The sequence below is a fragment of the Bradyrhizobium sp. P5_C12 genome (assembly GCF_054049735.1).
Genome location: NZ_JBFULU010000009.1, coordinates 1 through 55193 on the forward strand (window position 1 = coordinate 1; position 55193 = coordinate 55193).

At 65.1% G+C, this 55193-nt stretch carries 55 protein-coding genes and 1 tRNA gene (1 of these 56 running past the window's edge); 27 read left to right on the forward strand and 29 right to left on the reverse strand.

Annotated features, from left to right (window positions below):
* Positions 1-292: 292 nt before the first annotated feature.
* Genes ACXJMY_RS10750 through ACXJMY_RS10760 form a run of 3 tightly spaced genes read right to left on the reverse strand, consistent with a single transcriptional unit; the run spans position 293 to position 3366 of the window.
* The gene (locus tag ACXJMY_RS10750) at positions 293-1105 is read right to left on the reverse strand and encodes an enoyl-CoA hydratase/isomerase family protein (RefSeq protein WP_456619301.1); all 813 of its coding nucleotides are present in this window, start codon (positions 1103-1105) and stop codon (positions 293-295) included.
* Positions 1106-1120: 15 nt separating this feature from the next.
* Entirely contained in the window at positions 1121-2281 is a 1161-nt protein-coding gene (locus ACXJMY_RS10755; protein ID WP_456619302.1) for an acyl-CoA dehydrogenase family protein, read from the reverse strand.
* A 20-nt stretch (positions 2282-2301) separates the two neighbouring features.
* On the reverse strand, positions 2302-3366 hold the full coding sequence (locus tag ACXJMY_RS10760) for an acyl-CoA dehydrogenase family protein (protein WP_456619303.1): 1065 nt from the start codon (positions 3364-3366) through the stop codon (positions 2302-2304).
* A 262-nt stretch (positions 3367-3628) separates the two neighbouring features.
* Between ACXJMY_RS10760 and ACXJMY_RS10765 the strand changes: the two genes are divergently transcribed.
* Entirely contained in the window at positions 3629-4414 is a 786-nt protein-coding gene (locus tag ACXJMY_RS10765; RefSeq protein ID WP_456619304.1) for an SDR family NAD(P)-dependent oxidoreductase, read from the forward strand.
* Positions 4415-4510: 96 nt separating this feature from the next.
* On the opposite strand, the gene ACXJMY_RS10770 is transcribed toward ACXJMY_RS10765, so the two are convergent.
* Both ACXJMY_RS10770 and ACXJMY_RS10775 read right to left on the reverse strand, forming a co-directional pair.
* On the reverse strand, positions 4511-4783 hold the full coding sequence (locus tag ACXJMY_RS10770; RefSeq protein WP_456619305.1) for a GlsB/YeaQ/YmgE family stress response membrane protein: 273 nt from the start codon (positions 4781-4783) through the stop codon (positions 4511-4513).
* 42 nt (positions 4784-4825) lie between these two features.
* Positions 4826-5413: a YidB family protein gene (locus ACXJMY_RS10775; protein ID WP_456619306.1), complete on the reverse strand. Its 588-nt coding sequence runs from the start codon at positions 5411-5413 to the stop codon at positions 4826-4828.
* Positions 5414-5580: 167 nt separating this feature from the next.
* Here ACXJMY_RS10775 and ACXJMY_RS10780 point away from each other — a divergent pair, with 167 nt between their 5' ends.
* Positions 5581-6582: a 2-dehydropantoate 2-reductase gene (locus ACXJMY_RS10780; protein ID WP_456619307.1), complete on the forward strand. Its 1002-nt coding sequence runs from the start codon at positions 5581-5583 to the stop codon at positions 6580-6582.
* A 36-nt stretch (positions 6583-6618) separates the two neighbouring features.
* Positions 6619-6819, forward strand: a complete 201-nt coding sequence (locus tag ACXJMY_RS10785; RefSeq protein WP_456619308.1) for a hypothetical protein — start codon at positions 6619-6621, stop codon at positions 6817-6819.
* A gap of 232 nt (positions 6820-7051) precedes the next feature.
* On the opposite strand, the gene ACXJMY_RS10790 is transcribed toward ACXJMY_RS10785, so the two are convergent.
* Complete coding sequence (locus ACXJMY_RS10790; protein WP_456619309.1) at positions 7052-7684, reverse strand: hypothetical protein; 633 nt, start codon at positions 7682-7684, stop codon at positions 7052-7054.
* A 208-nt stretch (positions 7685-7892) separates the two neighbouring features.
* On the opposite strand from ACXJMY_RS10790, the gene ACXJMY_RS10795 reads away from it, so the two are divergent.
* The 4 genes from ACXJMY_RS10795 to ACXJMY_RS10810 all read left to right on the forward strand — a co-directional run bounded on the left by ACXJMY_RS10795 (position 7893) and on the right by ACXJMY_RS10810 (position 11118).
* A complete protein-coding gene (locus ACXJMY_RS10795; RefSeq protein WP_456619310.1) occupies positions 7893-8921 on the forward strand; it encodes an alpha/beta hydrolase in 1029 nt (342 codons plus the stop codon).
* 158 nt (positions 8922-9079) lie between these two features.
* Positions 9080-9718 (forward strand): RraA family protein, encoded by a 639-nt coding sequence (locus tag ACXJMY_RS10800; protein ID WP_456619311.1) that lies wholly within the window; start codon positions 9080-9082, stop codon positions 9716-9718.
* Positions 9719-9743: 25 nt separating this feature from the next.
* Positions 9744-10115 carry a cupin domain-containing protein gene (locus tag ACXJMY_RS10805; RefSeq protein WP_456619312.1) on the forward strand — a complete coding sequence of 124 codons (372 nt, stop codon included), beginning with the start codon at positions 9744-9746 and terminating at the stop codon, positions 10113-10115.
* Between the two features lie 46 nt (positions 10116-10161).
* The gene (locus ACXJMY_RS10810) at positions 10162-11118 is read left to right on the forward strand and encodes a tripartite tricarboxylate transporter substrate-binding protein (RefSeq protein ID WP_456619313.1); all 957 of its coding nucleotides are present in this window, start codon (positions 10162-10164) and stop codon (positions 11116-11118) included.
* Positions 11119-11175: 57 nt separating this feature from the next.
* Here the strand turns inward: ACXJMY_RS10810 and ACXJMY_RS10815 are convergent, their stop codons facing one another.
* On the reverse strand, positions 11176-11469 hold the full coding sequence (locus ACXJMY_RS10815; RefSeq protein WP_456619314.1) for a GYD domain-containing protein: 294 nt from the start codon (positions 11467-11469) through the stop codon (positions 11176-11178).
* A gap of 125 nt (positions 11470-11594) precedes the next feature.
* Positions 11595-11948 carry a VOC family protein gene (locus ACXJMY_RS10820; RefSeq protein ID WP_456619315.1) on the reverse strand — a complete coding sequence of 118 codons (354 nt, stop codon included), beginning with the start codon at positions 11946-11948 and terminating at the stop codon, positions 11595-11597.
* 164 nt (positions 11949-12112) lie between these two features.
* Between ACXJMY_RS10820 and ACXJMY_RS10825 the strand changes: the two genes are divergently transcribed.
* Positions 12113-12189 (forward strand) — tRNA-Arg (locus ACXJMY_RS10825).
* 119 nt (positions 12190-12308) lie between these two features.
* Positions 12309-13031 (forward strand): DUF2569 family protein, encoded by a 723-nt coding sequence (locus tag ACXJMY_RS10830; protein ID WP_456619316.1) that lies wholly within the window; start codon positions 12309-12311, stop codon positions 13029-13031.
* A gap of 179 nt (positions 13032-13210) precedes the next feature.
* Here the strand turns inward: ACXJMY_RS10830 and ACXJMY_RS10835 are convergent, their stop codons facing one another.
* Positions 13211-13735 carry a BA14K family protein gene (locus ACXJMY_RS10835; protein ID WP_456619317.1) on the reverse strand — a complete coding sequence of 175 codons (525 nt, stop codon included), beginning with the start codon at positions 13733-13735 and terminating at the stop codon, positions 13211-13213.
* A 360-nt stretch (positions 13736-14095) separates the two neighbouring features.
* Here ACXJMY_RS10835 and ACXJMY_RS10840 point away from each other — a divergent pair, with 360 nt between their 5' ends.
* The gene (locus ACXJMY_RS10840; RefSeq protein WP_456619318.1) at positions 14096-15235 is read left to right on the forward strand and encodes an amidohydrolase/deacetylase family metallohydrolase; all 1140 of its coding nucleotides are present in this window, start codon (positions 14096-14098) and stop codon (positions 15233-15235) included.
* 35 nt (positions 15236-15270) lie between these two features.
* Here ACXJMY_RS10840 and ACXJMY_RS10845 read toward each other — a convergent pair whose 3' ends face one another.
* The 4 genes from ACXJMY_RS10845 to ACXJMY_RS10860 all read right to left on the reverse strand — a co-directional run bounded on the left by ACXJMY_RS10845 (position 15271) and on the right by ACXJMY_RS10860 (position 18542).
* Positions 15271-16881: an ABC transporter substrate-binding protein gene (locus ACXJMY_RS10845; protein ID WP_456619319.1), complete on the reverse strand. Its 1611-nt coding sequence runs from the start codon at positions 16879-16881 to the stop codon at positions 15271-15273.
* A 165-nt stretch (positions 16882-17046) separates the two neighbouring features.
* Positions 17047-17601, reverse strand: a complete 555-nt coding sequence (locus tag ACXJMY_RS10850; RefSeq protein WP_456619320.1) for a TlpA family protein disulfide reductase — start codon at positions 17599-17601, stop codon at positions 17047-17049.
* Between the two features lie 31 nt (positions 17602-17632).
* The gene (locus ACXJMY_RS10855; protein ID WP_456619321.1) at positions 17633-18094 is read right to left on the reverse strand and encodes a DsrE family protein; all 462 of its coding nucleotides are present in this window, start codon (positions 18092-18094) and stop codon (positions 17633-17635) included.
* Between the two features lie 19 nt (positions 18095-18113).
* The gene (locus ACXJMY_RS10860; RefSeq protein ID WP_456619322.1) at positions 18114-18542 is read right to left on the reverse strand and encodes a DoxX family protein; all 429 of its coding nucleotides are present in this window, start codon (positions 18540-18542) and stop codon (positions 18114-18116) included.
* Positions 18543-18646: 104 nt separating this feature from the next.
* On the opposite strand from ACXJMY_RS10860, the gene ACXJMY_RS10865 reads away from it, so the two are divergent.
* Positions 18647-19531 carry a LysR family transcriptional regulator gene (locus ACXJMY_RS10865; protein ID WP_456619323.1) on the forward strand — a complete coding sequence of 295 codons (885 nt, stop codon included), beginning with the start codon at positions 18647-18649 and terminating at the stop codon, positions 19529-19531.
* 8 nt (positions 19532-19539) lie between these two features.
* Here the strand turns inward: ACXJMY_RS10865 and ACXJMY_RS10870 are convergent, their stop codons facing one another.
* Positions 19540-20265 (reverse strand): alpha/beta fold hydrolase, encoded by a 726-nt coding sequence (locus tag ACXJMY_RS10870; protein ID WP_456619324.1) that lies wholly within the window; start codon positions 20263-20265, stop codon positions 19540-19542.
* A gap of 158 nt (positions 20266-20423) precedes the next feature.
* Here ACXJMY_RS10870 and ACXJMY_RS10875 point away from each other — a divergent pair, with 158 nt between their 5' ends.
* Positions 20424-21404, forward strand: a complete 981-nt coding sequence (locus ACXJMY_RS10875) for a helix-turn-helix domain-containing protein (protein WP_456619325.1) — start codon at positions 20424-20426, stop codon at positions 21402-21404.
* Between the two features lie 231 nt (positions 21405-21635).
* On the opposite strand, the gene ACXJMY_RS10880 is transcribed toward ACXJMY_RS10875, so the two are convergent.
* A complete protein-coding gene (locus tag ACXJMY_RS10880) occupies positions 21636-22781 on the reverse strand; it encodes an acyl-CoA dehydrogenase family protein (RefSeq protein WP_456619326.1) in 1146 nt (381 codons plus the stop codon).
* Positions 22782-22905: 124 nt separating this feature from the next.
* Between ACXJMY_RS10880 and ACXJMY_RS10885 the strand changes: the two genes are divergently transcribed.
* Positions 22906-23583, forward strand: coding sequence for an alpha/beta hydrolase family protein (locus tag ACXJMY_RS10885; RefSeq protein WP_456619327.1), 678 nt, complete (start codon positions 22906-22908; stop codon positions 23581-23583).
* Positions 23584-23601: 18 nt separating this feature from the next.
* On the opposite strand, the gene ACXJMY_RS10890 is transcribed toward ACXJMY_RS10885, so the two are convergent.
* Entirely contained in the window at positions 23602-24576 is a 975-nt protein-coding gene (locus tag ACXJMY_RS10890) for a ketopantoate reductase family protein (protein WP_456619328.1), read from the reverse strand.
* Between the two features lie 155 nt (positions 24577-24731).
* On the opposite strand from ACXJMY_RS10890, the gene ACXJMY_RS10895 reads away from it, so the two are divergent.
* Positions 24732-25535 (forward strand): enoyl-CoA hydratase-related protein, encoded by an 804-nt coding sequence (locus ACXJMY_RS10895; protein ID WP_456619329.1) that lies wholly within the window; start codon positions 24732-24734, stop codon positions 25533-25535.
* Between the two features lie 11 nt (positions 25536-25546).
* Here the strand turns inward: ACXJMY_RS10895 and ACXJMY_RS10900 are convergent, their stop codons facing one another.
* Entirely contained in the window at positions 25547-25804 is a 258-nt protein-coding gene (locus ACXJMY_RS10900; protein WP_456619330.1) for a hypothetical protein, read from the reverse strand.
* Positions 25805-26057: 253 nt separating this feature from the next.
* Positions 26058-26942, reverse strand: coding sequence for a LysR family transcriptional regulator (locus ACXJMY_RS10905; protein ID WP_456619331.1), 885 nt, complete (start codon positions 26940-26942; stop codon positions 26058-26060).
* Between the two features lie 114 nt (positions 26943-27056).
* Between ACXJMY_RS10905 and ACXJMY_RS10910 the strand changes: the two genes are divergently transcribed.
* The 4 genes from ACXJMY_RS10910 (at position 27057) to ACXJMY_RS10925 (ending at position 31202) form a co-directional block, all read left to right on the forward strand.
* Complete coding sequence (locus ACXJMY_RS10910) at positions 27057-28421, forward strand: FAD-dependent oxidoreductase (protein ID WP_456619332.1); 1365 nt, start codon at positions 27057-27059, stop codon at positions 28419-28421.
* Positions 28422-28464: 43 nt separating this feature from the next.
* Positions 28465-29469 (forward strand): ABC transporter substrate-binding protein, encoded by a 1005-nt coding sequence (locus ACXJMY_RS10915; protein WP_456619333.1) that lies wholly within the window; start codon positions 28465-28467, stop codon positions 29467-29469.
* Between the two features lie 130 nt (positions 29470-29599).
* Complete coding sequence (locus tag ACXJMY_RS10920; protein ID WP_456619334.1) at positions 29600-30373, forward strand: ABC transporter ATP-binding protein; 774 nt, start codon at positions 29600-29602, stop codon at positions 30371-30373.
* Positions 30366-31202 carry an ABC transporter permease gene (locus ACXJMY_RS10925; RefSeq protein ID WP_456619335.1) on the forward strand — a complete coding sequence of 279 codons (837 nt, stop codon included), beginning with the start codon at positions 30366-30368 and terminating at the stop codon, positions 31200-31202. Before ACXJMY_RS10920 ends, ACXJMY_RS10925 begins: the two co-directional genes overlap by 8 nt.
* Positions 31203-31396: 194 nt before the next feature.
* Here the strand turns inward: ACXJMY_RS10925 and gtdA are convergent, their stop codons facing one another.
* The gene (gene gtdA, locus ACXJMY_RS10930; RefSeq protein ID WP_456619336.1) at positions 31397-32437 is read right to left on the reverse strand and encodes a gentisate 1,2-dioxygenase; all 1041 of its coding nucleotides are present in this window, start codon (positions 32435-32437) and stop codon (positions 31397-31399) included.
* A gap of 184 nt (positions 32438-32621) precedes the next feature.
* Here gtdA and maiA point away from each other — a divergent pair, with 184 nt between their 5' ends.
* Positions 32622-33254: a maleylacetoacetate isomerase gene (maiA, locus tag ACXJMY_RS10935; protein ID WP_456619337.1), complete on the forward strand. Its 633-nt coding sequence runs from the start codon at positions 32622-32624 to the stop codon at positions 33252-33254.
* Positions 33244-33756 carry a MarR family winged helix-turn-helix transcriptional regulator gene (locus ACXJMY_RS10940; protein ID WP_456619338.1) on the forward strand — a complete coding sequence of 171 codons (513 nt, stop codon included), beginning with the start codon at positions 33244-33246 and terminating at the stop codon, positions 33754-33756. The genes maiA and ACXJMY_RS10940 overlap by 11 nt, the downstream gene beginning before the upstream one ends.
* Before the next feature lie 342 nt (positions 33757-34098).
* On the opposite strand, the gene ACXJMY_RS10945 is transcribed toward ACXJMY_RS10940, so the two are convergent.
* The 5 genes from ACXJMY_RS10945 to ACXJMY_RS10965 all read right to left on the reverse strand — a co-directional run bounded on the left by ACXJMY_RS10945 (position 34099) and on the right by ACXJMY_RS10965 (position 39455).
* Positions 34099-35712, reverse strand: a complete 1614-nt coding sequence (locus ACXJMY_RS10945; RefSeq protein ID WP_456619339.1) for a benzoate-CoA ligase family protein — start codon at positions 35710-35712, stop codon at positions 34099-34101.
* Complete coding sequence (locus ACXJMY_RS10950; protein WP_456619340.1) at positions 35709-36848, reverse strand: FAD-dependent monooxygenase; 1140 nt, start codon at positions 36846-36848, stop codon at positions 35709-35711. The genes ACXJMY_RS10945 and ACXJMY_RS10950 overlap by 4 nt, the downstream gene beginning before the upstream one ends.
* A gap of 189 nt (positions 36849-37037) precedes the next feature.
* Positions 37038-37253 carry a hypothetical protein gene (locus ACXJMY_RS10955; protein ID WP_456619341.1) on the reverse strand — a complete coding sequence of 72 codons (216 nt, stop codon included), beginning with the start codon at positions 37251-37253 and terminating at the stop codon, positions 37038-37040.
* Between the two features lie 135 nt (positions 37254-37388).
* The gene (locus ACXJMY_RS10960) at positions 37389-38216 is read right to left on the reverse strand and encodes a cysteine rich repeat-containing protein (protein ID WP_456619342.1); all 828 of its coding nucleotides are present in this window, start codon (positions 38214-38216) and stop codon (positions 37389-37391) included.
* Positions 38217-38453: 237 nt separating this feature from the next.
* Positions 38454-39455 carry an NADP-dependent oxidoreductase gene (locus ACXJMY_RS10965; RefSeq protein WP_456619343.1) on the reverse strand — a complete coding sequence of 334 codons (1002 nt, stop codon included), beginning with the start codon at positions 39453-39455 and terminating at the stop codon, positions 38454-38456.
* Positions 39456-39665: 210 nt separating this feature from the next.
* Between ACXJMY_RS10965 and ACXJMY_RS10970 the strand changes: the two genes are divergently transcribed.
* Positions 39666-40964 carry a dicarboxylate/amino acid:cation symporter gene (locus ACXJMY_RS10970; RefSeq protein WP_456619344.1) on the forward strand — a complete coding sequence of 433 codons (1299 nt, stop codon included), beginning with the start codon at positions 39666-39668 and terminating at the stop codon, positions 40962-40964.
* A 9-nt stretch (positions 40965-40973) separates the two neighbouring features.
* The gene (locus ACXJMY_RS10975) at positions 40974-41900 is read left to right on the forward strand and encodes an amino acid ABC transporter substrate-binding protein (protein WP_456619345.1); all 927 of its coding nucleotides are present in this window, start codon (positions 40974-40976) and stop codon (positions 41898-41900) included.
* Positions 41901-42085: 185 nt separating this feature from the next.
* Here ACXJMY_RS10975 and ACXJMY_RS10980 read toward each other — a convergent pair whose 3' ends face one another.
* Positions 42086-43015: an ATP-grasp domain-containing protein gene (locus tag ACXJMY_RS10980; RefSeq protein WP_456619346.1), complete on the reverse strand. Its 930-nt coding sequence runs from the start codon at positions 43013-43015 to the stop codon at positions 42086-42088.
* A gap of 375 nt (positions 43016-43390) precedes the next feature.
* On the opposite strand from ACXJMY_RS10980, the gene ACXJMY_RS10985 reads away from it, so the two are divergent.
* The 3 genes from ACXJMY_RS10985 (at position 43391) to ACXJMY_RS10995 (ending at position 46564) form a co-directional block, all read left to right on the forward strand.
* On the forward strand, positions 43391-44164 hold the full coding sequence (locus ACXJMY_RS10985; protein WP_456619347.1) for a ferredoxin--NADP reductase: 774 nt from the start codon (positions 43391-43393) through the stop codon (positions 44162-44164).
* A gap of 427 nt (positions 44165-44591) precedes the next feature.
* Positions 44592-46217 carry an FMN-binding glutamate synthase family protein gene (locus ACXJMY_RS10990; protein WP_456619348.1) on the forward strand — a complete coding sequence of 542 codons (1626 nt, stop codon included), beginning with the start codon at positions 44592-44594 and terminating at the stop codon, positions 46215-46217.
* A 107-nt stretch (positions 46218-46324) separates the two neighbouring features.
* Positions 46325-46564: a PilZ domain-containing protein gene (locus ACXJMY_RS10995; protein WP_456619349.1), complete on the forward strand. Its 240-nt coding sequence runs from the start codon at positions 46325-46327 to the stop codon at positions 46562-46564.
* Between the two features lie 187 nt (positions 46565-46751).
* Here ACXJMY_RS10995 and ACXJMY_RS11000 read toward each other — a convergent pair whose 3' ends face one another.
* Positions 46752-48047: a hemolysin family protein gene (locus tag ACXJMY_RS11000; RefSeq protein WP_456619350.1), complete on the reverse strand. Its 1296-nt coding sequence runs from the start codon at positions 48045-48047 to the stop codon at positions 46752-46754.
* Between the two features lie 231 nt (positions 48048-48278).
* Here ACXJMY_RS11000 and ACXJMY_RS11005 point away from each other — a divergent pair, with 231 nt between their 5' ends.
* On the forward strand, positions 48279-50354 hold the full coding sequence (locus tag ACXJMY_RS11005; protein WP_456619351.1) for a methyl-accepting chemotaxis protein: 2076 nt from the start codon (positions 48279-48281) through the stop codon (positions 50352-50354).
* A 116-nt stretch (positions 50355-50470) separates the two neighbouring features.
* Positions 50471-51202, forward strand: coding sequence for a sulfite exporter TauE/SafE family protein (locus ACXJMY_RS11010; protein WP_456619352.1), 732 nt, complete (start codon positions 50471-50473; stop codon positions 51200-51202).
* A 51-nt stretch (positions 51203-51253) separates the two neighbouring features.
* On the opposite strand, the gene ACXJMY_RS11015 is transcribed toward ACXJMY_RS11010, so the two are convergent.
* The 3 genes in view from ACXJMY_RS11015 to ACXJMY_RS11025 are tightly spaced (at most 41 nt apart) and all read right to left on the reverse strand, a layout consistent with a single transcriptional unit that may run on beyond the window.
* Positions 51254-52573 (reverse strand): ABC transporter ATP-binding protein, encoded by a 1320-nt coding sequence (locus ACXJMY_RS11015; RefSeq protein ID WP_456619353.1) that lies wholly within the window; start codon positions 52571-52573, stop codon positions 51254-51256.
* 13 nt (positions 52574-52586) lie between these two features.
* On the reverse strand, positions 52587-54317 hold the full coding sequence (locus ACXJMY_RS11020) for an ABC transporter permease (protein WP_456619354.1): 1731 nt from the start codon (positions 54315-54317) through the stop codon (positions 52587-52589).
* 41 nt (positions 54318-54358) lie between these two features.
* Positions 54359-55193: the 3' end of a carbohydrate porin gene (locus ACXJMY_RS11025; RefSeq protein WP_456619465.1), read on the reverse strand. The gene runs 1130 nt beyond the window's last position; the window shows 835 of its 1965 coding nt (coding positions 1131-1965); its start codon lies off the right edge, out of view; its stop codon occupies positions 54359-54361.

Consider the following 55193-nt stretch of genomic DNA (forward strand, 5'->3'; position numbering starts at 1 on the left):
TACCCACAGGCAGTGGTTTGGCGAAGACTCGTGGTTACCAGCTTCGCGCCACAACGTCTCCCTGGGGGTATGGGTCCCGGCCTTCGCCGGGACGACAGCGGAGTGTGGGCCGCGGGATCAATCTCTAACGTCGTCCTGGACAAGCGAAGCGCRGGACCCATTACCCCAGGGAGGAGTTTGGCGAAGACTCGTGGTTACCTGCTTCGCGCCACAACGTCTCCTTGGGGTAATGGGTCCTGGCTTTCGCCAGGACGACGGCGGAGGATGTGGCCGCAGCCGAGCGATACGGTCGTCACCGCCCCCTGAAATTCGCGGCGCGCCGCTCTTCCGTGGCCTTGACGCCTTCCTTGAAATCTTCCGTCGCGCGCAGCCTGGTCTGCTCGGTGAGCTCGTGGTTGGTCGCGGCCATCACGCGATCGGCCAACCCCGCGCGCATCGTGGCGCGCGTAGAGAGCAGGCCGAGCGGCGAGCATTCGGCGATCTCGCCGGCGAGCTTCATCGCGGCCGCCTTGACCTGGTCCTGCGGCACCAGCTCATTGGCGAGGCCCCATTTGACGGCTTCCTCGCCGGTGACGCGGCGGCTGGTGTAGAACATCAGCTCGGCATTGTTCTTGCCGATCAGTTCGGGCAGCGTCACGGTCAGGCCGAAGCCGGGATGGAAGCCGAGCTTTGTAAAGTTCGCGGAGAAGCGCGCTTCGGGGCAGGTGACGCGGAAGTCCGCCGAGACTGCGAGCCCGAGGCCGCCGCCGATGGCCGCGCCCTGCACGGCGGCAACGATCGGCTTCTTGATGCGGAAGATGCGCACGGCCTGGATGTAGAGATGGTTGATCGGGCCGAGGTTGTCGGCGGGATCGCCCTTCTTCTCGGCTTCGCGCGCTTCCTGCGCCTGCCGCGCCGGATCGCCGAAATTGGCGCCGGCGCAGAACGCCTTGCCCTGCGCTGACAGCACTGAGCTGCGGATCTCGATGTCGCGGTCGAACTCGTCGAGCGCATCGGCGATCTGGTTGATCAGCGAGATGTCGAAGAAGTTCAGCGGCGGCCTGCGGATCTCGATGGTGCCGACATGCCCGACCTTCTCGACGCCGATATCTGTATATGTGCTCATGATGTCCTCGAAGAGTTAGCGCAGACCAAGTCCGCGCGCGATGATGCCGCGCAGCACTTCGGTGGTGCCGCCCTGGATGGTGAGTTTCGGTGCGGTCTTGATGGCGAAATCGAGCTGCCGCTCCAGCGTCTCGCGGTTGGTCGCGGTCTCCTCGACGAAGGCGGCGAGATCGCGCACGCGGTGCGGAAGCTGCTGCTCCCAGACCGTGCCGATGTCCTTGACGATGGAGGCTTCCACCACCGGCTCCTTGCCGGCCTGCAACATGCCGGCGACCGAGACCGACATGCGCCGCATGGTGTGGAGCTGCGCGACGAGCCTTCCGATGCCTTCGGCGCTGCGCGTGTCCGGATTGGGACCGACCGCGCGCACCAGCTCAGTCAGAACGTAATAGGTTTCCAGGAAGCGCTCCGGACCCGAGCGCTCATAGGCAAGCTCGGATGTCGCCTGCTTCCAGGCGCCRTCGACTTCGCCCAGCACGTGATCGTCAGGGACGAAGAAGTCGGTGAAGACGACCTCGTTGAACTCATATTGGCCGGTGATCTGGCCGATCGGGTTCACCTGGATGCCCGGCTGCTTCATCTTGACCAAAAACTGGGTCAGGCCGTGGCGGCGGTTTTCCTTGGTCGGCTGCGAGGTGCGGAAGATCGCGATCATGTAGTCGGCGATATGCGCCGACGACGTCCAGATCTTGGTGCCGTTGATGAGATAGCCGCCGTCGGTCTTGGTCGCGCGCGTCTTCGCCGCGAACAGGTCCGAGCCGGAGTTCGGCTCGCTCATGCCGATGGCAAAGCAGACCTCGCCGCGGCAGATGCGCGGCAGGATGTCCATCTTGATGTTTTCAGGGGCGTACTTCAAAAGCACCGGCCCGCTCTGGCGGTCGGCGACGAAGAAGCGCCGCGTCGGCGCGTTGGCGACGCGCATCTCTTCCGTCACCACGTAGCGTTCGAGGAAGGAGCGTTCCTGGCCGCCATATTTCTTCGGCCAGGTCATGCCCAGCCAGCCCTTGGCGCCGACCCGGCGCGAAAACTCCGGCGCGTCGGTGTCCTCGCGGTTGGGCTTGTGCGGATCGAAGGTGCCGGCGGCGATTTCCTCGGCGAGGAAGGCGCGCACTTCCTTGCGCAATTGCTCGCATTCGGCGGGCAGGCGGATCGGATCGAAACGGAGGGCAGCGGTCATGTGTGTCTCGTCCTTATGACTCAGCGCGACGCCACGAGCGGCCACAATTCGTCGGCGCCACGGTTGGCGACCAGCTTGCCGAGCTCGACGGCCCAGTGGCTTTCCGAACCGAAATCGTCGCGCCAGGCCAGCGCCCGCAGCGAAAAGCGGTGCAGGATGTGCTCGCTGGTGAAGCCGATCGCGCCGTGCACCTGGTGGGCGATGGCGCCGCCCTTTTCGGCTGCTTCCGCGCATCGGATCTTTGCCGAGGCAGCTTCGAGATAGACCTCGTCGTTGAACGACTTTGCGTTCGCGATCGCGTCGGCGGCCGAGGTCGCGGCCGCAAGTGCGGCGGCGGATTCGCCGGCAAGCCGCGCGAGATTGTGCTGCACCGCCTGGAATTTCGAGATCTTCTTCTCGAAGGCGACGCGTTCGTTGGAGTAGCGCACGGAGATGTCGAGCATCGCTTCCAGCGCGCCGGCGATCTGGAGGCTGCGCGCGACGCCGCCCATCAGCATCAGCGTGGTCTGGTCAAATCCCTTCGGCGCGGGCTTGATGGTGACGGGCTGCACCTTGTCGAGCGTGACGGTGTCGCTGTGGTCGTAACCGACATTGAGCCCGGTCTCGATCCGCGCCTTGCCCGCGTCGATCAACGCGATCGAGACGCCGTCCTGGCCGTGCGCCAGCACGGCAAAATGCTTCGCTGCCTTGGCGAACGGCACGCCGCGGGCGCGGCCGGAGAGCGCGCCGTCGGCATCGCGCGTGATCCGGTCCTTCGGCGAGGCCGGCAGCACCGTCATCTCGCCTTCCGGCGAGGCGATCTTCGCCTGTGCCAGCAGCCAGCCCGCCAGCATGGTCTCGGCCAGGGGAACCGCGACGGCGAAGCGGCCGGCGGCGTTCAGCAGGGCAAAGCCGTCGGCAAGGCTGGCGCCGGAGCCGCCGAGGTCGTCGGGCACCCACGACAACGGCAGGCCAGCCTCGCTCAGCGCCTGCCACAGCGGCGCCTGCCACGAATCCTTCCTGTCGTTGTTGATGGTTTGCGGATCGGCGAGATCGGCGAAGATTTTTTCCGCGGTCTCGACGACGATATTGTCACTCTCCGCCACAGCGTTCCCCGTGTTTTGCCATTGGCATGTCCGGTCCGGCAGACGGACGGAGATGCGGTCTCTTCTTGCGCCGGATGATCGGAAAAAGCCATGGTCCTGACAAGCGTTGATCGCAAGCCCATCTGCGGCGCCGGCATGGGCCGGGGATCGATCCGGACTAATTCCGCTTAGCGGAGTTTGCTCGATTTGCAGGGCGCGCCAAACTCGCTAAACAAGGCCGGTTAAATCCAGAGAGCCTGTAATAACGGGGAAGGAAAACCGGATGGCTAAGGACAGCTTGTGCGCAATCGTGACGGGGTCCGCATCCGGACTGGGGGCGGCGACCGCGGAAATTCTCGCGCGGAGCGGGGCGCGGCTCGTCATCAACTATTCGTCGAGCCAGAAGGAAGCCGAAGCCACGGCAGAGCTCTGCCGCAAGGCCGGCGCAGCCGAGGTGCTGGTGGCGCAGGGCGACGTTTCCAAGGATGAGGATTGCCGCAAGATCGTGGCTGCCGCCGCCGGCTGGGGCCGGCTCGACGTGCTCGTCAACAATGCCGGCATCACCAAGCACGTCGCCCATGCCGATCTCGACGGGTTGTCGGCGGAAGATTTTCAGCGCCTGTATGGCGTCAACACGATCGGCCCGTTCCAGATGGTGCGCGCGGCGCGCAGCCTGCTGGAGGCCGGTGCGAAGGCGTCGGGGCGGCCGTCGGCGGTGGTCAACGTGTCCTCGGTCGCCGGCATCAGCGGCGTCGGCTCGTCGATTGCGTATGCGGCGAGCAAGGGCGCGCTCAACACCATGACGCTGTCGCTGTCGCGCGCGCTGGCGCCGCTGATCCGCGTCAACACGGTGTGTCCCGGCTATATCGATACGCCCTGGTTCACCAAGGGCCGCGGCGAAGCGGGTGCAAAGCAGGTGCGCGACAGCGTGGTCGCGAAGGTGCCGCTGAAGGTCGCATCAACCGCCGATGACATCGCGCAGCTCGTCTGCTTCCTGGCGATGCCGGCCTCGAGCAACATGACCGGCGAGGTCGTGCGCATGGATGCCGGGATGCATTTGGTGACGTGAGTGGCGCTGCTTCGCGCGTCATACACTGGTGTCGTCCCGGCCTTCGCCGGGACGACACCATTTTTGTTGATAGACCACAGCCCAAAGTGACTGCGGCTACCCCTTGATCACGCCGCTCGCCACCAGCCGGTGCCAGATGAACAGCACCACCACGGCGCCGATGGTGGCCATGATGAGGCCGGCGCCCTGGTCCGGACCGTAATGGCCGATGGCCTGGCCGATGAAGGTCGCGAGGAATGCGCCGGCGATGCCGAGGATGGTGGTGAGGATGAAGCCGCTCGGATTGTTCGGCCCCGGCGCGAGCCAGCGCGCGATGAGGCCGGCGATGAAGCCGACGACGATGATCCACAACAGGCCGCCCATGCTCATGAGAGTGCTCCCCTTCCCGAGAACGCGTCGATCAGATTTTGATTAAAGTCTGCCCGAGATCTCGTTCTCGGTCGGCAACCGTCCGTCCGGCGTCAAATGATCGATCACCTGCGGCAGATACTGGCTGAGGCCTGAGAGCAGCTCGTCGCGCGACAGGCCGCTCTGGGCGGACAGGCTCTCGATCTGGTCGGCGCCGAGCGCGTTGGCGAGGTCGCCGGGCGCGATCGGCTTGTTCTCTCCCTTGCCGACCCAGGTGCTCGCCGTCTCGCCGTGGCCGCCCTGCTGGAGCTGGTTGAGGAGATCGCCGAGCCCGCCGCTCAGCACGGTGCCGGCCGCGCCGCCCGCAAGCAGGCCGCCGAGGCCGCCCTTGAGCAAATCGCTCAGGCCGCCGCTGCCGCCGGGAGGAGCTGCACCGCCTGTATTGACAGGCGTCGGCGGCGGCAGCGGTGACCGCTGCTGTGGCGCTGCGCCCGGTTGGCCCGCGGTCATGTGCTTGAACGCTTTCCAGGCGAGCAGGCCGAGCAGCGCCATGGTCATGGGCGACATGCCGCCGGAGGATTTCTCGGAGCTGGGCGTGCTCGGGCCGCGCGGGCCGTTCTGCATGCCGTTGAGGACGTCGAGTAGACCCATGGTGCTCTCCTTTGGCGTTCTCGTCGGCGAGGTCTCGCCGGCGACAAGCCCCCGGGGCAAAAACATATGGGGCTCTCATGACGGTTACAAGGCGAATGCGTCGCAACCGATGGGCAGCCGGAGCTGCCTCTGCTATCGAGGGCGGGACGTTAAGGGAGCAAGGTCTGGTGGTTGCGGATCGACCGATCGTGGTGGCCGGCGCGGGCGCCATCGGCTGTTTTGTCGGAGGCATGCTGGCGGCCGGAGGCCGCCGCGTTGCGCTGCTGGTGCGGCCGCGGGTGAGGACCGAGATCGAGCGGTTCGGCCTGCGCCTGACTGATTTCGACGGCTCGGAGACGAAGCTGGGTGCGGGCCAGCTCGCTTTGTCCGAGGACCCTGCGATCTTCCACAGCGCCGGTATTGTGCTGGTCACGGTGAAGAGTTCCGACACGGCCGACATTGCGGACCGGATCGCGCAGCACGCGCCGCAGGATGCGGTGATCGTGTCCCTGCAGAACGGCGTCGGCAATGTCGCGGTTCTGCGCGAGCGTCTCGGCGGCCGGCGCGTGCTCGCCGGCATGGTGCCGTTCAACGTGATCGCGATGGGCGATGGCCGCTTCCATCGCTCGACCTCCGGCGACATTCACCTCGAGGCCGACGAGGCGAATACGGCCGCGGCGCTCTCGGTGCCCGGTCTCGCGATGCGGGCGAGCCGCGACATCACCGGCGTGCAATGGGGCAAGCTGATCATCAACCTGAACAACGCGCTCAGCGCGCTGTCCGACCTGCCGCTCGCCGCGCAATTGGCGAACCGCGACTGGCGAAGACTGTTCGCCGACCAGATGGCGGAAGGGCTGGCCGCGATGAAGGCTGCCGGCATCGATCCGGTCTCGGCGACGCCGATCCCCTCGTCCTGGACGCCGGCCTTGCTGAGATTGCCTGACGCGATCTTCAACCTGATCCTGGGACGGACCATGAAGATCGATCCCGAGGCGCGCTCATCGATGTGGCAGGATCTGAAGCAGGGCCGCAAGACCGAGATCGACCACCTCCAGGGCGTGGTCATCGCGCTGGCCGAACGGAACAGCGTCGAGGTGCCGCTGATGCGCCGCATTGTTGCGCTGATCAAGGAGGCAGAGACGGCGGGCCAAGGGCCGCCGGCGCTGACGCCGCGGCAGATTCGCGGGTAGCGCCTGAGTGCATGCCGCGCGACCGGAGGAGCAACGATGAGGCGTTTCGTGATGATTGGATTCGCGCTGGCCGTGTTGTGCGGCGCGTCCACGTTTGCTGAAGCCCGGCCGCCGACGGTCGTGAACTCTCCCGGCTATGACAGGCGATTGCAGGAGAGCAGGTCGCAGTTGGGCAGTTCACCGGCGACGGCGCCTGTGGCGACATCCAGGCGCAGCAAGAAGAAACATCCGAATTGATGCGCGGAGTCGCGTGCGCGCAGGTTGGCGCCACATGCGTCGTCCCGGCGAAGGCCGGGACCCATAGCCACCGAATGGGGTTTGGCGAAGACTCGTGGTGACCAGTCTCGTGYCGCAACTGCTCCCTGGGGTGATGGGTCCCGGCCTTCGCCGGGACGACGGCGGAGTGTGTAGCAGCGGCGGAATACAGATCGCGTGATTCTACGTTCGCCCTGCAGCACGAACCCGAAGCTCAGCCCTTCTTCGCCGGCTTGCTTGGCGCCGGGTTGAACAGCTTCTTCAGATCGTTCAGGCTTTCCGACAGGCGCGGCCATTCGCAGGAGAACGAGCCCTTGGCGCAGGGCGCGCCCTTCGGCCGCGGCCGCGCGTCGCTGGCTGCGGCCTGCGGGAATTTCGGACGCTCGACCGGCACGGGCACGCGCTCGACCTCGGTTCGCAGCGCGACCTGCTGGACCTGTTGAGGCTGCCGTTCCTGCTGCTCGCGCAGCTGCCGTGCAGCGGCTTCGGCCGCGGCATTGCTGCGGCGCTGGTCGGCGAGATAGGCGGTGTAGAATTCGTCGATCTTCTTCTGCTCCTCCGGCGTCGGGTTGGGCCCGGCGATGTCGAAGGTGCGATCCTGGAGGAAGTCGTAATAGGTGTAGCCGCCGCCCGGCTTGCGCCGGCCGGCGAACTTAGCGTTGCATTCGGCGAGCGCGGCCGTCTTCTCGGCCTTGGTTGAAGATTTCTCGGCGGCGTCGGCGCATGCCTCGAAATCCACCGGCGCGCGCTTCCACCATTGGGCCTGGGCATGCGACGGCGTCAGCAGAAAAAATCCTGCTGCGGCAATCAGAAGCGCCGCACGACGCGTTGCAACTACGTCCGACATTCTACGAGAGCATTCCTTGCAAAACTCAACCCGAACTGAGTCGGGCCAATTTTTGCCCCTTTATCGCCGGCTTGTCACCCATGGAACCCGGGAATTTCATGGCTGCAATGCTGACATTTTTTGCTTGACGTGGCGCGGGAGTCACAGCCGCGCGGCACATGATGCGCTTAGAGTTCTATTGGCTTGAATTCAAGGGGGAATGACCGTCATGAGAGCGCTGGCCCGTCTCGCCGCACTCGCGTTCGCGCTGACTTGCGGCCATGCCTTCGCAGCGGACGAAGATGCGCCCAACCGCAAGCCGGTGAAGGCGATTGCCGACGCGAGGCTCTCGGTCGGCGGCCGCGGAATGCTGCCGCTCTACCTGTCCCGCGACTGGTCGATGCCGCAGCCCGCGATCTCGCGCGCGATCATCGTGCTGCACGGGCGCCTGCGCAATGCCGACGAATATTACATCTCGGCCAACAATGCTCAGGCCGCGGCGGGCGACGACGGCAGGAGCGCGCTCATGGTCGTGCCGCAGTTCCTGGCAGAGATCGATATCGAGGCGTACAAGCTGCCGGAGGATATGCTGCGCTGGTCGCTGGAGGGATGGGAGGGCGGCGATGCCGCGCTTGCACCGAATCCGGTTTCTTCGTTCGAGGCGCTCGATGCGATCCTCGCAAAGCTCTCCGACCGGCGTATCTTTCCAAACCTGAAGCAGGTCGTGGTGGCCGGTCATTCCGGCGGCGGCCAGGTCGTGCAACGCTACGCCATCGGCGGCAAAGGCGAGGCGAAACTGTCGCGCCAGCACATCGACGTGCGTTACGTCGTCGCCAATCCGTCGTCCTATGCGTATTTCAGCGCGGATCGGCCCGTGCCCGCGATCGCCGCATCCTGCCCGGGCTACAACAACTGGAAATACGGCATGGGCGACCGTCCGCCCTATCTCGCGGACGCGACGCCGGCGGCGCTCGAGCAGCGCTATGTCGAACGCGAGGTGATCTATCTGCTCGGGACCCTCGACACCAATCCGAAGCATTCCGCACTGGACAAGAGCTGCATGGCGGAGGCGCAGGGCCCTTACCGCTACGCCCGCGGCCACGCCTATGCTGATGCGATGGCCAAGCGTGACGGCGGGACGCCCAATCACCGGGTCTGGGACGTCGCCGGCGTCGGCCATGACGGCGACAAGATGCTGACCTCGAAATGCGGGCTCGCGGCGCTGTTCGATATTCCGGGCTGCGGGGCGGAGCGCTGACGCGGGCGTCTTGAAGGCGGGTACCTTGAAGGCAGATAGCTTGAAGGGTTGACTCCCGCTGTTACACTTCGTCCCGCGACGCGCGATCGTTCCGCATCATGCCGTCGAAGGCACGGGCGCACCCCGACTGAGACACATCACGCAAGGACTGGACTTTCATGACCATCACCATCGCTGCGACCAGCGTGCCGAAGCCGTCGGCCGATATCATCGAGGGTTTTCGGAATGCGCCGACCTCGATCATTTCCGACAATCTCGCCCGGCTGCCCGGCGCGGTGGGGCTAAGGCCCTATCATCGCGGCGGCAAGCTGGTGGGCACGGCGTTCACCGTGCGCACCCGGCCCGGCGACAATCTCGCCATCCACCGCGCGCTCGAGCTGGTCGGCCCCGGCGACGTCATCGTGGTTGACGGCGGCGGCGACGAGACCCGGGCGCTGGTCGGCGAGATCATGAAGAACATCGCGCAGTGGCGCAAAGCTGAGGGCTATGTGATCGACGGCGCGATCCGCGACGTTGCGGCCTTCGCCGCGGACGACTTTCCCTGCTTCGCCCGCGCCGTGATCCACCGCGGGCCCTACAAGAACGGTCCCGGCGAGATCAACGTGCCTGTGACGATCGGCGGCAGCGTGATTTCGCCCGGCGACATCGTCGTCGGCGATGAAGACGGCGTGGTGTCGTTTCCGGCCGTCGGCGCCGCGGCGCTGCTGGAAGCGGTGCGCGCCCAGATCGTGCGCGAGGAAGAGACGCTGAAGGCGATCCGCGAGGGCCGTTACCAGGGCTCTTATGGAAAATCCTGATCGGAAGAATGATGGGGAGGATGGCGTGAGCCAGAAGGAAGAATTCCACAATCTCGACAATCCCGGCGACGGGCTGTTTCGCGAGCTCGCGGCGGGGGTGACCACGCGGATCTTTGCCGGCGAGCAGGCGATGCTGTCGGTGGTGACGCTGGCCCCGCATGCGCAGGGCACGCTGCACCATCATCCCGAGGAGCAATGGGGCGTGCTGCTCGATGGCTCCGCCATCCGTGTCCAGGGCGATGAGGAAATCCCCGTGAAGAAGGGCGATTTCTGGCGCACGCCGGGCAATGTGCCGCACACGATGCGCGCCGGCCCCGAGGGCGCCCGCGTGCTAGACATCTTCAGTCCACCACGGCCAGAATACAGAAAGCCGGGGTCGGGTTTCGGGACGACCTAAGGCGCCAAGAGCAAAAGCCGGGCGCAAAGACAACAGGGAGGGGACCATGACGATCACACGACGGGCGCTGCTGGCAGCGCCCGCCATCCTCGCGATGGCACCGGCAAGCGCACAGGCCGGCAAGATTACGCTGGTGGTGCCGTTCCCGCCGGGCGGATCGACCGACGCGATGGCGCGGCTGTTGCAGGCCAATCTACAGACAAAGCTCAACCGCATCGTCGTGGTCGAGAACAAGTCGGGCGCGGCCGGCGCACTCGGCGCCGCGCAGGTGGCGAAGAGCCCGCCGGACGGATCGACGTTCCTGGTCACCTTCGATTCCCACGCGGTGATCCCGTCCATCCTCGACAAGCCGCCGGTCGACGTCGAACGCGAGCTGATGCCGGTCTTCCTAATCGGCACCGCGCCTTATGTGATCGCCGCCGGCGCCGGCCGGCCCTACAAGAGCTTTGCCGACGTGGTGGCGGCCTGCAAGGCGACCCCCGGCGCGGTGAAATATGCCTCCGTCGGCATCGGCACGCTCGGCCATCTGGCGATGACCGTGCTCGGCAACAAGGCTGGCGTCGAGATCATGCACGTGCCCTATCGCGGCGGCGGCCCGGCGATGAACGACGTGCTCGGCGGTCACGTCGACCTGATCGCGGGCTCGGCGGCGCTGGTCGGCGCCCAGCTCGGCACCAACATGCTGCGTCCGATCCTGCAGCTCGGCCGCGAGCGGCTGCCGGCGTTGCCGGACACGCCGACCGCGATCGAGGCGGGCTTTCCGGATTTCGAGACGCTGGCCTGGTGGGGCATCTTCGCACCCGCGGGCACGCCTCCGGATGTCGTCGCGGCCATGGCGACCGCGTCCAGGGAGATCCTGAGCGAGCCCGCGACCGCCGCCCAGCTCAAGGAGACCCAGCAGATGACGCTGCTGCTCCAGGACGGCGCCGCCTTCAAGGCCTTCTTCGACAAGCAGGTCGCCTATTGGGGCAAGGTGGTCCGGGACAACAATATCAGGGCATGAGAGGCCTATTCCCGGGATTGCCATCCCGGGTCCAGTGCGCTCGCGCGGGCTTGAGCGTCAGAGCATCTTGCCGACGATCTTTGTCATATCTGCCGCTGAAAACGCGCGTAGCGTTTCGGTGCGGACATTGCCGAGTGCGCTGAGACTAAGGCTGAGCGACATCGCGGCAGCCTCATCTGGAGCCTCGAGAACGGTTACAACGTCATATCGTCCCTGCGTCCAGACGATCTCTCTCACGGTCACTCCGAACGTTTTGGCCATCTCCTTGAAGGCGTCGGCCCGCTTCGGCGAGTCCTTGACGTTGCGGACTCCCTGATCCGTGAAGTTTCCCAGCACGACATAGGTTACCATGGTCGTCCTCCCTGGTTAGAAACCCAGATACAATTCTCGCTTGAGGCAACCGCGCCGAGCTTGCCACGGCGGCTGGGATAGCGCTACTTGCGCGTTGTGAACGTCAGCGGATGTGACTTATTCGGTCAGGACAACGGCCGCGCGAAACTGAGCTCATGGCCGTCGGGGTCGGTGAGATGGAAGTAGCGCTCACCCCATTCGGCATCGCGCGGCGTGGTCGACGGCTGCCACCCGGCAGCGCGTGCGCGCTCGTAGGTCCCGTCGACATCGTCGACGTAGAAGATGATGCGGCCCCACCAGGACCAGCGCTTGTCGTCCGGCTGCGCCGTCAGGTTGAGATAGCCGGTGCCGGCGCGAAAGCTGGTGAATGCAGCGGCTTCGCCGCCATACAGGAGTTCGAACCCGAGCGAACGGTAGAAGTGCACGGCGCGCGCCATGTCGTGGGTGCCGAGTGTGATGGCACTGATGCCCTCGATCATGGTGCCGGCTCCTGGACGCGGTTTTGGGCAGGGGGACCATGGTACACCCCTCAAACGCAGTTTGACGACCATCGGCGCGGCGCATCGCGGACCCCGTCTGGCGACTGGCGATCCCAATTCTGCTCTGCTAAGAGGAGTCGAAACCCGCCTCCCGCGGGTTCCGCGGTCCCGTAGCTCAGCCGGATAGAGCGGCGGTTTCCTAAACCGTAGGTCGGAAGTTCGAGTCTTCCCGGGATCGCCATTTTCCGACAGTCGCGCGCCGCCACGAGCGCGCAATGCTGGTATCCCCACCAAATAGCTTTCTATCGTGACGTGTGCCGACAGCCGGCTAGAATACGGCGGGGTGCAGGGGGCCCTTGCATGACGGATTTGTGGTTCTACGCGGACGGCGGGCAGCAGCGCGGCCCGATCTCGATTTCGGAACTCCTTACGCTCCTCGCTCGTATCGCCGATCCTCGGCGTGTGATGGTCCGGCGGCACGGCTTCGAGGATTGGAAGCCGGTCGAGGAGGTGCACGAGATCGCGCAGCAGCTTCTTCAATCGCCGCCGCAAGAGCCGGCATCACCACCGGCGGCCGTCGTTCGGGAGCCCGCCGTTCTCGCCGAGGACGCTACTGCCTTCAAGGATGTCCAGCCCGAGATGACCGGCATCAGCGGTTGGCTCGCGCTTCTCGCGTTCGGCCAGGTGATGGGCATCCTGCGCCTGATCTTCAACGTCGGACAATATGTGCAATCGATCGACGACAAAGTCTGGACTTACTTTCCGACGGTGATCTGGAGTGAAATGCTGATAAACGCCGCCATGATCGGCTTCGCGATCTGGACAACGGTGCTCCTGTTCAGACACTCCCACAGGTTTCCAGCCTTCTTCATCGTACAAATGATCTGCGCGGTGCTGATGCCGCTCGTCGATCTCCTCTGCGTCGCATCGTTTTTTTCCGCCGCCCTCAATCGCCCGGTCAGCGATTTTTTCATCATCGAACCTCAACAGGTCGGACAAACGGTTGTCGGTGCAATCAGTGCCACGATTTGGATAACGTACGTCCTTCGCTCCCGCAGAGTCGCGAATACGTTCACGAAGTAGACCCGCCTTATGACGCGCGTGCCGGAGGGGCTGTTCTCCTGGTTTTCCTGCCCGTCAAGTCCCCAATAAAAAAAGAACCAGGCCGCCCAGTTGCGAATTGTTCGGGCCGTGCGTCGTCAGCGATCTCAGGGAGTCCCGAAGTGCCGGCGAGCACGGCGCGAAGATGTCACCACATCGAGCTATGGGCAGGGGTGTTGCTTGCCATCGTAGCCGAGATACGTTCCCGTAGCCGGGTTGTACGAGCGGTATTTTTGTTCGCAATAGGACGTGGCATCAGCAGCGTTGTCGTAGTCGCCGTAGAAGCCGTCGTCGTAGTCGCCATAGTAAGGCAAGCCCGAATACGCGCCCAATGCGAAGGCGCCAAGGCCAAGACCCCCGCCGTAAGCCCATGCGTGGCGGTAGCGATGCCGGAACCCGGCATGATGAAAATGACCGCCATGGAAGCCGGCCGCGACGGGACGTCCGGCCTGATGGAGACCACCGGGCGCATGGAAGCCGCCAGCGGCCCCGACATGACCAACGCCGCCGTGGAAGCCTCCGCCTCCGAAGTGCCCACCACCGTGAAATCCGCCGCCGCCTCCGAAATGTCCGCCACCGCCCCCGTGTCCGCCGCCGCCATGTCCACCGCCGCGCGCAGAGGCAGCCGCTCCCGGCGCCAGGGCGGCGCAAACAGCGATCACGCCAAGCAATTTCAGTCGTTTCATCGTTTTTCTCCAGCTACACGATTTCGGCCACGTCGCAACCTTTGCCGGACACTCATTGGCCCGAGAACTGCCGACGGACTCCATGTTCGCCGGATGCGCTCCCGCCGTCTTTTCAATAGGCCGCCGATGTTTCAGCTTCGCACGTGAAGTCGGACTCCGAGCGAGCAGACGCGTGCATTCGCGGTCGATGCCGGCAATGTTGCCAGGCATGGGGCCGACTTCCCGGGATCGCCATTTTTTCATGGGTAATCGTCGCTGTTTGCCACACTCGTCGGCGCAAAAATTGCTAGAAGCGAAAGACTTCCCTCCTGGCCTTGCCGACGTGCCGGCCACGCCTCACTGCCCCATCCGGAGATAACAATGCCTTTCGACTTGATCCTGCGCGGCGGCCGCGTGGTCGACCCGTCCCAGAAGCTCGATGCCGTGACCGATGTCGCCTTCGCGGGCGGCAAGGTTGCTGCGGTCGGCAGCGGGCTCAAGGCGGATCCGGGCACCGAGGTGCGCGACGTTTCGCAGCTCATCGTGACGCCGGGACTGATCGATCTCCACACCCATGTCTATTGGGGCGGCACCTCGCTCGGCATCGACGCCGAGGAGTTTTGCCGGACCTCCGGCGTCACCACCGCGGTCGATACCGGCAGTGCCGGCCCCGGCAACTTCGCCGGCTTCCGCAAGCATGTGATCGAGCCGAGCCAGGTCCGCATCCTCGCTTATCTGCACGTCTCGCATGCTGGCATCTTCGGCTTCTCGCACAAGGTGATGGTCGGCGAGAGCGAGGAATTGCGGCTGATGAATCCGATCGATGCGGCCAAGGTGGCGGATGCCAACCGCGATCTCATCGTCGGCATCAAGGTGCGCGTCGGCCTGCACGCCTCGGGCACGTCGGGGATCGTGCCGCTCGACATCGCGCTCGAGGTCGCGAACGAGGTCGGCATGCCCCTGATGGCGCATATCGACCATCCGCCGCCGAGCTACGAGGAGGTGCTGGCCCGCCTTCGTCCGGGCGATGTGCTCACCCACGCATTCCGGCCGTTCCCCAACACGCCGGCGACCGCGCAAGGCACGGTGAAGAGGGCGGTGCTGGACGCGCGCGAGCGCGGCGTGCTGTTCGACATCGGCCACGGCAAGGGCTCGTTCGCGTTCAAGACCGCGCGCGCCATGCTCGCCAACGGCTTTTATCCCGACACCATCTCTTCCGACATCCATCTTCTGTGCATCGACGGCCCGGCCTTCGACCAGGTGACGACCTTGTCGAAATTCCTGTGCATGGGCATGCCGCTTTCGGACGTGATTGCGGCGTCGACCGTCAACGCGGCAATGGCGATGCGGCGTCCCGAGCTCGGCAGCCTCAAGCCCGGCAGCGCCGGCGACGCCACGCTGATCTCGATCAAGCAAGGTCAGTTCGACTACGAGGACGTGGTCGGCGAGCACCTGATCGGCGACCGCAAGATCGTCTCCGAAGGCGTCGTCATCGGCGGCCGCTGGTGGCATCCGAAATAGGGCTGCGCTCTCCCCGTAAGAATTGGGAGAGCAGCTCAGTCGTTCTTGTCCACATTCCAGAACATCGGCGTCGCCGGGCCGTCGATCACGCCGGTGAGCGATTTACGCCATGCGCTCGGCGCCAGGAATTGGCCGAGCGGGACGTAGATCACCTGATCGTAGGCCTCCTTCTGCACGTCGAAGGCGATCTTCTTCTGCTCTTCCGGTGAGGTGGCGCGGGCAAAGGCGTCGCGCAGCTCTTCGAGCTTGGGGTCTTCGGGCCAGCCGAACCAGCCGCCCTCCTTGCCCTTGCCGCCCATGGGGACATTGACCAGTGGGTTCATCGAATCGGTGGCGCCCTGGTAGGTGAAGAACATGTTCCAGCCGCCTTCCTTCGGGGACTTCTGGTTGGCGCGGCGGGTGACCACGGTCTGCCAGTCCATCGCCTGAAGGTCGACCTTGAAGCCGGCCTCGCGCAAGAGTTGTGCGACCACGACCGGCTGCGCTTTCAGCAGGATCTGATCGGTCGCCGCCAGGATCACCACGGGCGTGCCGTCATAACCGGCCTCAACCAATGCCTTCTTGGCGTCCGCCATGCTGTTGCCCTTGATCAGGGTCTCGCCGCCGGCGTCGCTGGCCAGCGGCGTATCGCAGATGAAGAAGGCGCCGCAGAATTTGTAGTATTTGGGATTGCCGATCTGTGCGTCGAGCACGTCCTTCTGGTTGATTGCGAGCAGCGCGGCGCGGCGGATCTTCACATTATCGAACGGTGGATGCAGGAAGTTCATGCGCCCGAACGATTGGAAGCCGAACTTGTTCAGGATTGTCAGGTTGATGTCTGGGTTGGACTCCAGCGTGGGCAGCATGTCGAACGGCGGCGTTTCGACGAAATCGACATCACCGGATTGCAGCGCGTTGAGCGCGGTCTGCGCGTCAGGCATCGTGATCCATTCGACGCGGTCGACCTTCACCACCTTGCCGCCGGAGGTCCATTCGGCCGGCTCCTTGCGCGGCACATAGTCGGTGTTCTTTTCGTAAATGGCTTTCACGCCGGGCTGAAACTCGCCAGCCACGAATTTGAACGGGCCGGAGCCAATCTGCTCCGGAATCTGCTTGGTGATCGGGGTCTCTGCAAGCCGCTTGGGCATCATGAAGGCCACGATCGACGATGGCTTGGCGATCGTCTCCAGCACCAGGCCATAGGGCTCCTTCAGCTTGAGGACGATCGATTTGGCATTTGCGGCTTCGATGCCCGCCGTGAAGTCCATCAGCTTGCGCGCCATGCCGTCGACGCTCGTGCCCCAGCGCTTCAGCGAGGCGACGCAATCCTCCGCCGTCACCGGCGCGCCGTCATGCCACTTCAGGCCGTCGCGCAAGATAAAGGTGTAGGTCAGCTTGTCCGCGGACACGGTCCAGTCGGCCATCTGCGGCCGCACCTTGAAGCTGGAATCGATGCCGAGCAGCGTATCGTAGACCATGTAGCCATGGTCGCGGGTGATGATGGCCGTCGTGAAGCCGGGATCGGTGACGCGAAGGTCCGATTGCATCACCGCAGTCAGGATCTTCTTTCCGGCCGCGGCTGATGCAACCGACGTCCAGGCCGCGGGAAGTGCCGATGGCGCAACAGCCGCAAGCTGAAGCAGTTTCCGTCGCGAGACGTGAACCATTCGCAATTCTCCCGATGCAAGCGAGACCAGATGGCGGCTGCCGATGGCGGGCAGCGTATGGTCTGCTGCCGCACCTTGCAATGACGGGTTGTCTCGTAAATCTGAATTCGCTTGCGATTGAGCAAGGCCGTTGGAACCGTCGGCGCGACGGCAGGCCGCCTCATCCTAGCCCTGCTCGCGATAGAATTGCAGCAACCGCGCGCCCGCGGGCGAGAGCCACTCAGCGGCGCCGGCGATGTAGCCCTCGACGCGATTGCTCACTCCGACCAGATAGGTAATGGGCATTCCAACGATCGTGAAGACCGAGGCGGACGACTCCGCCGCCGCTCCATACGCGTCGACATAGCAGGCGAGGTTCTGCACCGCGAGGCCGCCGAGGAACGCGCGGATCTTTCGCAAATCCTTCGTGTCGGTGCAAACAGCGACAACATCCAGTCCGTCGCGTTGCGATGCGGCGAGGCTTGCAAGCACGGGCAGATCGAGCCGGCAGGCCGCGCACCACGTCGCCCAGAAATTGACGAGCGTGATGCGTCCCGGCTTTGTCGTCACGACAACGTCCTTTCCACGCAGGTCCTGAAGCCGCAGTTGCGGCATCGCGGCGCGGGGCCGCACCAGCGTGAATTGGCTGCGGCCGGTCTCGAACACCGGTGGCCAGGCGGGAGCGCCGACCTGCGCGCGGCTTGCGTGCGGAGCAACAAGGAGCGCCGGTGCGGCCATCATGAGCGATCGCCTGGACAATGCGCGAGATTTCTCACGCATGGATGTAGGCCCAGCCCTTGAGTTGGAGCTCGACGACGCGTCCGATGCCGAACGGGACCAGGCTCGCGCCTGCGATCAGCGGAATCGCGATCTGCTCCCTGGCTTCCGCGATCGCTTTGGACGACGCGCACATGCTGTAGGCGAGATTGGGCAGCGACTGCCGCAGCGTCGCGAGCGGCTCGGTGAGCGTCGACTTGTCCGCGCGGAACAAGTCGATGCCCTTGCCGTTGGCGACGACTTCGATCAGCAGCCTCGCGCCCTTGTCGGCGAAATGTTTGGCGAGATTGGCTGAGTAGCTGACGGCGTGTCCCATGACATAGGGCTCGTTGCTGTCGATCAGGATGACGACGCCGTCGACGAGGCGATCGTCCTTGGCTGCGGCGGCGCCGCCCGTCGTGAGGATCGACGCTCCCGCGAGCAGGCCCCTCCGCGACCATCCGTTGGCAGAGACCATGGCCGTGCCAACCCGCCGCTCAGAATTGCCGCGAAACAATCGGCGCCTTGCGGCCGCGTCCCCACAGCACGAACAGCGCGAGCGCGAGCAGGACGATGTTGAGCGGTGTGACCGCAGCCTCGCCGCGCGAGATGTGGAAGACAAGTGCAAAGACCTGCAGCACCGAACAACCGAGCGCGGCCAGCACCGTCAGCCGCGGCAGAATTCGCGTCAGGGCCGGCAACAGGATGCCAATCCCGCCGGCGAGATCGACCAGCCCGATGAAGCGAACGAACGTTTCGGAATACTGGCCGGCCCAGGGCATCATCGCGGCCAACTGGGGGATCGGCGTGAGCAGCTTGACCAGCCCGGCCGAGGCGAACGCGGCGAAGATCAGGACCTGCGCGATCCAGAGGCCGATGCGAAGGGCCCGGCCGGGCTGGGCGGTTTCGAGGGTGGTCGTCGACATGGTGGGTCTCCAGACAGCTGAGGGTTGCCACCATTTGATAGTTTCACCATCTTTGATCATTATGTGCTTTGGGATGGATTCCTTTCCCTGGTGTTGATGATCTCATGGATTCCCTGGTCAGTATGAGGGTGTTTTGCCTGGTCGCGGAGCTGAAGAGCTTTGCGGCTGCGGCGGAGCGCCTGCGCCTCTCGCCCGCCATGGCGAGCAAGCATGTGATGCAGCTCGAAAAGCGGCTGGGCACGCGGCTGCTCAACCGCACTAGCCGGCGCGTCAGCCTCAGCGAGAGCGGCGCGCTCTATTTCGAGCAAGCGCGGCAGATGCTGGATTCGCTCGACGAGGTCGAAGCCGCCGTCAGCAAGGCGACCGTCGTTCCACGCGGCACGTTGCGGCTGACCGCGCCGGTCTGGATGGCGAACGCGATGTTCGCGGGCGTGCTGTCCGACTATCGGGCCCGCTATCCGGAAGTGTGCCTGGATGTCGATCTCAGCGGGCGGCTGGTCAATCTGGTCGAGGAGGGATTCGACCTGGCGCTGCGCGCCACCGGCACGCCCGACGAGGCCCTGATCGCGCGTCCGATCACCAGGGTCGCGTTCCACCTGGTCGCGTCAGCCGCCTTTCTCGATCGTGCCGGCCGCCCGGCCGGGCCGGCCGACCTCGCCGGCCAGGCGGTCCTGCACTATGCGCTTTATCCGGGCGAAAGCTTCTCCTTCACGGGAGACCGCGGCGTCGAAACCGTCAAGTTCAACCCGGTCCTGCGCAGCGGCAATGAAACGCTGCTGCACATGGCTGCGCTGGAAGGCATGGGCCTCGCCTTCCTGCCGAAATGGCTGGTCACTGAGGACATCGCCGCCGGACGTCTCGAGCACGTTCTGCCCAATGAGATCATCTTCGAAGGGCGCCTGTTCGCGGTCTATCCCAGCCGCAAATATCTCTCCGCGAAGGTGAGGACCTTCATCGACTTCGTCGCGGCCGACAAGCGGATGAGATAGCGCGCCGGTCAGTCGCGCCCCGCCTCCATGATCGCCTTGGCCAGCCGCGCCGGATCGGAGAAGCACAATTCGTGGCTTCCCGGCACCTGCACCAGGCGGAACAGGCCGAGCTTCTCCGACAGCCGCGGATGCCAGGGATAGCCGTGCGGCAGCGCGGTGTCCTCGGTGCAGTTGATGTAGGATTTTGCCAGCGGCATTTCGGCCGGATTGGTCTTCAGCGCGATCTTGTCGCTGAAGGTCTTCAGCGGATGCGGATTGAGGATCTCATAGGCGCGCTGCGCCAGCGCGAGATCGGCATCGTTGATGAACGCATCGCGCCAGATCGGGAACGGCAGCACCACCGAGCCATCGCCACGCTCGGCCGCGATCATGTCGAACAGGCCGACATATTGCGGCGGCACCATGTCGTTGAGCGACTCGCCATTGTTGGGCACGAACGCGTTCCAGTAGACCAGCCGCCGGATGCGCTCCGGCGCAAGGTCCGCCACCCCGGTGATGACCATGCCGCCATAGGAATGGCCGAGCAGGACGACGTCCTTCAGATCGTTCTCGGCGAGGTAGTCGACGATGGACTGGACCGCCTCCTTAAGCCCCGTCGTCTTGGCATCCCCCGGGCGATTGCCTTTGATCGTCGGGGTGTAGGCCTGATGGCCATGGGCGCGGATCGTCGCCGCGACAGGCTCGAACTCGGCACCGGTGTGCCAGGCGCCGTGAACGAGAACGTAGGTCGACATGTTGTGGCTCCTTCGCAGGATGTGGTTAGATCGGTACGAATGGGGTCTTTTGCGGCGCTCGCGAGGCGCGGCGGACAATTCTTGTTGTGCGAAGTGTGAACCGGCGGACCATTTTCCGCTTGTCTGATGCTGAACCGGATTGGTCTCGGAGCGAACTGATGGAGCAGCTCAATTCTGAAAGCCGGCCCCCGCATCTGGTCTGGGACACCGGAGGAACGCGGCCGGAGGAGCAGTTCTCCTACTATCGCGAGGCGATCTGCCAGGCATTCATGAACCTGACGCCGGAATCGGCCACGACGTCGCGCTTTCCGGCCAAGGTGGAGACGATCCGGCTGGGCGCGGGCGCGGTCAACCGGGTGGTGTTTCCCGAGCACACCGTCAATCGTTCGCGCGCCGATATCGCGACATCAAGCGAGAGCTGCTTCTATCTCAACTTCAAGCTCGCCGGGCGCTGCCGCATGCTCCAGGGCGGCCGCGAGGTCAGCCTGTCACGCGGCCAGGTCGGCATTGTCGACAGCGATCGCGAGGTGACGCTGCTGCACGATCGCGGCCCGACGCTGCAGGTCGCCTCTTTCTGGGTGCCGTCGCGCGCCTTACGCGACCGGCTGCCGCCGTCGTTCGATTTCAGGGCCGAGCGCGTGTCCGATGATCCCCATGTCGGTCATCTCATCGTCGAAACCGCGCGGTCCCTCAATGCCGGCGCGCTGCGGATGGCGGAGGAGGACGGCGTCCGGCTGTTCGACGTGCTGCTCGATCTCGTTGCGCTCAGCCTGTCGCGCCGCTCACGGGCGCAAACGGCGGAGGCCATCAATTTCGCCGACGCCACCGTGCTGGCGTTGCGCCGTGCCATTCACGAGCGGCTGCGCGAGCAGGGGCTGACGGTTGCCACCGTCGCCGGCGCCGTCGGCATCAGCGAGCGCTACGTGCACAAGCTGTTCGAACGCACCGGCACGACGTTTTCCGATTACGTGATGCAGCGGCGCCTCGATGGCGCCGCGGCCGACCTCAGGGATCCGGCATTGCCCGGTCGCGAAATCGGCGCCATCGCGTTCGACTGGGGCTTTTCCGACCTCTCCCACTTCACCCGGCGCTTCAAGCAGCGTTTTGGATGCCGGCCGCGGGATTGGCGTGCGGGCTGAGGGAAGTTACGTGAGGGCGGTTTGTGGCAACGATGTCGCCCCGCTCGTCGTCCCGGCGAAGGCCGGGACCCATACCGCGTGATCTATCAACCGTGAAAGGTGGGAGTACCGAGCCACTAGTCTTCGCCAAACTTCTCCCTGTGGTTATGGGTCCCGGCCTTCGCCGGGACGACGGTGCTTTTTGTGGTTGCCATATTGCCTCAAACGCCTTTCGCCTGAGGCGAACCAGCCCTACAGCGACCGTGCGATCAACAGCTTCATGATCTCGTTGGTGCCGCCATAGATCTTCTGGATGCGGGAATCGATGAAGATGCGCGAGATCGGATATTCCTGCATGTAGCCGTAGCCGCCGAACAGCTGGAGGCATTCGTCGGCGGTCTCGACCTGTTTCTCCGAGCACCAGTATTTCGCCATCGAGGCGGTGACGGTGTCGAGATCCTTGGCGATCAGGCGCTCGATACACCAGTCGACGAAAACGCGCGCGATCATCGCCTCGGTCTTGCGCTCGGCGAGCGTGAAGGCGGTGTTCTGGAAGTCCATCAGCGGCTTGCCGAAGGCCTTGCGTTCCTTGGTGTACTCGGTGGTGAGCTTGATCGCGCGCTCCATCGAGGCGACGGCGCCGACCGCAAGCGCCAGCCGCTCCTGCGGCAATTGCTGCATCAGCTGCGCGAAGCCCTGGCCTTCCTCGCCGCCGAGCAGGTTTTCCGGCGGCACGGTGACGTTGTCGAAGAACAGCTCGGAGGTGTCGGAGGCGTGCAGGCCGATCTTGTCGAGGTTGCGCCCACGCTTGTAGCCGTCGGCGCCTGCGGTCTCGACCCCGAGCAGCGAGATGCCCTTGGCACCCGGCTCGCCGGTGCGCGCGACGACGATGACGAGATCGGCGGCCTGGCCGTTGGTGATGAACGTCTTCTGGCCGTTGATGACGTAGGAATTGCCCTGTTTCCTGGCCGTGGTCTTCACGGCCTGCAAATCCGAGCCGGTGCCGGGCTCGGTCATGGCGATGGCACCGACCATCTCGCCCGATGCCATTTTCGGCAGCCAGCGCGTCTTCTGCTCCTCCGAGCCGTAGTTGAGGATGTAGTGGGCGACGATGGCGCTGTGCACGGAGACCCCGGTCGTCATTTCCGGCACCGTGCTCTCGAGGTCCTCCAGCACCGCGGCGTCATAGGCGAAGGTCGCGCCGAGGCCGCCATAGGCTTCGGGCACGCTCGCCAAAAGCGCGCCCATCTCGCCGAGCCCGCGCCAGGCAAAGCGGTCGACCATCTTCTGCTCGCGCCACTTTTCGGCGTGCGGAGCCAGGTACTTGGCCAGATACTTCCGGAACTGGTCGCGGAAGACGTCGAGCTCTTCGGTCATCCAGGCGGAGCGGTAGGACATGGTCACCTCGGTCGATGCGGTTGCCGGCTTGGTAGGCCAGTCGGCCGCGGCAATTATTGTGTTTTCAGGCTGCGCCGGTGACGCTACCAAGGCGCCGGAAACGCGTCTGTCAGGATGGTTGATTGTGGCTGTCAAAACTCAAGAGCTCAAGTTCGACATCGAGCGTATCGGCACGGTCTCCGCGATCCTGGTGCGGCCGGACAAGGCGCGCGCCTGCTACGTCCTCGCGCATGGCGCCGGCGCGGGGATGCGGCATGCATCGATGGACAAGATTGCGCAGGGCCTCGCGGATCGTGGCATCGCGACGTTCCGCTTCAATTTTCCCTACATGGAAAACAAGCAGGGCCGTCCTGACCAGCCGGCGGTGGCCCACGCCACTATCCGCGCGGCAGTCGAGCAAGCAGCGCGGCTCTGCCCCGGCTTGAAGCTCGTCGCCGGCGGAAAATCATTTGGCGGGCGCATGACCTCGCAGGCGCAGTCAAAGGCCGCGCTGCCGGGCGTAACAGGGCTCGCCTTCCTCGGCTTTCCCCTGCACGCCGACAAAAAGCCGTCGACGGAGCGCGCCGAGCACCTCACCCATGTCGGGATCCCGATGCTGTTCCTGCAGGGTACGCGCGACGGCCTTGCCGATCTCGGCCTCCTCAAGCCCGTGATCGATGCGCTCGGCCCCAAGGCGACGCTGCACGAGGTCGAAGGCGGCGATCATTCCTTCGCGGTGCTGAAAAAGTCCGGCCGGACCAATGAAGAGGCGCTTGCGGAGGTGCTCGACACGCTGACGGCCTGGATCGACCAACTCGCCTGAAGCTCACGCCGCGGAAGCTCAGGCTGCGTAAAGCCCCTTGTCGCGCGCCTTCTGGATCGCCAGCGCGGCGATCAGGTCGAGCGTCGGCGTCGACAGGCCGGCACTGCGTGCGAAGGCGGCCGGCGCCTTCACCAGCACGTCGATCTCCATGGCGCGGCCGAGCTCGTAATCCTGGAGCAGCGATGGCTTGTGGTTGGGCGCGGGGCCGCTGCGCGTGACGCGTTTCACCTCCGGGATGAAGTGCTGGGCGATCTCGTTGGCTTCGTTCAGCATGCGCGGAATCACCTCGGCGAAGGCAGGGTCGTCGCGCACGCCGCGCGCGGTCTGGCCGGTGAGCAGGCACAGCACCGACAGCGACATGTTGGTCAGCAGCTTTGACCAGATCGCCTCGCGGATCTCGGCCACCGGCGGCGATTCCAGCCGCGCGTCGTTCAGGACCGTCCGGAGCTTGGTGATGCGCTCGCAATTGCGGTCATCGCATTCGCCGACCAGCAGGCGGTTGCGGTCCGGCGTCAGGTTCTGCACCACCCCGGGTGCGATCACCTCGTTGGAGGAGAAGATGACGCCGCCGACGATCCGCTCCTTCGCGATACAGGCGCGCAAGCGCCCGCCCGGATCGAGGAAGGAGATGTCGGGCGGGGCCGGATGCCGCGGCGGCAGGCCGATGCCGTACCACCAGGGAATGCCGTTCTGGGCGAACACGATCGCGGTGTCCTCGCCGAGCAATGGCTTGAGGCTGGCGACCAGTCCCTGAAGCGCGGTGGCCTTCAGCGTGCTGATGACGACGTCCTGCGGGCCGAGCTGGGCCGGATCGCCGGTGGCGTTGACCTTGGCGGTGACCTCGGAATCGCCGACGCGCAACTTCAGGCCATTGGCGCGGACGGCCTCCAGATGCGCCCCCCGCATCACGCACGAGACCTCATGACCGGCGCGAGCCAGCCTGACCGCGATATGGCTGCCGACGGCGCCCGCGCCGAAAATGCAGATGCGCATGTAAATCCAGTCCCTGATCCCTTGGTGCCATCGGGCGCCAGCATGACACAAGCCGCCATGCGATGGGCGCGACCGCCCCACGCTGGAAAGATATGGATCGGCATGCGTTGCCTCGGCCATAGTGCACGGCAAGCAACATAGCCGGAGGATCGCCGATGAATGCCAGCCCCGTCCTGTGGACCCTTGATGAGCGTGGGGTTGCGACCGTCACGTTGAACCGGCCGGAGGTCAACAACGCCTATGACGGCGCGCTAATTGCCGGCGTGCTCACGGCGATGGACGATCTCGGCAAGAAGCCCAACCTGCGCGTCGTCGTGCTCCGGGGCGATGGCAAGCATTTCCAGGCCGGCGCCGACCTCAAATGGATCAACGGCGTGCGACCGCAATCGGCTGAGGCCAACGAGGCGGCGTCCCGGGCGACGTTCGAGGCCGTGCAGCGGCTCAACACCTTGCCGATCCCGACCGTGGCTTTGGTGCAGGGCGGCTGCTTTGGCGGCGGCACCGGTGTCATCGCGGCCTGCGACGTCGTCATCGCCGCGGATAACGCCCTCTTCTCCATCACGGAGGTGCGCTGGGGCCTGACCGCCGCGATCATCATCCCGCAGCTCTGCGACGCCATTAGTGTGCGGCAGGTCCGCCGCTACGCGCTCACCGGCGAACGTTTCGGCGCCGAGGACGCCCGCCGCATCGGCCTCGTGCACGAAGTCGTGCCGCTCGCCGAGCTGGAAGCTGCCGGTGCCAAGGTGGTCGAGCAGCTGCTCGCCAACGGACCGGAGGCGATGGCCGAGACCAAGCGGCTGGCGCTGGAGAGCTCGTTCGGCGGCATGGCGGTGGACGATGCCGCTTACGCCCGGCTGGTGCACCTGCATTCGCTCAAGCGGCAGAGCGCCGAGGCGGCGGAGGGGCTGGCGTCGTTTGCGGAGAAGCGGGCGGCGAAGTGGGGCGGCGGGAAAGGCTGAGCGCTCCCCGCTCAGCAGCCGCGGCAGATGTTGTTGATGCTGCGATAGACGGCCTCGTCGTCCTGCCGCATCTGCTGCTGCGATTGCAGCGTCTTGCCGTCATTCGCTGGCGCGGCGGGCTTGCGCTTGGCCGCGAGCTCGTCCTCCTGCCGCTTGTAGCAGGCCTCGCGATCGGGCTTGGCCTGGATGAAGCGGCAGTTCTGCTCCACGGCCGCGGCAGGGGCGGTTGAGAACGCGAGAACGATCAGGGCAGGCAGGGTGAGTTTCAAAAGCGTCGTATCCATTCGTTGACATGACGTGGGGCGCGTAGCCCGGATGAGCGAAGCGATATCCGGGACCACTGTTACCCGCATATCGCTTCGCTCATGCGGGCTACGGCCGCCGCGCGCCTGGTGCAACTTCTCTCAGGTCCGCCGATCGAGGGCAACCATCTTGTAGCAGGCGCGTAGCCCGGATGGAGCGAAGCGTAATCCGGGTTCGGCATCCCCGCATTCCGCTTCGCTCCATGCGGGCTACGGCTCCTCACAACGACGGCGCGAGTGACGTTTTCAGCAAAGTGAGCAGCGCCTGCACCGCGGCCGCATTGCGCCGCCGCTCGGGGATCGCGGCCTTGACCCACAATTCCGGAATCGGAAAATCGCGCAACACCGGCTTGAGCGTGCCGTCGCGCAAGGCATCCGCGACGAGGTAATGCGAGATCAGTGCGATGCCGTTGCCGGCGATGGCGCTGCGCGCCAGCACGTGCCCTTCGTTGGACGACAGCAACGGGCTGACCTGGATGCTGATGCGGCCGCGCGGCCCGTCAAAGATCCATTCCGGTCCGGTCGGCAGGAAGCTGAGGCAGCGATGCTCGACGAGGTCGCGCGGATGTTTTGGCGTGCCGTGCTTCTTCAAATAGGCCGGCGAGGCGCAGAGCAGCCGCTTCAGCGCGCACAGCGGCTCGTCGATCACGCCGCCGAAGGAATGCGGAAAGGCACCGATGGCGATGTCAAAGCCCTCGGTGACGGGATCGACCGGACGGTCGACCAGCACGATATCGAGCTTCAGCCGCGGGTTCTGGGTCTGGAAGGCGCTGAAGGTATCCGCAAGCCGCGCCACCGTCAGCGAGGTTGGCGCCTTGATGCGCAGATGATCGACGAGATCGTGGCCCTTCTCGCCCATGCGCGACAGCAAATCGGTGGCGTCGGTGACGACGCCGCGGGTGCGATGCACGTAGCGCTGGCCGGCCTCGGTCAGGCGCAATTGCCGGGTCGAGCGGTGAAACAGCGGCGCGCCGATCCGCGCCTCCAGCTGCGTGACGCGTTTGGCCACCACCGAGGTCGAGACGCCGAGTTTCCGCGCAGCCGCGGAGAAGCCGGCCGCATCCGCGGTCGCCAGGAACGCCTGAAGGTTCACCAGGATGTCCATCTCGACCTTTCGCGATTCGAGAAAGCTGATCGCCTATTTTGGAGGATTGTAGCTCAGTCCGCGTTAATTCATAGTCGGGCTCAAGCAAAGAGATTTTCAGGGATAGGACGCGCCATGCGGGCCACGACGATCGAAGAACCAGCGCGCCAGGTGCCGCTCTACGGCGAATACGAGGTCGTCGTCCTCGGCGGCGGCCCGGCCGGCATCGTGGCGGCGGCCTCGGCTGCGCGCGCCGGGCGGCGCACGCTGTTGATCGAGCGCTACGGCTTTCTCGGCGGCATGGGCACCGCCGCCGGCGTCACCAATTTTTGCGGCCTGCACGGCAATGTCTATGGCCAGGCCCACCGGCTGGTGCAGGGCATGGCGTCCGAGCTCTTGGCGCGGATCGATCGCCTGAACGGCCTCAACGCGCCGCATCTGATCCTCGGCAAGGTGTTTGCACAGGCCTACGACACCGCGGCCTACAAGATCGCGGCCGACGAGCTCCTCGCCAGCCACAAGGTGCACATCCTCTTCCACGCGCTCGGCGCCGGCGTGGTGATGGGCGATAACAGCCGCATCGACGCGCTGATGGTCGAGACCAAGGCCGGCCGGCAGGCGGTTCGCGCCGAGATCTTCATCGACTGCTCCGGCGACGGCGATCTCGCGGTCTGGGCCGGCGCGCCGTTCGAAATCGGCGACGAACACGGCCATCCGCTCTATCCGTCGATGATGCTCCGTCTCAACGGCATCGATCCCGAGAAGGCGGGCGAGGCCTGGCGAACCATCCCGCAATTGATGGAGCGGGCGCTCGCCGCCGGCACCCACACATTCCCGCGCAAGAGCGCCATCGTGCGGCCGCAGAAATCCGGCATCGAGTGGCGGGTGAACTTTACGCAAGTGGCGCGCGAAGACGGCCATGCCATCAACGGCGTCGAGCCCGACGATCTCACCCGCGGCGAGATCGAGGGCCGCAAGCAGGCGCTGGCGGCATTCGAATTCCTGCGCACAGTGCCCGGCTTTGAAAAGTCCTACATCGTCGACCTGCCGCCGCAGCTCGGCATCCGGGAGACCCGCCGCATCAGGGGTGATTATCAGCTCAGCGGCGACGACGTGCTAGGCTGCGCCTCGTTCGAGGACTCCATCGGGGTCAATGGCTGGCCGATCGAGGCCCATGTTCCCGGCGATGTGATCTTCACTTTTCCGCCAATCCCGGAATCGCGCGGCTATAACGAGCTGCCCTACCGGATGCTGCTGCCCGAAGGGGTCGACAATCTCCTGGTCGCCGGCCGCTGCGCCTCGATGACCCATGAAGGCCAGTCGGCGGCGCGGGTCTCCGGTGCCTGTTTCGCGATGGGCGAGGCCGCCGGTTCCGCCGCAGCGCTGGCGCTGTCGGGGAATCGGATCCCGCGTGACATCCCCATTGAAAAATTGCAGGAAACGTTGAAACAACAGGGCGCCTTCATCGGGCGGGACCAGGTGGTGCCCGAAGGTTTGTGACGGTTGTAACAGAACGACCAAGAGAACCACGAGAGGAAACGGGATGATCGGGATTGCGCGGCTCGCGGTAGCTGGCCTGGTGGCGATCATGGCGATGGGCACGGCACGGGCCGAGGACGCGCTGAAGGCCAGGATCGGCGTTCTCAGGCTGTCGTCGTCCGCGCCGGTCTTCATCGCCCAGGACAAGGGCTATTTTCGCGACGCCGGCCTCGACGTCGAGCTGAAATTCTTCGACGCGGCGCAGCCGATCGCGGTCGCCACCACCTCGGGCGACATCGATTTCGGCGTCACCGCCTTCACCGCCGGTCTCTACAATCTCGCCGGCAAGGGCGTGCTGAAGGTGATCGGCGGCATGAGCCGCGAGAAGGCCGGCTATCCCCTGATCGGCTATTTCGCGAGCAACAATGCCTATGCGGCCGGACTGAAGACGCCGAAGGATCTCGCGGGCAAGCGCGTGGCGGTGACGCAGGTCGGCTCGAGCTTTCACTATTCGCTGGGGCTGCTCGCCGACAAATACGGCTTCAAGCTGTCGGAGGTGAAAATCATCCCGCTGCAATCGCTGTCGAACGCGGCCGCTGCCCTGAAGGGCGAGACCGTCGATGCGGCGCTGCTGCCGATCTCCACCGCACGCAAGCTGGTGGACGAGGGCGGCGCGAAGTTTCTGGGCTGGGTCGGCGACGAGACGCCCTGGCAATTGGGTGCGGTGTTCGCCTCGCCGAAGACGCTGACCAACACGGCGCTGGTGACGAAACTGCTCGGCGCGCTCGCGAAAGCCGATCGCGAATATCACGACGTCATCCTCGCCGCGATGAAGGACGGCACAGCCCCGATCAACGAGCAGACAAAACCGCTGCTGGAGATCATCGCCAAATACACCAACCTGCCGGTCGAGCAGGTGGTCGGCAACTGCGCCTATATCGATCCGGACGGCAAGCTCGACGTCAAGAATGTCGACAACCAGATCAAATGGCTCCAGGAGCAGGGTTTTGCCGACAAGGGCTTTGATGCGAACGCGATCATCGCGAAGGACTATGTGAAGGCGGACTAACCTTTCGTCATTCCGGGCCTCGCGTAGCGAGAACCCGGAATCTCGAGGTTCCCCGGTGCGCAATTGCGCACCTGTGGTCTGATCCTTCGGATCATCCCGGAACGACGGGGCAGAGGATAGACGAGACAGAATGGACCTGATCGCCAACCACATCACTCACCGCTTCGGCGACCTCGCCGTGCTCGACGACGTCTCGTTCACGGTCAGTGCCGGCGAGGTGGTGGCGATTGTCGGGCCGTCCGGCTGCGGCAAGAGCACGCTGCTGTCGATCCTGGGCGGGCTGTTGCAGCCGACATCGGGCGCGCCCGAGCTGCGCGGGGCACCGCCGGCTGACAGTCTCAATCCGCTCACCTTCGTGTTCCAGGACTTTGCGCTGCTGCCCTGGGCGACGGTCGAGGAAAACGTCGAATTCCCGCTGCTGCACGCCCAGCTCTCGGCGGCGCAGCGCCGCGCGCTGGTCGAGGATGCGCTGCGCCGCACCGGCCTGACTGATTTTCGCAAGACCTATCCAAAGCAGCTCTCCGGCGGCATGCGCCAGCGCGTCGGCATTTCGCGGGCGCTGGCGGTGCGCCCTGCCATCCTGCTGATGGACGAGCCGCTGTCGGCGCTGGATTCCCAGACCCGCGAGCTCTTGATGGAGGACTTCGTCCGCCTGCTCGCCGATGGCGGCATGGGCGCGGTCTACGTCACCCACAATCTCGAAGAGGCGGCGCGGCTCGCCGACCGCATCGTGGTGCTGTCGCGGCGTCCGGGGCGGATTCGCGAGGTGGTGAGCGTGCCGATGACGCGCACCGAGCGCGGCGAGATCGCCGCGCGTGAAAAGCTGCTGGCGCTTCAGAACCAGATCTGGTCGCTGATCCGCAACGAGGCGATCGATGCCGAGCGCGAGGTGCAGCATGCTTGATCGCGCGCCTGCGACGGAAACACCTGTCAAGAGCGTCAAGAGCGAGGCGACCCGTCGCGTCCGCTTCCGCGGCGCGGGCTTCGTGCCGGCATCGAGCCGCTTCGGCGGCTGGATCGCGCTCGCGCTCGTCATCGCGATCTGGCAGGCGGCCGGGAGCGCTGGTCTCGTCAATCCGCTGTTCCTGCCGGCACCGTCGGCGATCGTGCGCGCGATCTACGAGCTCGCAATATCAGGCGCGCTCTGGCAGCACCTCTCGGCCTCGCTGCTGCGCATCGGCGTCGGCTGGCTGCTGGGCACGGCGGCCGGCATCGCCGTCGGCTTTGCCATCGGCCTTTCGCGGCTCGCGCGCAGCGTCGGCATCACCTTCATCTCGGCGCTGTTCCCGATCCCGAAGATCGCGCTGCTGCCGCTCTTGATCCTCTGGCTCGGCATCGGCGAAGAGCCGAAGATCGCGACCATTGCGTTAGGCGTGTTCTTCTCGACCGCGATCTCGGTCTATAGCGGCGTCGACGCGGTGCCGCGCAACCTGATCCGGATGGCGCAGAGTTTCAACGTGCCGTTCGCCACCATCGTGCGCAAGGTGATCTGGCCGGGCGCGCTGCCCGCGATCCTCGCCGGCTTCCGTATCACGGCGTCGGTGGCGCTGCTGCTCGTCGTCAGCGCCGAGATGATCGGCGCGCAATACGGCATCGGCGCCTTCGTGCTCCAGGCCGGCAATCTGATGCAGACGGATCAGCTGCTTGCGGGCGTGGTGATCCTGTCGGTGTTTGGATTGGCGGTGGGGAAGGTGATCAATCTGCTGGAGACGCGGCTGTTGCACTGGCGGTAGCCGTGACGGGGTGGGCAGGGGTGCGCCACAACTTCGGTGTCGTCCCGGCGAAGGCCGGAACCCATAACCACAGGGAGGGGTTTGGCGAAGACTCGTAGTTATTCTCTCGTCGGTACTGATGCCGTCCTTCCCCGATAGATCACGCGGTATGGGTCCCGGCCTTCGCCGGGACGACAGTGGAGCGGCACCCCACCTCACGCATTCCCGCGATCCTCGCGGAACAGGTCCAGCTTCTGCTGCACCGGCCGATCCGAGAAGCTGAACAGCACGGCGTCTTCATCCGCTTCGTGCGTGACCCATTGCCAGCTCGGCACCACGAACAGGTCGCGCGGGCCCCATTCGAAGGTCGCCTCGCCGACGCGCGTGCGGCCATGGCCTTCGATCGGACAGAACACGGTCGCGTCCGTCGAGCGGTAGCGTGCGGTCGTAAAGCCCTTGGGCAGCAGCTGGATGAAGGTACCGATGGTCGGCATCGCGAAATCGCCGGTCTCGGGGTTGCTGAATTTCAGCTTCAGGCCGTGGCAGGCGTCCCACTCCTGGCGCGTCCTGGCGTTTTCCAGCGCCTCGCGGGTGTAGGCATAGGGATAGCTGAAGATCGGCGAGGTCTTCGAACTCCGCTTCACGTCGACGGGCAGCAGATTGTGGCCGTAGCGCGCAAAGCTGTCGCCGGCCGGCTTTGTGATGGCCTGCTGGTCCTCGTTCGAACCTTCCGCAAAGGAGCAGTCGAAGAACTGCACCAGCGGGATGTCGAGGCCGTCGAGCCAGAACATCGGCTCGTCAGTCTCGTTGGAATGGTCGTGCCAGGTCATCGACGGCGTGATGATGAAATCGCCGGGCTCCATCGCGGTGCGCTCGCCATCCACCGCGGTGTGGGCGCCCTTGCCCTCGAGCACGAAGCGCAGCGCCGACTGGCTGTGGCGATGGGCGGGCGCGACGTCGCCGGGCACCACCATCTGCACGCCGGCATAAAGCGATGTCGTGATCTTGGACTGCCCGCGCAGGCCCGGGTTCTCCAGCACCAGCACGCGCCGCTCGGCCTCCTTGGCCGTGATCAGCTTGCCCGCTTCCGTCATGTAGTCGCGGATGACGTCGAATTTCCACAGATGCGGCCGGCAGGCGCTCCTCGGCTCCGGTGTGATCAGGTCGCCCATCACCGTCCACAGCGCGGTGAGATTTTCGCCGTCGATCTTCCGGTAGAACGCCTCACGTTCCGGCGTCTTGGTCACGGCTTCCATGGTGCGGCTCCCGCTCGTTTTGTTGATTGACAGTATACTTACTGTCTAGGTAGCGTCAATGCGACGGACGACGTACAAGGCAGTCATTCCGGGACGATGCGCAGCATCGGGCCCGGAATCTCGAGATTCCGGGTTCTCGCTTCGCGAGCCCCGGAATGACAAAAAAATATGAGGGAGGGTCCCGATGAAGCTGCACGGCTATTTCCGCTCCAGCGCCGCGTACCGGGTGCGGATCGCACTGAACCTGAAGGGCCTTGGCGCCGAGCACCTGCCGCATCATCTGCGCAAGGGCGAGCAATGCGCGCCGGCCTATCTCGCCATCAACCCGCAGGGGCTGGTGCCGGCACTGGAGAATGATGCGGGCGCGGTGCTGACGCAGTCGGTCGCCATCATCGAGTGGCTGGACGACATCCACCCGAACCCGCCGCTGCTGCCGAAGGACCCGCTGCGGCGCGCGAAGGTGAGGGCGTTCGCGCTGGCGATCGCCTGCGACACCCACCCGGTACAGAATTTGAAGGTGCTGGCGCGGTTGCGCGAGCTCGGCCTTGCAGAGGAGAAGGTCCAGGAATGGGCGGCCTGGGTCAACCGCGAGGGACTGGCGGCTTGCGAGACGCTGATCAAGGATGAGCCCGGGCCGTTCTGCTTTGGCGATGCGCCGACGCTCGCCGATCTCTGCCTCGTGCCGCAGCTCGCCAATGCCCGCCGTTTCGGCGTCGACGTGTCCGCCTATCCGCGTCTGCTCAAGGCCGAGGCCGCCGCCAAGGCGCTGGCGGCCTTTGCGAACGCCGCGCCGGAGAAGCAGCCCGATGCCGAGTAAGCCAGCCGCCCCGATCACGATAGACGCGGTCTATGCCGCGCCGGGCTATCTGTTCCGGCGCATGCAGCAGATCGCGGTCTCGATCTTCATGGAAGAGTGCAAGGCGTTCGATCTGACCCCGGTGCAATATGCGGCGCTGATCGCGATCCACGCCCATCCCGGCATCGATGCGACGCGGCTGTCGGCGGTGATCGCCTTCGACCGCTCCACGCTCGGCAGCGTGATCGAACGGCTGCAGGCCAAGGACTATATCGAGCGCAAGCCCGCGCCCGAGGACAAGCGGATCAAGCTGCTCTATCTGACCAAATCAGGCGCCGCGATCCTGCGCGAGATCATCCCCGCCGTCGAACGCGCCCAGACGCGCATGCTGGAGCCGCTCAAGCCCGCCGACCGCAAGATGTTGATGGGACTTTTGATGCAGCTCGTCGATCTCAACAACGAAGCGTCCCGGGTGCCGCTGCGCGCCGAAGATGCGCTGGAGCATCTGGGGAAGGCGGGGTGAGGGGGTGAGTGCGAGTTTGTCGCGATAGCGGAGCCTCATCCTCAGTGTCGTCCCGGCGAAGGCCGGGACCCATACGCCGTGCCGGCAGTTGTGGCACGAGATCGTCATTGCCAATCTTCGCCAAACCAGATTCGGTGGTTATGGGTCCCGGCCTTCGCCGGGACGACGGCGAGAGTGTGGTGACGCTGCCGCCTTTATCTCCGCTGTCATTCCCCGCGAAGGCGGGGAATCCAGTACGCCGCGGCTCCTCGGTTCTAGCCGCGCCGCCTCTGGAATACTGGATCGCCCGCCCCAGTGCGCAAGTGCGCACAAGGCGGGCGATGACAGCAAGCTTGGGAGGCCTCACATCCGCAACAACGCCTGCCGGTCGATCTTCCCCGTGCCCGTCTTCGGCAGTTCGTCGATGAAGATCACCTCGCGCGGATATTTGTAAGGTAGCAGCTTGCCCTTGACGTAGTCCTGCAGCCGCCGCGTCGCCTCGCTCTGGTCGACGGCCCGGCTGTTCATCACCACCACCGCCTTCAGCGTCATGCGCCGGTCCGGCAATTCGGCCGCGAACACCGCGCATTCGCGGATGTCGGGATGGTCGGCCAGGCACAGCTCGACCTCGAGCGGGTAGACCCATTGGCCGGAGATTTTGATGAGATCGTCGGCGCGGCCGCGGAAGAAGTGGAAGCCGTCGGCATCGCGCACGAAGCGGTCGCCGGTGTAGATCCAGCCGCCCTCGCGGATCGTCTCGGCGGATTTGTCCGGCCGGTTCCAGTACAACGGCGTGTTGGAATCGCCGCGCACCCACAAAATGCCTTCCTCGTTGTCGCCGACGTCGCTTCCGTCCTTGTCCCTCAGCGCGACCTCGTAGCCGGGCACGCGCAGACCCGCGGCGCCGAGCTTCTTCTGTTCGGGACGGTTGGACAGGTAGATGTGCAGCACCTCGGTGGAGCCGAGGCCTTCGACGATCTCCAGGCCCGTGAGCGTCTTCCAGCCGTTGAACACCTCTGCCGAGAGCACTTCGGCGGCCGAGAGCGACATGCGAAGCGACGAGAAGTTCGTCCCCTTCGCACCCTCGGCCTTGGTCAGCGAGGTGTAGAGGGTCGGCAGGCCGAAAAAGACCGTCGGCTTGAATTGCTCGATCGCCGCGAAGATCGCGGCAGGCTTGGGCTGGCCCGGCAACAGCAGCGTCGCCGCTCCCGCCGAGAACGGGAAGGTGACGGAATTGCCGAAGCCATAAGCGAAGAAGATTTTCGGCACCGAGAAGCAGATGTCGTCGGGCGAAAGCTTCAACACATTCTGCGCGAACGCGGCCTCACTATAGGCCATGTCGTGCTGCAGATGCACGATGCCCTTGGGCCGGCCGGTCGAGCCGGACGAGTACATCCAGAACGCCATCTCGTTGCGATGCGTCGCGGCTTCCGCCAGCCCGGTCGGGAATTGCGCGAGCCAGCCTGCCGCGGAGATCGCCTCCGGCGCGGCGTGATCGCCCGCCGCGCCATTGACGACGATCAGCGTGCGCAGACGAGTGTCCTTGCAGGCCTCCGCGTTGAAGCGCGCGCAGAACTCGGCGTCCGCCACGGCAACGCTCGCGCCGGAATCGGCGAGATAGAACTGCAGCAGATCCGGCGGCGTCAGCGTGTTGATCAGCAGCGGCACGAAGCCGGCGCGGACCGCGCCGAAGAACGCGGCCGGATAGGCCGGGGTATCGTCGAGGAACAGCAGCACGCGATCGCCGCGCTTCAGGCCCAACGAGGTGAAGCCGTTGCCCCATTGGCCAGCTTCCGCGCAAAGCTCGGCATAGCTGCGCGCACCCGCCGGCCCGATCAGTGCGGGCTTGTCGCCGCGCCCCCTGGCGAGATTGTCGAACAACACGCGGCTGGCGTTGTAAATCTCCGGAACGGCAAAGCCGATCTCACGCGCGCCCGCGCTGTCGGCGGGCACCTGGTCGCGAAGCTCGCTGCTCATGCCGCATCTCCGCCGTTCTTCGCGGCCTCGTAGCGCGCCATGAAGGCCGGCGACATCGCGCGCAGGCGGGAATCGTCGATACGGCCGGAGCGGGTGATGTAGCTGTAGGCAAAGTCCATCACATCGAGCTGCATGTGTTCGGCAAAGTGCTCGTACCAGCCGGCCGAGGTGCGCGCGGCGTCGACGAGCTTCTGCACCACCGGTTTTCGCGCGGCCTGGTAGCGATGCAGCGCGGTGGTCAGATGCGCATCCGATTCCAGCGCCTTGACCAGCGCGATGGCATCCTCGATCGCGAGCCGCGTGCCCGAGCCGATCGAGAAATGCGCCGAGTGCAGCGCGTCGCCCATCAGAACCATATTCTTAAACGACCAGTGCTCGTTCCAGACCCAGGGGAAATTGCGCCAGACCGATTTGTTGGAGACCAGGCAGTGGCCGCCGAGCGTGTCGGCAAACACCTCCTCGCAGACGCCCTTGGACTGCTCGACGTCCTTGTAGGCGAAGCCGTAGGCCTGCCAGGTGGCATGATCGCACTCGACCAGGAAGGTGCTCATGGTCGGCGAGTAGCGGTAGTGATGGGCATTGAAGGCGCCGCGGTCGGTCTTCACGAAGGTCTGCGACAGCGTGTCGAAGCGCTTCGAGGTGCCGTACCAGACGAACTTGTTGGAGGAGTAGGACAGCGATGTGCCGAAATCGCCCTCGAAGGCGCGGCGCACCAGCGAGTTCAGCCCGTCGGCGGCGACGATCAGGTCATGGCCGTTGAGCTGGTCGATCGCGTGAATCGGCGTGTCGAAGCGCGGCGTGACGCCGGCATCGAGCGCGCGCTGCTGCAGGAACTGCAAGAGCTCGAGCCGGCCGATCGAGGAAAAGCCGACGCCGTCGATGGCGACGCTGTCGCCATGGACGTTCAGCGTGATGTTCTCCCAGCTCTCCATATGCGGCGCGATCGCGTCGACCGTCTCGGGGTCGTCGGTACGCAGGAACTCCAGCGCCTGGTCGGAGAACACCACGCCAAAGCCCCAGGTCGCGTCGGCCGGGTTCTGTTCGAACAGGTCGACTTGATCCTCAGGGTGACGCTTCTTCCAGAGATAGGCGAAGTAGAGCCCGCCGGGCCCCCCGCCAATCACGGCGATCCGCAACGTCTGCCTCCCTAATTGACAGTATACTCACTATCTAGGGGTAGACTAATGTGCTCCGACGTTCGGCGCCAGCGGAATTATCGGCATGGCGGGGCGCGCCGAAACTCGCTCCAAACACACGTTTGGCGCGTGTCCGAAACCATCACGTCCGGAGCATAGCCAAACCGCGCCGGCTTGGCCACCTGTGCGTCAGACGCAGCGCTTCACGTAGACACCGTTCACCAGCACCCTGGTACAGCGGACCACCGGAACCGGCTTGCGGACCACGACGGCGGCGTTCGGCCCGGCGCAACCGGCGCGATAGACGCCGCGCGCGCACACGACCGCGTTGGCGTCGGTGGCCTCGAACGTCATGGTCGCGCCGAAGGCCAGCAGCGCGGAAGCAGTGAGCAGCAATGCACGCACGTTTTCCTCCCGGTCTTGTCGTGATCGAAATCGGTTGTCGGTAAAATTCTGCGATTTGTCGTCGCAGGCGTGCGGAGTTCCTCCACGCACGCCGCCGGCTGTTGATGCGCGCCCTTTGCGTCGTCGCGCGCCTCTCTATCGCGCCGCGAACGGCGCCAGCACGTCCTTGCAGGCGGGCGACAGCGACGCGGCATTGCTTGCAATGCATTGCACGATGCGTCCGCCACCGGGCGCGACGCCGGCGCAGAGCGTGCGGATGTCGGCGCCACAGGCCGATCGGACAATGAACAGCTCTTCGCGCGGCCGCAGCGGCCGCAGCACGATCACGGCTGGCGCGGCCGCCGGTGCTGCCGCCGCAGGAGCTGCGCCCGCAGGCGCTGCCGTTGCCGCCGCGCCGCCGCCGGCCGCGGCGCTCAGGGCCTTCTCGCAGGCCGGCGAAACCTTGGCCTTGTTCTTCTCCAGGCATTCGAGCGCGGGCGCGCCGCCGGGCGGCACGCCGGCGCAGACCTTGGGATAGTCTGCGCGGCAGGCGCTCTTGACCGCAGCGACCTGCGCGCTGCTCGGCTGTTTGGGCGCCGCCGCCTTCGGCGCGGCGGCGGTGGCGGCCGGCTTCGCGGGTTCGGCGGCCGGCGCCGCTTCAGTCTTCGCCGGCTCAGTCTTCGCCGGTTGGGATTTGGGTGGCGCGGCTTCCGTCTTCGGCGCCGCAGCAGGCTCGACCGCGCGAACCGCGGTTTGGCATCCCGACGAAAGGCTGGACATGTTCTTCTGCAGACATTGATAGGCTTCAACGCCGCCGGGCGTGACGCTCGAGCAGTGCGTCATGAAGTCCGAGCGGCATGCGGAGCGGATAGCGCTCTTCTGCGCGTCGGTCGGCGCTTGCGCGAATGCGCCTGTTGCAGTTGCGAAGAGCGTTGCCGCCAGCAACGCCGTGCGCGTCGATGCATGTTTCAATGTGTTGAACATTTGAGTGAATTCCCGCCCTGTCGGTAACGCCGACGATTTTCAAATGTGATGCAAGCGCAATCGCCGCGAGTGATGCCCCGCGCGCGGTATCTTTGGATGCTTTGGCCTCTACCGCAAGTAGATAATGCCGACGCAATGCGACGTAACTAGAGCATGATCCGGACCCGAAGGGCCGCGTTAGCGCAAAGTGTGCAGCGGTATTCCGAAAAGATCATGCTCAAACAAAACAATACGTCGTCAGAGCTTGACCATGCGCTTGCCGCGGTTCTCGCCGGCGAGCAATCCGATCAGCGCCTTCGGCGTGTTCTCGAGCCCGTCGATGATGTCCTCCTGCACCTTCAGCTTGCCGGATTTGACCCAGGCCTGGAGCTCGGCGAGCGCGCGCTGGCTCTCCTTCATGTAGTCCATCACGATGAAGCCCTGCATGACCAGCCGCTTCACCACGATCAGCCCGGGTACGCCGCGCGGGCCGTGTGCGGACGGCGCGCCGTCATATTGCGAGATCGCGCCGCAGCAGGCGATGCGGCCGTAATTGTTCATCTGCGGCAGGCAGGCTTCCAGAATCTCGCCGCCCACATTGTCGAAATAGACGTCGATGCCGTTGGGCGCCGCGGCGCGCAGCGCCTTGAACACCGCGCCGTCCTTGTAGTCGACCGCGGCATCGAAGCCGAGTTCGGAGGTCAGCCAGCCGCACTTGTCCGCGCCGCCGGCGATGCCGATGACGCGGCATCCCTTGATTTTTGCGATCTGCCCGACGATCGAGCCGACCGAGCCTGCCGCCGCCGAGACCACGACCGTCTCGCCCTCCTTGGGCTTGCCGATCTCGAGCAGGCCGAAATAGGCGGTGAGGCCGGCAATGCCGAACACGCTGAGCAGATGCGTCATCGGCTCGAGCTTCGGCATCTTGTTCAAGTGCTTTGCGGGCACCGCGGCAAACTCCTGCCAACCGGTGTCGCCGAACACGATGTCGCCGGCAGCCAGCCCCGGCGCCTTCGAGCTGACCACTTCGGCGATGGCCCCGCCGGCCATCACGCTGTTGGCCTCGACCGCCGAACGATAAGTCGCGCCGTGCATCCAGGCACGGTTGGCGGCGTCGAGCGAGATGTAGCGCACGCGCAGCAATGCCTCGCCGTCCTTCGGCTCCGGCATCGTGCCTTCCACCATCTTGAAATGTTCGGGGCCGAGCTTGCCGCTGGGCTTTTCCACCAACAGAATCTGACGATTGATGCTGCCGCTCATGGCGTTTCCCCTTCGCTTGTTTGACGATTATTGATGCACTTGCCGCAAAGAAAACGTGCAAGCCGCATTCGTTGTGCGCTGCATGAAAGCTAGATCGCCGCGTCCAGTTTCACAACGGGAACATCTGGACAACGCGATCGCACGCCAAGCGTGTTGCGTCGCTGTCATATCTGCGACATCATGAAGCGCCGGTGTCCGTGGGGGTAAGCAATGTCGAACAGGTTTACGCAATACATTCTGGCGGCGATGGTGCTGGGCATCGTGATGGGCTCGGCGATCTACAACTTCCTGCCCGATACGCGCGCCGACTGGGCCTCGTCCATCAACCTGATCGCCATGATGTTTTTGCGCCTGATCAAGATGATCATTGCGCCTTTGGTGTTCGCCACCCTGGTCGGCGGCATCGCCCATATGGGCTCGGGCTCCAAGCTCGGCCGCATCTTCGCCAAGACGATGGGCTGGTTCATCAGCGCCTCCTTCGTCTCGCTGCTGCTCGGCCTCGTGATGGTCAACCTGCTCCAGCCCGGCGCCAACTTCCCCGGCACGCTGCCTGCGGCAGGCCAATCGACCGGCCTGCCGGTCTCGGCCTTCTCGATCGAGAAGTTCCTGACCCACCTGATCCCGACCTCGATCGCGGACGCGATGGCGCAGAACGAGATCCTCCAGATCGTGATCTTCGCCGTGTTCTTCTCGGTGGCGATGGGCGCGATGCCCGAGCGCTCCAAGCCGATCCTGGCGCTGATCGACGATATCGGCCACATCATGCTCAAGGTGACGAGCTATGTGATGCTGTTCGCGCCGCTCGCGGTGTGGGCCGCCATCACGGCGACGGTGGCCAAGAACGGCCTGCTGGTGCTCTGGAAGCTCGTCGTGTTCATGGGCGGCTTCTATCTCTCGCTGGCGATCCTTTGGACGATCCTGGTGATCGTCGGCTTCATCGTGATCGGGCCGCGCTACAGCCATCTGCTGAAGCTGGTCCGCGAGCCGCTGATGATCGCGTTCTCCACCGCGAGCTCGGAGGCGGCCTATCCGAAGACGCTGGAGGCGCTCAACCGCTTCGGCGCCTCGTCGCGGATCTCGAGCTTCGTGCTGCCGCTCGGCTATTCCTTCAACCTCGACGGCACGATGATGTACTGCACCTTCGCGGCCGTCTTCATCGCGCAGAGCTACCACATCGACATGGCGCTCGGCACGCAGCTCGCGATGCTGGCGACGCTGATGATCACCTCCAAGGGCGTCGCCGGCGTGCCGCGCGCCTCCCTCGTCGTGATCGCCTCGACGCTGGCGCAGTTCAACATTCCCGAGGCCGGCCTGCTCATGATCATGGGCATCGACACCTTCCTCGACATGGGCCGCAGCGCCACCAACGTGATCGGCAACACGCTCGCGACCTCGGTCGTGGCGAAGTGGGAAGGCGAGCTTGGGCCCGAGCATGAGATGGGACCAGGCGACGCCGTGCCCGGCGACATGGTGCCCGGCGAAGTGCCCGCCATGGCCGGCCATGGTTAGGAGCGCATCATGGGCCAGACACTGACGAGGTCAGTGATCGGCGGCTGTCTGTGGCTCGCGGCATCGTTGCTCGCGACCACAGCATTCGCCCAGACCAGCAGCGAAGGGCTCAGCCCGACGCTGTCGGCCATCAAGAAAGCGCATGTCGTGCGGCTCGGCTATCGCGAGAGCTCGCCGCCGTTCTCCTTCCTCGATCAGGCCAACCGCCCGATCGGCTACAGCCTCGAGCTCTGCGAGGCCATCGTCGAGGAGATCGGCGTCGAGGTCGACGACCCCAATCTGAAGATCGACTATGTCAAGGTCACCTCGGACGACCGCATCGACGCCGTGCTCCAGAACAAGATCGACCTGGAATGCGGCTCGACCACGGCCAATGCCGAGCGCGCCAAACGCGTCGCCTTCTCGCCCCTGATGTTCGTCGCCGGCACCAAGCTGATGGTGCCGAAGGCGTCGAGCGTGTCGGCCGTCACCGACCTGAAGGGCAAGACGGTGGTGGTGACGAAAGGCACCACCAACGAGCAGGCGATGCATGCGGCCGACAAGAAGTTCTCGCTCGGCCTCAACATCGTCACCTCGCCCGATCACGAGCAGTCGTTCCAGATGCTCGCCGACGGCAAGGCTGACGCCTTTGCCACCGACGACATTCTTCTGTCGGGCCTGATCGCGCGCCACAAGGCCCAGGACAAGTTCCGCGTCACCGGCGATTACCTGTCCTACGATCCCTACGGCATCATGTTCCGCAAGGGCGAGCCGCAACTCGCCGCAGTGGTCGAGCGCACCTTCCGCAAGCTCGGCTCCAACCGCGACCTCGTGCCGCTCTACAACAAATGGTTCACCGCCAGGCTTCCCACCGGCGAGCGGCTGAACGTGCCGATCTCGCTGCAACTGGAAGAAGCCTTCAAGGCGATGGACGATTCCGCGAGCGCGAATAATTAGCGATCGCGCCGCGAACTCACTGCACCCTCTCCCCTTGTGGGAGAGGGTGGCTCGCCGCGCAGCGGCGAGACGGGTGAGGGGTATCTATCCGCACGAGCAGTCTTGCGAGTTGAGAGAACCCCTCATCCGGCGGTTCGCGCCACCTTCTCCCACACAAGGGGAGAAGGGAAGGAGACAGCGTGGGCTCAGCCGGCCTCCCCAAACACCCGGTCCAGCGCCGCGTCATACGTGGCCTGCACCAGCTCCGGATGCAGCTTCGCCAGCGTTTCCATCATTACGCCGGAATTGATCTCGAGCACGCGCCACGCGCCATCCGCGCGCACCACGTCGATCGAGGCGAAGGCGATGCCGATGGCGTTGGCGGCGTCGACGGCGAGCCTCACGCATGCCGCGTGCACCTCGCCATTCTCCATCAGCACCGGCCGCGCGCCGGCCTCCAGATTGTGCCGCCAGTTCAGGATGCGCCGCTTGCCCTTCGGGACGATCGCATTCACCTCGCGCGTGTCGAGCTCGCGCAGCTGCCCGTCGTGCCCTGCTGCGATTGCGAGCTCGCGCAACGTATGCGCCCCGTCGCCGACGACCGACGGCCGATCCTTGCGGTAGACGATCATCGGCTTGCGATCGAGCAGGATCACGCGGACCTCCTCCTCGATCTCGACATAAGGCGCGATCACGAGGCCGAGGCTCGACGAAAAGACCTCGCTGACGGCGCGATCGAGCTCGGCAGCGTTCGTCACCTTGAACACGGCGCGTCCCGAGGTGCCCTCGTTCGGCTTCACCACCACGCCTTGCGGATGCTGCGCCAGCAGGGCCAGCATCGCGTCGCGCCAGCCGGGGCCGGCGATTTGCGCGCCCGTGCTCGGGTTGAGGAAGAGATGATGAGGAATGCAGGGCACGCCCTCGAGCGTCAGCACCTCGGCCGTCGCCGATTTGTCGTTGGCGAGACGATGCGCGATGGCGCTGTTGAGGCCGATGTCGTAGCCGAAGGCGAAGTGGCGCGCCTCGCCCCGGCGCATCGCGATCAGCCAGCCGTCGGAGCGGATGTCGACGGCAATGCCATGGCGGGCGCAGTAGCGCCTGATCGCCTGGACGAAGATGCGTTCGCTGCTGGGCATGGGTCTCAATCACTCCTGTCGCCAAAAACCGCGAAAATGCGGGAAACGGCGCCAAACGGCGCCGAAAATCAGAGCTATTCTTAATGAAATTCTCGCGAGCGCGACGGAAATTAAGTGCTGCCATCGAGCCCCGGAGGGAAAAGAAATTGCCCGCCATGCGCGCCGGGCAGCAGATTCGTTAATGATGCGGCCATTTCCGCCGCAAATGCCGGTTTGATCGGCATCAATTGCATCCGAAACGAGGTTGATTATTGGCCTCAATGGCGTAGATCACACCGGACAATCTTCCGCCATGACAAGTGGTGTCCGCCTCGCTTTCAGGGGCCGTGCAACGCTTTTGTTCAAAAACCGCAAATATTCGGAATATCGAAACACATGAGCGCGTTTTACCGAGAGAAGGTTCTTTCCGTCCAGCACTGGACCGACACGCTGTTCAGCTTCCGCGCCACCCGCGATTCCGGCTTCCGTTTCCAGAACGGGCAGTTCGCGATGATCGGGCTCGAGGTCGACGGCCGCCCGCTGCTGCGCGCCTACAGCATGGCGAGCGCCAACCACGAGGAAGAGCTCGAGTTCTTCTCGATCAAGGTTCAGGACGGCCCGCTGACCTCGCGCCTCCAGAAGATCAAGGAAGGCGACACCATCCTGGTCGGCCGCAAGGCGACCGGCACGCTGATCACCGACAACCTCATCCCGGGCAAGCGGCTGATGCTGCTCTCGACCGGGACGGGCCTCGCGCCGTTCGCGAGCCTGATCAAGGACCCCGACGTCTACGAACAGTTCGAGACCATCGTGCTGGTGCATGGCTGCCGCCAAGTCTCCGAGCTCGCCTATGGCGAGAAGCTCGTCGCCAATCTGCGCGAGGACGAGCTGTTCGGGGAGCTGCTCGCGGACAAGCTCGTCTACTACCCGACCGTGACCCGCGAGCCGTTCCGCAATCGCGGCCGCATCACCGACCTCATCAGCTCCGAGCAGATCTTCAACGACATCGGACAGGGCCCACTCGACATCGCAACCGACCGCATCATGATGTGCGGCAGCCCGGCGATGCTGGAAGAGCTGAAAGTGATGTTCGAAGGCCGTGACTTCATCGAGGGTTCCGGCAACAAGCCCGGTCACTTCGTGATCGAGAAAGCCTTCGTCGAGCGGTAAAGCGCCGCTCATTGTCTCGGTGTCGTCCTGGCCGAGTGCGCAATTGCGCACGGGAGCCAGGACCATACCCACCGAGTCAAGTTTGGCGAAGGTTGGTCGTTGTCAGGCTTCGCAATACCCCGCTCAGGGGTTATGGGTTATGGGTTCTGGGTTCTGGCTTTCGCCAGGACGACGCGGTGGGTAGGCGCCTTGCCCGGGTAGCCGCCCCGTCCTCCCCCCACATTCTGCTGCGCTGCAAAAATCCCGTTCTCCCGGCTGATTGATTTACCTCGGCCGAATTCGCTAGCCTGAAACAAGGGCCGCGTCATATCCGTATGACAGGCGCGGACGTATCGTACCGCCTCAAGCTGGCGAGAGGATGGGAATCGTGGCCGACGAAAATAGCAAAGCGCCAAAATCGAGCCGTGGGCCCCTCGAACAGGGTGTCATGGAAACTCTGCTGCTGCCGTTCTCGCCGCGCTTCATCGTGCTGACGATCTGCGCGGTGGTGACCGCGCTGCTGATCGGCATCGGTATCTCCGATCGCAAGATCTTCGACATCCTGCTGATCCCGATCGTGATCTTCGGCGCCCTGACGCTGCTCGGCGTCCGCGACCTCCTCCAGAAGGGCCACGCGGTGCTGCGCAACTACCCGATCTCGGCGCACATCCGCTTCCTGCTCGAAGAAATCCGCCCGGAGATGCGGCAGTATTTCTTCGAGAGCGAGAAGGACGGCATGCCGTTCTCGCGCGACATCCGCGCGGTGGTCTATCAGCGCGCCAAGATGCAGCTCGACAAGCGTCCATTCGGCACCCAGGAGGACGTCTATCGCGAGGGCTATGAGTGGATGCATCACTCGGTCTCGCCGCAGGCTCATGCCGAGGAGAAGTTCCGCATCACCATCGGCGGTCCGGACTGCAAGCAGCCTTATTCGGCCTCCGTGTTCAACATCTCGGCGATGAGCTTCGGCGCGCTCAGCCCGAATGCCGTGCGCGCGCTGAATGCCGGCGCCAGGAAAGGCGGCTTCGCGCATGACACCGGCGAGGGCGGCTTCAGTCCCTACCACCGCGAGATGGGCGGCGACATCATCTGGGAAATCGGCTCCGGCTATTTCGGCTGCCGTCATCTCGACGGCACGTTCGATCCCGAGGCGTTCGCGCGCGTCGCCAGCACAGACCAGATCAAGATGGTCGAGCTCAAGATCAGCCAGGGCGCCAAGCCCGGCCATGGCGGCGTGCTGCCCGCGGCGAAGGTCTCGGAGGAGATTTCCAAGATCCGCGGCGTTACGATGGGCGAAGACTGCATCTCGCCGGCCTCGCACCGCGCCTTCTCCACGCCGGTCGGCATGATGCAGTTCATCGCCGAGATGCGCAGGCTCTCCGGTGGCAAGCCGACCGGCTTCAAGCTCTGCATCGGCCACCCCTGGGAATTTTTGGCGATCTGCAAGGCGATGCTCGAGACCGGCATCTATCCGGACTTCATCGTCGTCGACGGCAATGAGGGCGGCACCGGCGCCGCGCCGCTGGAGTTCATGGACCATCTCGGCATGCCGATGCGCGAGGGCGTCAACTTCGTGCACAATGCGCTGATCGGCATCAATGCCCGCGACCGCATCAAGCTCGGCGCCTCCGGCAAGATCGCGACCGCCTTCGACATGGCGCGCGCGATGGCGATCGGTGCCGACTGGTGCAATTCGGCGCGCGGCTTCATGTTCTCGCTCGGCTGCATCCAGTCGCTGAGCTGCCACACCGACCGCTGCCCGACCGGCGTCGCAACGCAGGATCCGACCCGGGCGCGCGCGCTCTACGTGCCGCTCAAGATCGACCGCGTGCACAATTATCATCACGCGACGCTGCATTCGCTGACCGAGCTGATTGCCGCGGCCGGCCTGACGCATCCGCAGCAGCTGCGGCCGGTCCACTTCAGCCAGCGCAGCTCGTCGACCCAGGTCAGGTCCTTCGCCCAGCTCTATCCCTCGCTGCGCCCGGGCGAATTGCTCGAAGGTACGGAGGACCCGCGGTTCGGCGAGGCCTGGCGGATGGCGCGGGCGGACACGTTCCAGCCGGCGCTGTGAGGCACAGGTCCACCGTATGATACCACCGGGCCTGGTCTTCACGTAATTTCGTCGGGAGCCAACCCAGGGTTTAACATCTGCGTCAGCTTTGGGTGTAAATTAGACCCATGGACGAGCGGCGTGACAAAGCCAGGCATCGCGTCTTGAAGGCCGGAACCATCGAGTTCGGCGGCGGCGCGATCGACTGCACCGTCCGCAATTTCTCCGACACCGGCGCAGCCCTCGACGTCACCAGCCCCCTCGGCATCCCCGAGCATTTCACCCTGTTCATCCAGGCCGACGGAACCCATCTGCGGTGCACCGTGGTCTGGCGCAAGGAAAAGCGGATCGGGGTGCGGTTCGGGTGAGGTCTATGCTTGGGGCAAGCTCACGCCTCTTGCTCCGCTGTCGTCCCGGCGAAGGCCGGGACCCATACTCCGAGGATTGAGTTTGGCGAAGGCTCGTCAACTCTGATCTCGCACCAAACTACGCCCCGTGGTTATGGGTCCCGGCCTTCGCCGGGACGACACGTGGGGAGAGTTCAGCGCGCGCAACTCACGCCGCCGCCTGCTCACTCCGCCTGCTCGCCAGGATCTTGTCGATCCGCCGCCCGTCGAGATCGATCACCTCGACGTGCCAGCCGTCGAGATCGAAGGCATCGCCGACGTCGGGCAGCACGTTGAACTGTTGCAGCACGAGGCCCGCCACCGTGTTGTAGCGGTGCGGCGGCAGTTCGATGCCGAGCAGCTCGCCGAACTCGTCGACCGGCATCCAGCCCGAGACGAGCAGCGAATCGTCGGCGCGCTTGACATAGGCAGGTTCCGGCGGTCCCTCCTCGGAATGGAAGGCGCCGACGATCGACTCAAGAATGTCAGCCGTGGTCACGATGCCTTCGAAGGCGCCGTATTCGTCGTAGACGAGCCCAACATGAACCGGAGCGGCTTTCAGGATCGCCAGCACGTCGCGGGCATCGGCCGATGCCGGGATGCCGGGCGCCTCGCGGACCAGCGACCGCAGGTCCGGCGCGCGTTCGCTCATGAAGGCGACCAGCAGGTCCTTGGCCTGGAGCACGCCGATCGGCTTGTCGCGATCGCCGTCCGAGACCGGAAAGCGCGAGTGCGGGCTTTTTGCGATGATCTCCCGGATGATCTCCGGGGCATCGCGCAGGTCGATCTCGTTCACCTCCGTGCGCGGCGTCATGATCGCGCCGACCGGCCGGTCGCCGAGCCGCATCACGCCCGCGATCATCTCCTTTTCGCCCGATTCCAGCACGCCCGCGCTCTCGGCCTCGCTGACGAGATGATGAATCTCGTCCTCCGACACCTTCTCCTCGGCCTTGCCGCCGCGGCCGAGCAACGCGAGGATCAGCTTGCCCGAGATATCCAGCAGAAAGACCAGCGGCAGCGATATCCTTGCGAGCCAGTGCAGCGCGGGCGCGACCTTGACCGCGATGCTCTCGGGGTCGCGCAGCGCGACCTGCTTCGGCACGAGCTCGCCGACGATCAGGGTCGCGTAGGTGATGAGGGTGACGACGATGCCGACGCCGACGATGTCGGCGATGCCCGTCGACAGGCCGAGCTCCACCAGCCATTGCGTCAGCCGCTGCCCGAGCGTCGCGCCCGAGAATGCGCCCGACAGTACGCCGACCAGCGTGATCCCGATCTGCACCGTCGAGAGGAATTTTCCCGGATCGGCCGCCAGCGTCAGCGCCCGCTCGGCGCCGCGCACGCCCTTGGCGGCGAGCAGCGACAGCCGCGCCGGGCGCGATGACACCACGGCGAGCTCCGACATGGACAGCAGGCCATTGATGACGATCAGGACGACGACGATGACGAGTTCGACGGAGAGCATTGACGTTCCGAGGTAAGCGAGTGTGGCCGGATGGCGCTGCAAGCGTTGATATAGGTATTTGGCCGGCAATTGCCGGCAATTCTGTCGCACTTTCCATCGGAACCTCTCCGGCTCCGGAGCGCCGCGACGAGGCGATCCCCGCGGAACTACGGCGTTGCCGTTGCTTAACGGGGTCTTAGCGGTCGCCCGCTAGGTTTCCGGCATTTACAGACATGTATTCGGGGGGGCACGATGCGGATTGGGAAGCTTTTCGCGCTGTCGATGCTGACGGTGACGGTTTTTGCAGTCATCCTTGGCGCCGAGGTGCTGGTGCCCCAGACCCGCATCTACGCGAATCGCTCCGACGCGATCAAGACGGTCGAGGCTTTTGGCGCGACCCTGATGGTCAGCCAGCAGGTCGCCGGCCTTCGCGCTCCCTACATTTCCCCGATTTTCCAGGAGAACCCGGCGACGCAGGCCCAGATCGATGCTGCCGCAAAGGCCGCGAAAGCCGCTGATGCCGCATTCGACGGGGCAAGGCGAGCCATCATGGTGCTGGATGACGCCGGACCGATGATCGACAACCTGGACCGTGCTGCGCGGCGGCTCAAGGATATCTACACGGCGGCAGATCGCGCCATGAGCGTTCCCCTGGCAGCGCGCGACGGCGCTGCGACCAAGGGCTTCCTTCCGGGCGTTGCCGAGGTCATCGGCAATATCGAGCCGATCATGAACCGGCTCGAGGCGAAGGTCGTCAATGCCGATTCCTCGCTTGCGGCGCTGTTGAGCCTGGCGCGGACGGCGCAGGATCTGCGCGTCTCGGCCGGCAGCCGCGCCGCCACGCTGTCGCCGGCGCTCAGCGCGCGCCGACCGCTCACGGCGGCTGAATTCTCGCTGATGGATCGTATGCAGGGACGTGTCGAGGCCGACCGCGAGCGCATCGAGGCCGGCATCGACCAGCTCGGAAATCCATCCCGGATCGCCGCCGCGTTCAAAGCGGCAATGGAGTCCTATTTCGGAAAAGCTGCGGCCGCCGTGGACACGGAAATGCCGGCGGCCCGGAGTGACGGCAAGTACGGCATCAACGCCGACGATCTGGCGAAGGTCATCGTGCCGGCCATCCAGATGTTCTACGGGGTGCGCGACGCTGCGCTGGCCGAAGCGTCCGAGCGCGCCTCGGCCGCGCGCGATGGCGCGCTGGCGATGCTCGCGCTTGCGGGCGTGGCGGTGCTGGCGCTGCTCGGCACGCTCGCCGGCGTCACCATGATGCTGCGCAGCCGCGTGGTGAGGCCGCTCAGCCGGCTCGCGGACGTGATCGGAGCGCTCGCCGCCGGACAGCACGAGGTCGAGATTCCCGCGAGCGGCCGCGATGACGAGATCGGCCAGGTGGCGGGCTCGCTCCGGCACTTCAAGGATTCGCTTATTGCCCAGAAGGCCGCCGACGAGGCGGCTGCAATCGAAGCCGATGCGAAGGCTCGTCGCAGCCAGCGCATGGACCAGATCGCGCGCGACTTCGAAGCCATGATCGGCGACGTGATCAACACCGTGTCGTCGGCATCGTCTGAGCTGGAAGCGTCCGCGGGAACACTGACGAGCGCGGCGGAGCAGTCCGAACAGGTCACGGCGACCGTCGCGGCTGCGTCAGAACAGGCATCCACCAACGTGCAGACCGTTGCCGCGGCTGCGGAGGAAATGGCGTCCTCGGTCGACGAGATCAGCCGGCAGGTCCAGGACTCCGCCCGCATCGCCGGCGAAGCGGTCCAGCAGGCGGGGCGGACCAACGACCATGTCGGCGAGCTGGCCAGGGCCGCCGGCCGGATCGGCGACGTCGTCGAGCTCATCAGCCAGATCGCGGGCCAGACCAACCTGCTTGCGCTCAACGCCACCATCGAGGCGGCGCGGGCCGGCGAGGCCGGACGCGGCTTCGCCGTCGTCGCCTCCGAGGTCAAGGCGCTCGCCGAGCAGACCGCCAAGGCCACCGGCGAGATCAGCCAGCAGATCACGGGAATCCAGACCGCGACCGAGGATTCCGTCGGCGCCATCAAGGCGATCGGCGATACCATCACCCGCATGTCCGAGATCGCGTCGGCGATCGCCTCGGCGGTCGAGCAGCAGGGGGCGGCGACGCGGGAGATTTCCCGCAACGTGCAGCAGGCAGCCCGCGGCACCCAGCAGGTCTCCGCCAGCATCGTCGACGTGCAGCGCGGCGCGAGCCAGACCGGATCGGCGTCCTCCAACGTGCTCGCGTCGGCGAAATCGCTGTCCGGCGAGAGCAGCCGTCTCAAGGTCGAGGTTGGAAAATTCCTGGACGCGATCCGGGCCGCATAGGAAAGCCGTTGTGGCGCAAACCGGCTTCACCTAGGCTTGCAGCTCGGGGATGTCGCAGCCTCCCCGTGAAGTGGTGATCCCACGCAAGCGCTGCTCGCTGACGTATGGAGCGAGCAATGGACGGGATCGCGATCGAGCTTCCACTTTTCCTGTTGGCGACGTTCGCCGGCGCATTCGTGGCCGGCCTCTCCGGCTTTGCCTTCGGCCTGGTCGCGGCATCGCTGTGGCTCTACGTGCTGACGCCGCTTCAGAGCGCCAGCCTGATTGTCGGCTTCGGCCTTCTGGTGCAGGGCTACTCGGTCTGGAAGCTGCGCGCCGCAATCGATTGGCGCCGGCTGTGGCCCTTCATGGTCGGCGCGGTTGCGGGCGTGCCGGTCGGAGTGTCGCTTCTGACCTGGGCCGACCCGAACAGCGTCCGCATCGCGGTTGGAGCGATCCTCATTGCCTACAGCCTTTATGCGTTCTTCCGGCCGCAGCTCAAGGTCGCGACCGTCGTGCCGGCCGCCGCCGATGTGGCGGTGGGTTTCGTCAACGGCCTGCTCGGCGGACTGACCGGGCTTGCCGGCATCGTCGTCACCATCTGGTGCAATCTGCGCGGCCTGCCCAAGGAGCTTCAGCGTGCCACCTTCCAGCCCGTTGCGGTCGTGGTGTTCGCCATGGCTGCGCTGCTGCTGGGCGCCAAGGGGGCGGTCACGCTCGAGACGGCAAAGCTGTTCGTGCTCGGCCTGCCGTTCCTGTTCGCCGGGACGTGGCTCGGACTGAAACTGTTCGGCCGGATCGACGAGGCCGCGTTCCGCAAGATCGTGCTCGTGCTGCTGTTCGTCTCCGGTGTCGCGCTGTTGTTCTGAGCGCGATCAGAACTCGCCGCACCCATCACATCCGAACGCGATGCGCGAGGCTCAGCCGTTCTCGCCGGGGTTTTCCAGGCTGAACGTCTCGGACTTCTCGTCATAGGCGAACAGCTCGGCATAGCGGCCCCAGGACACGACCGTCCTGAGCGTCTCGTCCGCATAGTCCTCGGACATGTAGTCTTCGAGCTCGTTGCGGAAGCGCGCCGCTGGCGCGGTGTGGGATGGCCGCTCGTCGAGCACGCGGCGGATCAGTCCCATGACCGGCACGTAGGTGACGAGATGCTCGGCGAATATCTTCTTGCGTGCGTCGGTGGCGAGCCCGGCAAAGTGCTTGCCGGCTTCGGTGAGCATCAGGTCGCCCTCGCTGAGCTGGGCGAAGCGCAGCAGTTGCAGCGACTCGCCGAGATGGAGGATGTCGTCGGCCGCGAGCTGGAGCTGGCCGGCGAGCACCGGCAGGTCGGCATGTCCGTGATAGGGTGGCCCCGCCAGCGTCTCGATCAGGCCGGACAGCACGTTGGATGACACGTGATGCAGGGTCATGCCGACACCTGAACCGGGAATGCCGTCGGTCGCCGGCGCCTTGGGTTCCGCGCGCTGGGTCATGCGGGCATAGATGCTGTCGACGAGCTGGCGGAAATGCGGATCAAGCCGATTGCGCGGATGGTCCAGCTCGACCTTGATCTCGGCGGCGACGCGTCCCGGATTCGATGAGAACACCAGGATGCGATCGCACATCAGCACCGCTTCCTCGATATTGTGCGTCACCATGAGGATCGACTTGATCGGCAGGCGGCCCTCGATCCAGAGGTCGATGAGGTCGGTGCGCAGCGTCTCGGCGGTGAGCACGTCGAGCGCCGAGAACGGTTCGTCCATGAGCAGGAGGTCTGGATGCACCACCAGAGCACGCGCAAAGCCGACGCGCTGGCGCATGCCGCCCGACAGCTCCTTGGGATAGGCCGACTCGAAGCCGTCCAGGCCGATCAGGTCGATCGCCGCCAGCGCGCGCTTGCGCCGCTCGGCGGCATCGACGCCGAGCGCTTCCAGCCCGAGCTCGACATTTTGCAGCACCGTCAGCCAGGGAAACAGCGCGAATGACTGGAACACCATGGCGACGCCGTTCGGCGGGCCGGTGATGGATTCGCCGCGGCAGGTCGCCTGCCCGGAGGACGGGCTGACCAGTCCGGCGATGATGCGCAGCAGCGTCGACTTGCCAGAGCCGGAGCGGCCGAGCAGGCCGACGATTTCACCGGTGTGGATCGTGAGATCGACCTTTTCGAGCACCAGCAGCTGCTCGCCGCTGCCTTTCGGAAACGATCGGCAGACGCCGCGGATATCGACGAGGGTGGATGGCGTCACGTGGTCGAGCATGATGACCTCCTCCTCAGCCGAGCCGCAGCCGGCGCTCGCCGAACGCGTAGAGCGGCCGCCAGACCAGGCGATTGGACAGCGTCACCAGGGTGCACATCGTGGCAATGCCGAGCACGACGCGCGGGAAATCCCCGGCCTCGGTGGCGTTGGCAATATAGGCCCCGAGTCCGGTGGCCTTCAGGTGAATGTCGCCCCAGCTCGCGACCTCCGCGACGATGGACGCGTTCCAGGAGCCGCCCGAGGCCGTGATCGCGCCGGTGACGTAATAGGGGAAGATGCCGGGCAGGATCACCTTGAACCACCATCGCCATCCCCCGAGGTGGAAGCTGCCGGCGGCCTCGCGCAGATCGGTCGGGAAGGCGCTCGCGCCCGCAATCACGTTGAACAGGATGTACCATTGCGTACCGAGGATCATCAGCGGGCTCAGCCAGATGTCTGGATTGAGCTTGAAGCTGACAATGGCCACGACAAAGACGGGAAAGGCAAGATTGGCCGGGAAGGCCGCCAGAAACTGGGCCAGCGGCTGGATCCGTTCGGCGAGCTTCGGACGAAGCCCGATCCACACGCCCACCGGCACCCAGATCAGCGTGGCGAGGCTGATCAGGACGGCGACGCGCAGCAGCGTGATCAATCCGTCGCGGATGACGACCATGACGTCGGCAAGTCCGAGGTCGGCCGAAAGGTAGCGATAGGTCAGCCAGGCCGCGTAGGCGGTACCGGCAAGGACCATTGCGATCCAGAGCGTGTCGATGAAGCGCGACGGACGCTCCTTGCCGCGTCCCGCAGACAGTTTCGGCAGCGGGATACGTAAATTCGAGATCGCCCGGTTCAGCGCCGCAAAGGGAAGCGTGAGGGCGCGCAGTGCGCGGGTGCGGCGGAACAGATCGAGCATCCAGGAGGCCGGCGCTTCGCCCGAGGCGGTCTGCTCGAAGCGGAATTTATCCGCCCAGGCGACGATCGGCCGGAACAGCAACTGGTCATAGGCGATGATGACGAACAGCATCGCCAGGATCGCGTAGAAGATCGCGGGCAGATTTTGCTGCTGGATCGCCAGCGCGACGTAGGAGCCGATGCCCGGCAGCGTCACCGTGGTGTTGCCCACCGTGATTGCTTCCGACGCCACCACGAAGAACCAGCCGCCCGACATCGACATCATCGCGTTCCAGATCAGGCCCGGCATCGCGAAGGGGACGTCGAGACGCCAGAAGCGCTGCCATCCCGACAAATGGAAGCTTTGCGTCGCCTCTTCCAAATCCTTCGGCACGTTGCGGATCGACTGGTACAGGCTGAAGGTCATGTTCCAGGCCTGGCTGGTGAAGATCGCGAACACCGAGGCAAGCTCGGCGCCGAGCACCTGCCCCGGAAACAGATTCATGAAAAACACGACAGTGAAGGTCAGAAATCCCAGGATCGGGACCGATTGCAGGATGTCCAGCAGAGGGATCATCACCAGCTCGGCACGCCGGCTCTTGGCTGCGATCGCCGCATAGACGAACGTGAATACGATCGAGCAGACGATCGCGAGCAGCATCCGCATCGTGGTGCGCAAGGCGTAGTATGGCAGGTGAGACGGATCGAGCGACACCGGCGCGCGCTCCAGCTCGGACAGCGGCACCGTGGTCTGCTTGCCGCCATAGACGATCAGCACCATGGCGCCGATCACCAGGATCAGCGCGACGACATCCCAGACATTGGGCCGAAGCGCCCGGCCGATTGCGGCCGTGCGGATATCTCTCGGCTTCATGGGGCCCGCCTTTGGGCTGGAATCTTGAGCTAGATCTTGGGCTAGAACTCGCCGTGCAGGCGGCCTGAGAAGACCGAGACCGGCCCGCGGTCGGCGTTATAGGCCGGGTTTGTGATCAATTGATAGTCGGCCGTGAGGGTGAGACTCTTGTTCAGCGCGTAGGCGTAATAGGTTTCGAGGATGCGCTCCTTGCGGTAGTTCAGCGCTCCGTCGCCGATGAGAACACCGAGGCCGCCGGCGGCCAGGAAGTCGCGATAATCCTGCGAGATGGCGTTGATGGCGCCGCCGATGCCGATCACGTCGTCAGGCCGGCCCCATTTCGTGCCCTTGATCGACAGTCCGCCGGACAGGCTGCGGTTGATGTCGGTGAAGGCGAGCGTTTCGGTCTTGCCGTCGTTCCAGCTCCAGCGGCCGAACAGTCCGACATCGTCGGTGATGGCCTGCTCGAGATTGACGACATAGCCGACCTTGAGGCGGCCGCGGCGGGTCTGTGCGATGTCGAGATTGAGCGCGGGATTGTCCAGCGTCTCGCGGAAGCTGCCCATATTGGCGCTGTCGACCCAGCCCATGGTCCTGAGCTTGCCGGGTTGCGAGAACAGCGAATAGCGCGTCTCGAGCTCGAGCACGTACTGGCCGCGCTCCCCGACCCTGGTGTCGAAATGATTCGAATTGGACTCCGCGACCATGAGGAAATAGCCGCCGCGCAGCGCCCATTGCTTCTGGTTGAGCTCGGCGGTGACGCCGTAGGTGAGGCCGACCTTGTCGGCGGAATAGTCGAAGGCGCCCGGCGCCCAGATCGACCAGTTCATGAAGTCCTTGCGGGTGTCCTTGGCATAGGCGTTGCCGTCGAACACGTCGATCACCGCGAACTTGCCG

Coding starts and splice junctions, on each gene's coding strand:
- ACXJMY_RS10750 (WP_456619301.1), bottom strand. CDS start 1,105: ATGAGCACATATACAGATATCGGCGTCGAGAAGGTCGGGCATGTCGGC.
- ACXJMY_RS10765 (WP_456619304.1), top strand. CDS start 3,629: ATGGCTAAGGACAGCTTGTGCGCAATCGTGACGGGGTCCGCATCCGGA.
- ACXJMY_RS10770 (WP_456619305.1), bottom strand. CDS start 4,783: ATGAGCATGGGCGGCCTGTTGTGGATCATCGTCGTCGGCTTCATCGCC.
- ACXJMY_RS10775 (WP_456619306.1), bottom strand. CDS start 5,413: ATGGGTCTACTCGACGTCCTCAACGGCATGCAGAACGGCCCGCGCGGC.
- ACXJMY_RS10785 (WP_456619308.1), top strand. CDS start 6,619: ATGAGGCGTTTCGTGATGATTGGATTCGCGCTGGCCGTGTTGTGCGGC.
- ACXJMY_RS10790 (WP_456619309.1), bottom strand. CDS start 7,684: ATGTCGGACGTAGTTGCAACGCGTCGTGCGGCGCTTCTGATTGCCGCA.
- ACXJMY_RS10795 (WP_456619310.1), top strand. CDS start 7,893: ATGAGAGCGCTGGCCCGTCTCGCCGCACTCGCGTTCGCGCTGACTTGC.
- ACXJMY_RS10800 (WP_456619311.1), top strand. CDS start 9,080: ATGACCATCACCATCGCTGCGACCAGCGTGCCGAAGCCGTCGGCCGAT.
- ACXJMY_RS10810 (WP_456619313.1), top strand. CDS start 10,162: ATGACGATCACACGACGGGCGCTGCTGGCAGCGCCCGCCATCCTCGCG.
- ACXJMY_RS10815 (WP_456619314.1), bottom strand. CDS start 11,469: ATGGTAACCTATGTCGTGCTGGGAAACTTCACGGATCAGGGAGTCCGC.
- ACXJMY_RS10820 (WP_456619315.1), bottom strand. CDS start 11,948: ATGATCGAGGGCATCAGTGCCATCACACTCGGCACCCACGACATGGCG.
- ACXJMY_RS10830 (WP_456619316.1), top strand. CDS start 12,309: ATGACGGATTTGTGGTTCTACGCGGACGGCGGGCAGCAGCGCGGCCCG.
- ACXJMY_RS10835 (WP_456619317.1), bottom strand. CDS start 13,735: ATGAAACGACTGAAATTGCTTGGCGTGATCGCTGTTTGCGCCGCCCTG.
- ACXJMY_RS10840 (WP_456619318.1), top strand. CDS start 14,096: ATGCCTTTCGACTTGATCCTGCGCGGCGGCCGCGTGGTCGACCCGTCC.
- ACXJMY_RS10845 (WP_456619319.1), bottom strand. CDS start 16,881: ATGGTTCACGTCTCGCGACGGAAACTGCTTCAGCTTGCGGCTGTTGCG.
- ACXJMY_RS10850 (WP_456619320.1), bottom strand. CDS start 17,601: ATGATGGCCGCACCGGCGCTCCTTGTTGCTCCGCACGCAAGCCGCGCG.
- ACXJMY_RS10855 (WP_456619321.1), bottom strand. CDS start 18,094: ATGGTCTCTGCCAACGGATGGTCGCGGAGGGGCCTGCTCGCGGGAGCG.
- ACXJMY_RS10860 (WP_456619322.1), bottom strand. CDS start 18,542: ATGTCGACGACCACCCTCGAAACCGCCCAGCCCGGCCGGGCCCTTCGC.
- ACXJMY_RS10865 (WP_456619323.1), top strand. CDS start 18,647: ATGGATTCCCTGGTCAGTATGAGGGTGTTTTGCCTGGTCGCGGAGCTG.
- ACXJMY_RS10870 (WP_456619324.1), bottom strand. CDS start 20,265: ATGTCGACCTACGTTCTCGTTCACGGCGCCTGGCACACCGGTGCCGAG.
- ACXJMY_RS10875 (WP_456619325.1), top strand. CDS start 20,424: ATGGAGCAGCTCAATTCTGAAAGCCGGCCCCCGCATCTGGTCTGGGAC.
- ACXJMY_RS10880 (WP_456619326.1), bottom strand. CDS start 22,781: ATGTCCTACCGCTCCGCCTGGATGACCGAAGAGCTCGACGTCTTCCGC.
- ACXJMY_RS10890 (WP_456619328.1), bottom strand. CDS start 24,576: ATGCGCATCTGCATTTTCGGCGCGGGCGCCGTCGGCAGCCATATCGCG.
- ACXJMY_RS10895 (WP_456619329.1), top strand. CDS start 24,732: ATGAATGCCAGCCCCGTCCTGTGGACCCTTGATGAGCGTGGGGTTGCG.
- ACXJMY_RS10905 (WP_456619331.1), bottom strand. CDS start 26,942: ATGGACATCCTGGTGAACCTTCAGGCGTTCCTGGCGACCGCGGATGCG.
- ACXJMY_RS10910 (WP_456619332.1), top strand. CDS start 27,057: ATGCGGGCCACGACGATCGAAGAACCAGCGCGCCAGGTGCCGCTCTAC.
- ACXJMY_RS10915 (WP_456619333.1), top strand. CDS start 28,465: ATGATCGGGATTGCGCGGCTCGCGGTAGCTGGCCTGGTGGCGATCATG.
- ACXJMY_RS10920 (WP_456619334.1), top strand. CDS start 29,600: ATGGACCTGATCGCCAACCACATCACTCACCGCTTCGGCGACCTCGCC.
- ACXJMY_RS10925 (WP_456619335.1), top strand. CDS start 30,366: ATGCTTGATCGCGCGCCTGCGACGGAAACACCTGTCAAGAGCGTCAAG.
- gtdA (WP_456619336.1), bottom strand. CDS start 32,437: ATGGAAGCCGTGACCAAGACGCCGGAACGTGAGGCGTTCTACCGGAAG.
- maiA (WP_456619337.1), top strand. CDS start 32,622: ATGAAGCTGCACGGCTATTTCCGCTCCAGCGCCGCGTACCGGGTGCGG.
- ACXJMY_RS10940 (WP_456619338.1), top strand. CDS start 33,244: ATGCCGAGTAAGCCAGCCGCCCCGATCACGATAGACGCGGTCTATGCC.
- ACXJMY_RS10945 (WP_456619339.1), bottom strand. CDS start 35,712: ATGAGCAGCGAGCTTCGCGACCAGGTGCCCGCCGACAGCGCGGGCGCG.
- ACXJMY_RS10960 (WP_456619342.1), bottom strand. CDS start 38,216: ATGTTCAACACATTGAAACATGCATCGACGCGCACGGCGTTGCTGGCG.
- ACXJMY_RS10965 (WP_456619343.1), bottom strand. CDS start 39,455: ATGAGCGGCAGCATCAATCGTCAGATTCTGTTGGTGGAAAAGCCCAGC.
- ACXJMY_RS10970 (WP_456619344.1), top strand. CDS start 39,666: ATGTCGAACAGGTTTACGCAATACATTCTGGCGGCGATGGTGCTGGGC.
- ACXJMY_RS10975 (WP_456619345.1), top strand. CDS start 40,974: ATGGGCCAGACACTGACGAGGTCAGTGATCGGCGGCTGTCTGTGGCTC.
- ACXJMY_RS10980 (WP_456619346.1), bottom strand. CDS start 43,015: ATGCCCAGCAGCGAACGCATCTTCGTCCAGGCGATCAGGCGCTACTGC.
- ACXJMY_RS10985 (WP_456619347.1), top strand. CDS start 43,391: ATGAGCGCGTTTTACCGAGAGAAGGTTCTTTCCGTCCAGCACTGGACC.
- ACXJMY_RS10990 (WP_456619348.1), top strand. CDS start 44,592: ATGGAAACTCTGCTGCTGCCGTTCTCGCCGCGCTTCATCGTGCTGACG.
- ACXJMY_RS10995 (WP_456619349.1), top strand. CDS start 46,325: ATGGACGAGCGGCGTGACAAAGCCAGGCATCGCGTCTTGAAGGCCGGA.
- ACXJMY_RS11000 (WP_456619350.1), bottom strand. CDS start 48,047: ATGCTCTCCGTCGAACTCGTCATCGTCGTCGTCCTGATCGTCATCAAT.
- ACXJMY_RS11005 (WP_456619351.1), top strand. CDS start 48,279: ATGCGGATTGGGAAGCTTTTCGCGCTGTCGATGCTGACGGTGACGGTT.
- ACXJMY_RS11010 (WP_456619352.1), top strand. CDS start 50,471: ATGGACGGGATCGCGATCGAGCTTCCACTTTTCCTGTTGGCGACGTTC.
- ACXJMY_RS11015 (WP_456619353.1), bottom strand. CDS start 52,573: ATGCTCGACCACGTGACGCCATCCACCCTCGTCGATATCCGCGGCGTC.
- ACXJMY_RS11020 (WP_456619354.1), bottom strand. CDS start 54,317: ATGAAGCCGAGAGATATCCGCACGGCCGCAATCGGCCGGGCGCTTCGG.